This is a genomic window from Phaeodactylibacter xiamenensis, from assembly GCF_000759025.1.
GTDB classification, from domain to species: Bacteria; Bacteroidota; Bacteroidia; order Chitinophagales; family Saprospiraceae; genus Phaeodactylibacter; species Phaeodactylibacter xiamenensis.
In genome coordinates this window covers 115344-173014 of the sequence record NZ_JPOS01000090.1, presented here as the reverse complement: position 1 = coordinate 173014, position 57671 = coordinate 115344, and the positions used below count along the sequence as shown (strand labels likewise).

Here is a 57671-nt window from a genome sequence, read left to right as displayed (position 1 = left end):
CTCCGACACCCTGCGCATTGATACTACCGCCGGGCCCCACCCCTTCACCAGCCTGGAGCTGAATAATGACGACTGCCAGTTTCAGTTTGCCATCGTCACCGACCGGACCGGCGGGCACCGCCCGGGCGTATTCATGGACGGGGTGCGCAAGCTGAATCTGCTGCAACCGGAGTTTGTGATGTCGGTGGGCGACCTGATCGAGGGGTATACGAAGGATACAGTGGAACTGGAGCGGCAGTGGGAAGAATTTACCGGCTTTACGGCCCAGCTGCAGATGCCCTTTTTCTATGTGCCGGGCAATCATGACATCACCAACGAAGTCATGGAGCGGGTGTACCTGGAGCGGTTCGGGCAGACGTACTATCACTTCATTTACAAGGATGTGCTGTTCCTCTGCCTCAACTCCGAAGACCAGTACCGGGGCTCCAACCGGGGGACGATCTCGGACGAACAATACGAATACATTGAGCAGGTACTGGCGGAAAATGAAGAGGTGCGCTGGACCTTCCTCTTCATGCACCAACCGCTTTGGATACTCAAAGACACCAAGCGCTGGGTGGATGTGGAGAAGCTGCTGGCCAACCGCAAGCATACCGTTTTTGTAGGGCACCACCACCACTATGTGAAGTATGAGCGTAATAACGGGCGCTATTTCCTGCTGGCCACCACCGGAGGCGGGAGTGCCCTGCGTGGCCCGCAGCTGGGTGAGTTTGACCATGTGGTGTGGGTGACGATGACGGAGGAAGGGCCGGTGCTGGCGAATCTACTCCTCGATGGGATTTGGGATGAAAATGTGGTCACGGCCGAGTCCAGCGATTTTGTGAAAACCATCACCGCCCAGCGCCCCATCCGTGTGGAGCCGCTGCTGATGGATGGCGCTGCTTTTGAGGAGGCACAAATGGTGGTCAAAATCTTCAATGATCAAAACGTGCCCATGCAGGTGAAGTGGGATCAGCAGTTCAGCTGGGGGCTGACCGGTGTGCTGAGTGCGCCTGAAATGACGGTAGCGCCTAACTCCGTAGACACCCTGCTAGTAGACCTAAAAGCACGCAAAGGCGAAACCGCACTCTCCAACCTGGAAGCCCTGCCCCTGAAAGCAGAGGTGAGCTTTGACACCGAAGACTTCCCGGACCTGTCCATCCCTTTCTCCTTCAATCTCCGCCCGGCACAGAAGTACCTATTGGAGCAGGCACCAAAGCGTGTCAAGGTGGACGGAAAGCTGAAGGAATGGGCGAACCTGCCTTATACCCTGCAGGACTTGCCCGGCGAAAGCCTGAATGCCCGCTTCAACCTTGGCTATGACGACGACTACCTCTACATCGCCGCCCGGGTGGAGGACGATCAGATCATGGTTGATACCGCTGAAGTCTCCTGGCAGCAGGACTTCATCGGATTTGTGGTGAATGCCGAGCCTGCCGCAGTTAGTGCCAGCCGGACGGGGCAGGGGTGGTACGAAAATTCTATCCTGTTCACGGTGGCACCGGAAACGAAGGAACTGCCGGCTTCGATTTTTTATGAGGATAAATTGCCGGAAGGTGCCGAATACCGCTGCCGGGTGGAAGCCGAAGGCGTGTACGTGCTGGAAGCGGCCATCCCCATGTCTTACCTCACAGAGCGTCAGGGCGAGAACTGGCGCTCCATCCGATTCAATATGGTGGTGCAGGACCGTGATGGCGGAAAATCCGAAAATGGATGGCCCCGTTATCAGTTCATGCCTGACTGGCGGGGTGGGGGAATTTTGTAGGCTCGGGGCTGTTCTTTAGATAAAGTCAAGAACCTGTTCGGGCGTGATGCATTGGTAACGGGATTCAGGGTAGGCATTCTGCCATGGAGCGTAGCTGTTGCGGTACTTTTTGGGATTCCACTTGAACTCGAAGCCGTTCAGGTAGCCGCCCATTTCCTCCACGTAGTCAATTTCTGCACCAGTGTGGGTATTCCAGAAGTAAGTATTTGCAAATTGAAGGGTATAGCTTAGGTGCTTTTTGCGTTCAGCGATCAGAAAGTTTTCCCAAAGGCTTCCCTTGTCCTTCCGCAGGTGAATGGGGCTGAAGTCATTGATAACTGCATTGCGTACGCCCAGGTCATAAAAATAAATCTTGTTCATTTTTGTCATTTCTTTGCGAAGGTTTCGGCTGAAGCCCCCGAGCCGGAAAAGGACAAACCCCTTTTCTAAAAGGTCAATGTAGTTGTTGATCGTGTCTCGATTGACTTTCAGGCTTTTAGCGAGTTCCTGAATGGATACGAACTGTCCCATCTGGTAAGCCAGCAATTGAACTAACTGATTGAGTTTCTCAGGATAGCGAATGTTACCCAGTGCCAGTACATCTTTGTAGAGGTAGGCCTGTTTTAACTCGTTAAGGTATTGTACTTTCCGTTGCGTTCCTTCCAATGTAATGGCTTCAGGGTAGGAACCGAAAAGCATCAAGCCTTCAAGCTTTGCGATGTTGAGCCCGGAAGAAATTTGGTTATGCTCCAGCCATTCCCGAAAGGAAATGGGGAATAGCGTGTAGGTCCAGGTACGCCCGGTCAGTGGTTCTGAGATCCGATTGGCCAGGTCCAGGGAAGATGAACCGGTAACGATGACACGCTTTTCGGGCATGGTGTCATGTATGATTTTCAGGTTGATACCGATATCGGTAATGCGTTGTGCTTCATCAATAAAGAGCAAATCTGCTTCACCAATGAACCGTTTAAGCGCTTCAGGAGACCGGCTGGACAATACGGATAGATCCTCCCCACTATCGGCATTGACTTTGAGCGTTTTATAGTTTAACTTTTGAATGAGGTCATTAATTAGCGTTGTTTTGCCAACCTGACGGCTGCCGTACAGAATGATTATTTTATTGGAGTGCTGTAGCTCTTCTAAAAGGGTCGGTGCAAGGGCTCGCGCTATCATTTTTATTATAAAGATATAAAAACAGCACAATTCGCGCAATTTCCAACGGTCAACCATCGCAAATCGCGCGATTTGCGATGGTTTTTTGACGCTGTACCCTTTTGCCCCCTGCTCTGCGTGCTTTGCGCCCTCCTCTCCGCGCTCTTTGCGTGAACCCCAAAAAAACCTTCCCAAAATTCCGTATTTTTCACCCCGAACCAACCACCTGAAAACCGCATGCACTACGAACAAGCCAAGGAACGCCTCATCAACGGCAAAACCCGCGAGGCCATAGACATGCTCCGGGAGCCTCTGGAAAAGACGCCGCTCTACGATGAATGGATGATGGTCCGCGCCCGCTACGAGACCCTGCGCGAGCGGGAAATGAAAGGTCTGCTATCGACTGCTGAGGCCCAACTGGAGCACAACCGGATCAACGATGCGGTCCTCCGCCTGCTCGATAAGGCAGAGCAAAAAGAAGAGGTGCCGGTGGTGCGGCAGCAGGCAACGGCTTCCACCGCCCCGTCCAGTCAGGGGCTTCCCAGATGGGTCACCATGCTGATCGCAGCGGTAGTCGCCGTGGGAGCGCTCATTTTTATCAGAGGGCAGTTTGGGGAAGCTCAGGAGCCTGCGGCAGCAAAGACCGAGCGGGAGATTATACCTGAAACTGTAGAAAAGCCGGAAGCTGAAAGCGTAACCCCGGAAAAAAAGCCCGCCACCAAACCCAACCGGGTAACACCTGAAACCAGGGCCATCGTGCCACCCAACCATTCGGTAGCAGAAAAGAAGATCAGTGAAGAAGCCAGCCGGGTGCTCTCGGATGTAACCAGGGAAATGCCCAAAACAGACCTGAAAAAAGTAGTAACCCTGGAGCCGGGCGCGTTGATCGCCAAGTATGATGTCAGCAAAATCTCCGGGAACCGTGACCTGCCCTTCGAAATTCATACCCTCAGCCACACCCAAAACATGATTCTGATGGAAATGACCCTGACCAACCGGACAGGCAAACCGGTGAAGCTGGGCGAAATGGAATTGCTGCACACGGGCGACCGCTCAGTGGGCAAAAGCCAAAGTCTGAACGGGACGATGCTGGAAGCAGGGGATAAAATGACGGAAACCTTCAGGTTCGCATGGGCTATTCCCGGCGAACTCCGGGCCTTCCGGATGAAGATGGACTACGCCATTCAGGGGGGCGAAGGCATCTGGGCCCTAAAGACGGATTTTGGGCTCTACAAGAAAATTCAGTAAACCTCTGGTCTTTTCGCCAAAATAAAATCACCCGCGATGAAATTTGTAATGCTTTCTGTTCTTGTTGCCTGTTTCACCTGTTCGCTGCATGCTCAGGTCTATACGGGGGACTCTACCGAAATCCAAAGCATCCTGAAGCATATTGATGCTTTTTCCCAGGCCTACATGAACGGCGATTATGACGCTATCGCCAATGCATACACCAGGGATGGGAAAATAATGCCCGCCGGCACTAAAATTATTGAAGGTCGGACTGCCATCAGGGAACGCTGGGTTCTGCCGGAGGGCGTTACGGTCCCTTACCACAAAATCAAGCCGGAAGAAATTAATATTTTAGGTGACACCGCTTACGATATCGGCTACTATGAGGGGCGTACCCGCCGCGCCAACGGAGAGGAATCAAGCTGGCAGGGGAAATACGTCATCATTTGGAAAAAGGTGGAGGGAAACTGGAAAATCTACGTGGATATCTGGAACAGGGTAACGGAGCCGGAAAAATAAACCGGAAGGGGTAAGGGACAGTAGAACTGGTTGGAGCAATAATGAAAAAGGATTGGAAAACGGCAATTGGGCTTCCCAATCCTCTTTCAGAATAATCTTTCTATTTACTTACTGACCTTTCGCACGCGAAAGGTTATGATAATTGAAAAAATTAGCAGTATTCAGGGTGCTTGGCACAGCAATCCCACTCAGTGCATGGCACTGAAAAAGCACTCGCATGAACAAGTTAATCAAAGCCTTACCCCAAAAGAGGGGTGGCTAGCCCGTTTGGCGGCCCAATTGCAGGGACATAGGCTTTGAGCCTTTGCACCTCTTGAAAAGCCGCCCTGAGGGCATTGACATAAATTTTGGTTTTTAGGGCAAAGTGGTTGGTCTGCTCTTTTGCAGACAGCAGTTCGAGTTTAGTCCAGGCAATCATGGCAGCAAAAACATGGTTGCACTGGGATGTCTCGTGCTTGGTGGGGGACTTTTCCAGCCCCACGTTTTGTTTGAGCGATTTGTGGAATACCTCCACTCCCCAGCGTGTCCCGTAGGTTGTGCAGATAGCTGGGCCGCTTAGCTCCAGATCGTTGGTGACCAGGTACAAGTCTCCAGTTGAGCCGTCTTGGTTTATAAAGACCTGTTTGACCAGCTGGACTTGGAAGTCCAGCCCTTTAAGGTAAACAGTAATGGCCTGGCCTGCTTGCAGTTCTAGCCCGTCGACTCGGTGGAACTTGCCTTCCAGTTTGTCTTCCATGGTAAGGGCAGCCTTGCGGTTGCTCTTTAAGGCACTGATAAAATGCTTGCCCAGCTCATAGTGCACGAACTCAAAGTTCTCCTTGGCAGCAAACCAAGTGTCCCAGACCACATAGCGGAAGGGCACGCGGTTGTATTTGACAAGTGCAAAAAGCTGGTCGCGCAGCATCTCGTTCTTGCTGCGGGGGCTGCGCTTCTTTACCTGCCCGCTTTTGGTATCCACGTATTCTTGCGACTTGCGCACGATCTCAAAAGCAACAGGCAGCTCTATGCCCTGTGGGCTCTGGTAAAGGAAATTCAGGATGTTGATCCCTTTGGTGTGCCCCGCTTTCGGCTTCTTGGAGTGGTCCCAGTGCCAAGTGACCACTTCATTCTCCGTAGAGTGCGGCTTCTCCTCGATCGTGTCATCTATCTTGATGACCGCGTCCGGGTGCTCCACTTTACGTACCAAAGGCTTTATGCAACGCCAATAGTCCTTTGCCGTGAAGGCTTCCTGCCCTAAAAAACGGCTGATCTTGTCATGGCTCAGTGCCTGATCGGTCAGCTCGGACAAGCCGGTGGCTGTCGCCATGCGAAACGATGCCAGCAGGTAGTCCGAATACAAGTCTAGTAACTTTGGGTCTTTCATCTTTCGCTCCTTTGAGCTGCAAGATAACTGCCCTGACATTATTAATCAATTTTCCAAATATTTCGCGTGCGAAAGGTCAGTTACTTATTTGCCTTTGGCAATCATCTGTTCCACACCACCGGTAAACTGCTCTACGGTTGGGGTATAGCCGGTTTTGCCAAGTGCTTCTATTTCGTAATTGCCCGACTCTTTGTTGCGGTTCAGATTGAATACCCAGATAGTAGGGTAGCCGCGCACGCCAAAGCTCTGCTGTAAAGAATAATTCTGCTGACGGATTTCTTCCGGGATTTGCTTGCGGCGTGGGAAGTCCAGCTCCAGTAGTACCACATTTTCATTGGCCCACTTTTTGAAATCCGGCTTTTGGAATACAGCGGCATCCAGGCGTTTGCACCAACCGCACCAGTCACTGCCGGTAAAATTGGCCAGGATGGGCTTGCCCGTCTCTTGTGAAATCTTGTAGGCTTCATCAATATCCACCAGCCATCCGGCTTTGGTTGCTTTGTAATCATCCTGTGCGCATGCGAAAGTGCCCATGAGCAGGAATGCAAAAAGAATGCTGAATTGTCTCATAAATGTATTTTCGGTTTTGAACTTCCTGTGCGGTTTACTATACAAAATTACAATATTACAAAAGAAAAGATGCATTCCACACAGTTAGCGTTGTGTTAAGGCAGGGACATCCGGACTTGTAAATGATTGGGAAAGTAATTATTGACCCGGTTGGGCAGCATCTTGCCCCAGCCAATGCCCCAGCCATCGTAACGCATCAGGTGCCAGCCTTTTTGCCCGGGGCGGGCAGGGAGGGCCGCTTTGCGCAAATAGTCCAGTGCGGTGTCTTTGTCGAGGTCCGCTACGGGCGTATCCGGGTGCAGGTGCAGGGATAGGCTCAGGGCGTGGTCCGGTATCAGGTGCTTGCCTTTCATTAGCCCCACCGGCGTGCCAGGGTCTAGTCTGGGCAGGCTTTGCGATAAGATGCTGAGTAGTGGAAGTGCGCCTTCCGGCACGGCATACAGTTGCCCCTTTGGGGTGGTAAGGATATTGAGTTGGGCTTCAGGGTCGAGCCAGGATAGGGCCGCCTGTTCAGTAGCCTTAGGCACTTTCGTGAAATAGCGCAGTGGGGTCTTTGTTGACCAGTTGGTTGCTTTTCCCTCTTTGCGTAGCACCGCCAGGTAGAACCCTTCGCTGCGGGTGCGGTGCGGGTAAAACTGGTACCCCAGGCCAGTAGGCATGATCCCCCAGTCTTCCGGCAAATCAAAAGAGACGGTCTCAAAGCCTCCTTTTTCAAGAATTCGGGCCACCTGATCGTCGTTTTCCCCCTCGTTGTAGGTACAGGTGCTGTAGATGAGGATGCCACCCGGCGCGATGAGGGGCAGCGTATGATCAAGGATATTCTGTTGCCGGCTTTCACAAAGGGCCACATTTTCAGGATTCCATTCTTTTGTGGCACCTGGCGTTTTGCGGAACAATCCCTCACCGGAGCAGGGGGCGTCCACCACCACCAGGTCGAACCAGCGCGCAAGGGGCGAAAAGCGCTCACTGTCCGCATGCGTTGCAATCACATTGGCCCGCCCCCATTTGGCCAGGTTCTCTCTAAGAATGGCGTAGCGGCTTTTAATCACCTCATTGGCTACCACGATACACTCATCAGGGAGGGCATTGAGGAGCACAGTGGTTTTCCCGCCCGGTGCCCCACAGAGGTCCAGCGCGGTGCTGAAATCCTGCTCCTGCCGAAGCTGCTCCACCACATAGGCCAGGAACATAGAACCGGCTTCCTGCACGTAGTAGCGGCCGGCGTGAAAGTGTGGGTCTAATGTGAAGGAGGGGCGTTCCGGCAGATACTGCGCAGTGCGGTTCCAAAGCACAGGGGAGCCTTCATAAATGGGCGCTTCCGTTTTGGCCCGGTTGTAATTGATGCTCACCGGAGCCGGGCTGTTGAGTGCTTCCGCAAAGGCAGCCCAGTCAGGCCCCAGTTGGTCTTGCATGCGTGCTTCAAAAGCAGCGGGTAATGCCGGCATAGTTTATGATTGAGCGGTAAAGATATAAAGTACTATCTTTATTGCCTACTCATACTTCACAAGGCATGACTTCCAACACCATCGCTGTCCTCCCTTTCGTCAACCGCAGCCCGGACCCTGATAATGAATATTTCTGTGACGGCATCACAGAAGAAATTATCAATGCGCTGGCCCGTATTGAACAGCTGAAAGTAACCTCCCGTACCTCTTCCTTTCAGTTTAAAGGACAGGCCATGGCGGTGAAGGACATTGCCCAACAGCTTGGTGTAGAGGTCATTCTGGAAGGCAGCATCCGGCTCTCCGGGCGGAAAGTCCGCATCATGGCGCAACTGGTGCAGGCCGAGGAGGATTTCCATTTTTGGTCGGAGACCTGGGACCGGCAGCTGGATGATATTTTCGCCATACAGGATGAGATCAGCCTGTTGATTGCTGACAAACTACGCGAGCAGTTCGGGCACTTCGAAATTGAAGACCACCTGGTGGAGCCTCAAACCGACAGCCTTGATGCCTATGCCTACGCCCTGAAAGCCCGGTACTACCACAATCAATGGAACCCCTCCGATGTCAAAAAAGCCATCGAGCTCTTTGAGAAAGCCATTGTTTTGGACCCCCGGCACACCGAATCCTACGTTGGCCTGGCGGATGCTTATGGCTTTCTGGCGACCACGCAGTTCATAGACCCGGCAGAGGGCTGGCAGAAAGCTGCGGCCTACACGCAACAAGCCTTCGAGCTCAACCCTAAAAACGCCGGGGTACATTATCAGCTGGCCAACCTGGCTTTTTTCACCGAGTGCGATTTTGCGAAAGCTTTTGAGCACGCCCTGGAATCCATCCGGTTGAAGCCCAATTATCCGGAAGCGCAGCAGTTCGTTGCTTTTCTCTACACCCTGGAGGGCAGCATGAAGGAAGCAGAAGAACACCTGGGGCTGGCACTCCTCATCGACCCGCTCTCCCAGGAAACCCTGTTTTTCAAAGCTTTCTTCGATTACCGCAACGGCGATTACAAAAGTGCACTCCGGCAGCTTGATGCCTGCCTGCAAGCCAACCCCAATAATATCCCGGCTTATGTACAGCGTTCCTACTGCCTGCTCATGGAGGGGCGTTATCAGGAAACTCTCGATTTTATCCATCAAATTCCAAAGGATATTACGGTAGAGGGTGATAAGCTGGGCATCATTTGCATAGCGCATATCCTGGCCGGGCACCAAAAGGAAGCGGCCGCCACCCTGGAATTACTCCGGGCTGAAGCGGCAAAACCAGCTGCTTTTCAGGCGCATTCCTATCTGTTTATGGCTTACGCCTGCCTTGGGGAGGCGGATGCTGCCTTCGAATGGCTGGAAGAGGCCCTCAAGCTCAATTCCTCCGTGTTGCTGTTGAGCTACAGCGGACCATTGTCCAAAAGGCTGAGCCGTGACCCCCGCTATCAGATTTTCCATGAACGCCTATACGGCAGAGGGGGCAGGGAAGAAGATGCCGAACAAAAATCAGCTTTGCTGGATGACGCTACCTCGGAAGAATACCGTCAGCGGCTCCTGCAATTCATGGAAGCTGAGGAACCGTACTTAAATCCGGGCTTGTCCCTGCGCAGCCTGGCCGAGCAGATCGAAGTCCACCCCAATAAATTGTCCTGGCTGCTCAACGAGAGCCTGGGCAAAAACTACAACACCTTCATCAACGAATATCGCGTGGCGCACTTCAAAAAGCTCGCCCTCGATCCTGCCAATGCCCACATCTCTCTGCTCGGGCTGGCTTATGAGAGTGGATTCAACTCCAAGACGGTCTTCAACACCTATTTCAAGAAGGAAACCGGTATGACGCCCCGGGCTTTCCTGAAAAGTGCGGATTCCGGTTCGGGAATATAAATCCGAACTTCTGCGGGCTTTTTCAGAACGCAGCGCCCTGCTAAAGGGGCTTTCTTTGCATCATGAATCAGAAAAACACCACTATCATGACTGCATTGAAAATGAAAGCCGTCGTCATGACGGGCTACGGTTCCCCCGACGTTTTGACTTTCCAGGAGGTGGACAAGCCTGCTCCCCAACCCCACGAAGTCCTCATCCGGGTACACGCCTCCTCGGCTACCACTGCCGACGGCATGATGCGGACTGGCACGCCCTACTTTGGGCGGTTGATGCTGGGGCTTACCAAACCAAAGCATCCGATTCCGGGCACAGGCTTTGCCGGTCAGGTGGATGCAGTAGGGGCGGAGGTGACAAAGTTTCAGCCGGGCGACCGCGTGTTTGGCGAAACCACTCTGGGCTTTAGCACCAACGCAGAATACGTTGCCGTTCCGGAATCCGGGGTCATCAGTTTGATGCCCGATCAGCTCAGCTACGCTGAGGCTGCCCCATTTTGCGACGGGGCCATCACCTCCTGGAATTACCTTCGCCACCTGGCTAAATTACAGCCGGGGCAACATGTGCTGGTCAACGGTGCTTCGGGCAGCCTGGGCACTGCAGCCGTTCAACTGGCTAAATTTCTGGGTGCCAAAGTGACCGCTGTTTGCAGTACCCGCAATCTTGGCCTGGTGCGCGCTCTGGGAGCTGATGAGGTGATTGACTACACCCGCAAGGATTTCACGAAAGGCACAGAAACCTATGATTTCATCTATGATACCGTGGGCAAAAGTTCTTTCAACGCCTGTAAGCCTGTGCTGAAGGGCAACGGGCAATACCTCTGCCCGGTGTTGGGGCTGCCACTGCTGCTGCAAATGTTGGCCACCAATATCACGGGCGGCAGGAAGGCGGTTTTTGCAGCCACCGGCCTGCGGTCGGACGAAGAACTGCGCGGCATGCTCAAGGAGCTCATCGAAATCTACGAAGCCGGTAAGCTTAAAATGGTCATCGACCGGCAATATCCACTCGAAAAAGTTGCGGAAGCCCACACCTATATTGCCGCCGGACGTAAAAAAGGCAATGTGGTCATCACCTCCGCCGAATGAATCCAACCCTTCAAATCTTTAAGGATGAATCCCGAAAAATATTCCAAAAGTTGTATTTTGTGCTATTGGTGCATTCTATTTGAAAGCGCTCATTTAAAGTGCTGTCAGGCCGTTCAATTTAACCCTTAAGGCTAATGAAAAACCCCATTTGCTATTTATCTTTCCTATGCTTTCTCGTAGCTTGTTCAAAACCGGAATTCCGCAAGGGAGTCGAGTCTTACGAGAGTACCTATTTTACCCGGTTCGATGCTCCTCTTTATGGGGTTGACTTTCTACTTACCGATGAAGAATCTATAATTGTTGCCGGAGCGGAAGCGCCGTACGGGCTTGTCAATGCAAGGCCTATGGTGCTGAGCTTAAACCAGGGAAAAGAAATTTCCTGGATGACCCTCTTGCCGGGGGGAAGGCAAAACCGCTTTAGTTCAATGAAGCTAAGCAGCACTCCGGAGGGTGATTACTTGCTTTTCAATAATGCCGAAAATCCGGATAATGAAACAGAAAGAGGGCTTAAGTTTTCAACAATTAACGAGATAGGGACTATCACTTGGAGCCATACTTTATATGAGGACGATAGGGAGCTCCAAAGTTCATCGATGGTGCAACTGACTGATGGTGATTATATGGTACTCAGTGAGAACGCAGAGGGTCTTAGTATAGAAAACAACTTGCACTTGAGCAGAGTTTCCGCGGAGGGAGATTTGATTTGGTCGAAGCTTCTTGAAAATACCACGGTCAGTATAGCAGGGCCACTGCTTTATTTTCCCGGGCAGGAATTCCTTATGGGGATATCAGAAAAATCATTAGGCTTTCCTGACGTTGAGGTTCAGTTGTATAAGTTTGATTTGGAAGGTAATTTAATCTGGCAGGAAACGATTGTAGAATCAGGACCGGTTTACCCCAATTCCGCCCGTATTGTAAGCATGCAGGATGATGAAATCATGGTTAGCTTTTCCTCAGGAAACGATGTGGTGTTGATAAGAATGGATACCGCTGGAAATATAATTTGGGAGCGAAAATTTGAAGGAGAGCGTTTGGATATCTCTGTAGGCGGGATTCAAACACTTGATGGTCATTATCTTTTACTAGCGAATACCTCTAGCTATGGGAATGGAGAATTTGATGTGATGCTTACAAAAGTTGATTGCCAAGGTGAGATTATTTGGGATAAGGTTTATGGTGGCACTGAATCCGATGCAGCTTTCAAAGTAGTAGAAAAGGCCAATGGCGATTTGTTAGTGCTTGGCAATGTCAATAGAGAGATTACTGCTCTGTCAGAGACTAATTTGTTTATTCTTGAGACCGATAGTGAGGGGAATCCAAAGTAGCCAATGCGCATAATCCCTGGGTGACGCTGACGACGTACATCTGATACAGAAGCCCTAAAAGCCAGGAGACTGAAACTGGCTCAGGAAGCAAAAGAAGCAGTCAAAGCTCCGGCGAGTGTTGCATTGGCAGAGACGGACAGGAATCAGATTTTAATTGATCAACATGTTTAAAATGCTTTACCGGGTTTGTTTTATCGCGCTGCTGCTGCCTTTTTGGGGCAGCGCCCAGGAAGATTTCCTCCGGGGTGTGGATTTATCCTATGTCAATGAAATGGAAGATTGCGGAGCCGTCTTCAGTCTGAACGGGGAGGCTCAAGCCCCCTACGCTTTGTTCGCCAATGCGGGCTGTGATATCGTCCGCCTGCGTCTCTGGCATACGCCAAGCTGGTATGACACCCTCAACGCCGGGCGGCGCTACAGCGATTTTGAGGACGTTTGCCGTTCTGCACAACGGGTGCGGGCAGCGGGTATGCAAATCCTGCTGGACTTTCACCTGTCCGACTTTTGGGCAGACCCTGGCCGGCAGTGGATACCCGCCGCCTGGGCACCGGTGGCTGATGATCTGCCGGTACTGCAGGATTCTTTGTACAACTACATCCACGGCACCCTCATGGCGATGCACGGGCGCGGGCTGCTCCCGGAAATGGTACAGGTGGGTAACGAAACTAATCGGGGAATTCTATTGCCCATCGCCGTGAATGATGCTGGCTGGGTGCTCGACTGGGACCGCAATGGCCCCCTGTTTCAAACCGGACTACAGGCTGTGGCCGATGTGGAAGCCGCAACCGGGCAAAATATCCGCACTGCCCTGCACATTGCCGGCCCCACTAATGCCCACTGGCTTATGGAAGGCTTCAGCGATCATGGCGTTACGGATTTTGACATCATCGGGCTTTCGTATTACTGGCAGTGGCACATGCCCGCCACCATTCAACAAACGGGCAGCATTATCAGCAGCCTTCGGGAAGCCTATCCGGACAAGGAAGTAATGATCTTCGAAACCGGATATCCCTGGACGTTGGATTGGGCAGATGAGGCTTCCAATATTCTTACCACCGCCCACCCGGACTACGCCCCGATCAGCCCGCAGGCCCAAAAACAATGGATGCTGGACTTGGATGCAGCAGTCCGCAGCAATGGTGGTTCCGGGCTTTTCTATTGGGAGCCGGCCTGGGTGAGTACGGATTGCCATACCCCCTGGGGGCAGGGCTCGCACAAGGAGAATGCTACCTTTTTCGATTTCAGCGGAGCCGTTTTGGACAATGGCGGTATGGACTGGTTTGGGGCAGCAACGACATCCGTTGAACCACAACCCATACAGGAAACGCCCGCTGTTCAGCTAAATTACCTGGGGAACCGTACCCTTTCGATAAAAGTGCCGCCCGGTCTTCCCGACAGCCTCACCTGCCAGGTGTTCAGTATTGATGGCAAGGGCGTGGCAAGCTATGCTCTAGCACAAGGGAGCAACACCCTGCGATTGTCTGAAGTGCCACCGGGGCAGTACGTGGCTTTGGTGCAGGCGGGGCGATCGGTTTATTTGACGAGGTTAATACAATTGCCCTAATCTGCAATTCAGCCACCTCTGAGTGCAATTCAGCCAGTTGTTTTTGCCCAAACGCTGCATAACCAGCAGTTTTGGATCAAAAGCAACTGAGATGAAACCGACATATTTCCTTGCTGCATTTCTAATCCTGACTACCGCCCTGAACGGGCAGTCCATCCTGGCCGGGCGGGTACTGACTGGCAAAACAGACCCGGCAGTAGGAGCGAACTTGTACATCAAAGGCACTTTCGAGGGCACTTCCACGGATGCGGATGGACAATTCCACCTGCCTTACCTGCCCGGCGACAGCCTGACGCTTGTGGTGTCCTACATCGGTTTTCAGCAGCTTGAAAAGCAGATCCCCATCGGTAAGGACAGCCTTTGGCTGGAATTCCGCCTGAAACCACAGGCCAGCGAACTGCAGCAGGTCGTCATCTCTGCAGGGGCTTTTGAGGCGAGCGATGAGAAAAAAGCGGTATTGCTGAAGCCCATCGACATCGTCACCACGGCGGGCTCCAACGGCAATATCGTAGCCGCCCTCAATACCCTGCCGGGCACGCAGTCCAATGCTGAAGACGGGCGCATATTCGTACGCGGCGGTGATGCCCATGAGACACAAACCTTTATTGACGGGCTTCGGGTGCCCAATCCTTACACGAGCAATGTGCCGGATCTGCCGGTCCGTGGGCGCTTTTCCCCCTTCCTGTTCAAAGGGACTTCCTTTAGCACAGGCGGGTACTCTGCCGCATACGGCGATGCCCTTTCCTCCGCCCTGGTTTTGCAGACCAAAGACCTGCCGGAAGCTTCCGTCACAAGCTTGTCAATGATGACCATCGGGGCGGGGGTCAGCCATACCGAGCGTTGGGAAAACAGCGCACTTTCGGCTGGCGTGGACTATACCAATCCGGGTCCCTACACCCGGCTCGTCCCTCAGAATATCGACTGGGAAGACCCGGTCACGGCACAGGGGGCACAGGTGGGCTTCCGCCAAAAAATGAGCAATGGCGCTCTGCTCAAAGCACAGGCCAATGCACAGTGGTCGGGCTTCTCCATGCGGCACCCCTTGCCGGAAAATCCCACAGAGCAGTCCCTGCTGAGCCTGCAAAACGACAACTACTATGGCAGCGCTACCTACCATCAGCTGATTGATGAGGAATGGCAGCTGGATGCTGGCCTTGCCGCCGGATACGATAGCGAGCGCATTGATCAGCGTTTTTCGGTTGACCGGTCAAACGCCATGATGCAGGGCCGCGCCGTTGCCATCCGCTACTTTGAAAACGACTGGGCCCTAAAGCTCGGGACCGAGTGGATACATAGTGACTTCGAAGAGCACTATCAGGACACGGAATCGGACATCCAAAGTGCTTTTCAGGAGGACTATATCTCCGCTTTCGCAGAAACGGAAGGCTACCTGGGTGAAAAAATTGCCCTGCGGGCAGGACTTCGGGCAGAGCGGTACAATCTGCTTGACGCCAACCGGTTGTCCCCGCGCCTTTCCCTGGCCTATAAAGCTGGTCAGGGCGGACAGTTTGCCTTTGCCTACGGGCATTTTTACCAGGCGCCACAGCAAGACTGGCTGCGGTTTACCCAAAATCTGAGCCCGGAGCGGGCCGATCATTATCTGGTCAACTATCAGTACCGTAAAGGGGGGCGTACGATCCGCGCTGAGCTTTACCATAAGGAATATCAAAACCTGGTGCAGTTTCCCGCTGGCACTCCCTGGCTGGCAGAGAACTCCGGTGAGGGCTACGCCCGCGGGCTGGACCTCTTCTACCGGGACCGGGTGAGCATTCCTAACGGTGACTTCTGGGTATCCTATTCTTATCTGGATACGGAGCGCCACTATGAAGATTTTCCGGTGGCTGCCACGCCTGATTTTGCGGCAAAGCACAACCTGTCGGTGGTCTACAAGCACTGGATTCAGGAGCTGCAGACTAATGTGGGGCTGACCTACACGCTCGGCAGCCCACGGCCCTATGATGATCCAAATACCCCTCGGTTTAACGATTTGCGTACCCCAACTTTCCAGGACCTCAGCCTCAACCTGAGTTACCTGACCGAGCTGTTCGGGCACTTTACCATCGTGCACGCCTCAGTGAGTAATGTACTCGGGTTTGAGCAGTCCTTCGGAGAGCGGTTCGGAAATCAGCCGGACCCCAACGGGCGGTTTACTTCCACGGCTATCCGCCCGCCGGCCCCAAGGTTCTTTTTCGTGGGCGTCTTTGTCTCCATAGGCGAAGGCAGCACCTTTAGTAACTAATTTTTTATATCATAAAAATCCAACTATCATGAGAGCTTTAATCATTCTTTTCAGCCTGGCATTGTCCATTTCCACCTTCGCACAAAACGACCGGTACACTGCAGCCATGGAAAAAGCAGTAGGCGAGCTGCAGGCGGCCGAGCAAACCCGCGACTTTTCCGCTCCGGCCAATACTTTCGAGCGCATCACCGCTGCCGCTCCCGAAGGCGAATGGCTGCCGGCCTACTATCAGTCTTACTGCCACATCATGCAAGCGGTAGGCGCCATGCAGCAGGGCAAGCCGGACCAAATCACCGCTTTCCTGGAAAAAGCGCAGGGCGCATTGGATAAAGCCAAAGAGATCTCTCCCGAAAATCCGGAAATTCTCGCCCTGCAGGGTTATATTTACACAGGGCATATCTGGGCGGACCCTATGGGTAACGGCCCAATGTACAGCCCGCAGAGCGTAGCCGCTTACCAAACAGCTATCGAAGCCGGGCCTGATCATCCAAGAGCTTACCACCTGATGGGCATGCACTTGTTTTATATGCCTGCTATGTATGGCGGCGGACCGGAGCGTGCGGTATCCTATCTGGAAAAAGCAGCGGAACGGTTCGAAAGCTACGAGCCTGCGTCGCCAATGCACCCTGCCTGGGGCAGCTACTTCAACCAACAGCTGCTGGAACAGGCTACTGCTAAACTGGAAAAAGAAGAAAAATAATGTCAGAACAAAATCATAGCTGGACGCGAGACCTGAGGTGGAAAAGCCTCCTCAAACAATTCCTGCTGGGCGGGGGGGCAATCACTCTTACCTTCGGCTGGTATTTGCTTGCCGAAGGGGAGTGGGTGGAATTTCTGTCCAATTTCACGGTGAATGGCATTCTTTGGGTACTCATCGGAATAGGTAGCGGAATGCTGGTAGAGTGGTTAGACACTAAAATACCCTGGCTGGAAGCCCCCGCAAAAAGGGTAGTAGTAAGCCTGGTACTGATGGTGCTCTATTCGCTCGTTGTGGCCATGCTGGTGCTTTTCCTTTATGCAGGCCTGGTTTACGGTATCGCTCCTTTGCAGGCTCTGAGAAATGTGGGCTATACCTTCCCACTGACGGTAGTGCTGATTACTTTATTCGTGGGGACTTTCCTGCATGGCCGCGGCTTTTTCCTCGCCTGGAAAGCCTCATTCAAGGAAGCCGAGGAGCATAAACGGGCCGCCCTGGCAGCCAAGTATGAAGCCCTCAAAAACCAGGTGAATCCACATTTTCTGTTCAATAGCTTCAATGTGTTGTCTAACCTGGTCTACAAAGACGCTGACCTGGCTGCGGAGTTCATCCAACAATTGTCAAAAGTGTACCGCTATGTTCTGGAAACGCAGCAACAGGAGCTGATTTCACTGGAGCAGGAGATGGAAATGCTCAAAGCCTACCTCTTTTTGCTGGAAATCCGCTTTGGTGAGTCACTGAAAGTGGAGACCGCAGTGGACGTAGAGCCAACCGATGCCGTCGTGCCCCTGACCCTTCAAATGCTGGCCGAGAATGCGGTAAAGCACAACATCGCTTCCAAAAAGCAGCCCCTGCACCTGTCGATCACCCGGCAAAATGGCACGCTGACGATCAGCAACTCCCTACAGCTAAAGGGAAATCAGTAGACCTCCCTGGGCGTAGGGCTGCCTAATATTCAGGAACGCTACCGCTATCTGTGCGGGCAGTCCCTGGAAGTGAAGACAGAGAACAACACTTTCTCTGTCAAAGTACCTATCCTTCAACTCAACGAACAATAATGCGTGCACTCATCCTGGAAGACGAAGCACTCGCAGCAGAGCGCCTGCAGCTAATGCTGGAAAAATTGCGGCCTGATATTGAAATCCTGGCCATTTTAGACACTGTAGAGGATGCAGTCAGCTATTTTAGTACCGGTGTCCGGCCTGATCTGGCTTTCTTTGATATTCAGCTGGCAGATGGGGCGAGTTTTCAGGTATTTGAATCGGTAAAGGTGCCCTGTCCGGTCATTTTCACGACGGCTTACGATCAGTACACGCTGAAAGCCTTCAAAGTCAACAGCATTGACTATTTGCTCAAACCCATTGGAAAGACCGACCTGGAGCAGGCGCTGGCACAGTATGAAGATTTGAAGGAGAAATTTGGGCAGCCTACGGTTCAGCTACAGCAGGTGGAGCAGTTGCTGCAATCCATGCAAAGGCGATACAAAGAACGCTTTGTGGTGAAAACAGGGCATCAGTTCCTGAGCATTCGGGCAGAAGACATCAGATATCTATTCACGGAGCATAAAACGACCTGGATCCGCCATGCAGATGGCAAAAAGCATGCGCTGGAGTACACCCTGGAGGAACTCGAAGCGCTGCTTGATCCAAAGTACTTCTTCCGGACCAACCGGCAGTACATCGTCCACATTGAGGCGATTGACCAAACGACGGTTTACTCCAATGCCCGTCTGAAAATTAAGCTGCAGGATGGGGAAGAGACGACAGTAAGCCGGGACCGGGTAAGTGATTTTCGGACTTGGCTGGGCGGGTAAAGCGGTGCGTGCTGCTCTACAGTTGAAATTAGAATGGGGAAACCAGTTATAATGCTGATTCCCCCATTTTGTTTTTATCCTTCCTTCAACACCTCGCGGGAGATGACCAGTTTCTGAATCTCAGAAGTGCCTTCTCCAATGGTGCAAAGCTTGGCATCCCGGTAGTATTTCTCCACAGGGAAATCTTTGATATAGCCATAGCCGCCGAAAATCTGAACAGCCTCATTGGCAATCGCCACGGAAGCTTCAGAAGCGTAGTACTTGGCCATGGCGGATACTTTGGTTACCCGCTCGCCATTGTCTTTCATGCGCCCGGCTTTGCGGGTGAGCAGCTCAGCAGCCTGGATTTTAGTCGCCATATCAGCCAACTTGAAGCCGATGGCCTGGAAGGAGGAAATCGGCTTGCCAAACTGCTGCCGCTCCTTGGAATACTGTACGGATGCCTCGTAGGCGCCTTTGGCGATGCCAAGTGCGAGAGCAGCAATGGAGATCCGGCCGCCATCCAGGATTTTCATGGACTGAATGAAGCCATCGCCTACCTCACCGAGGATTTGGCTTTTGTGTACCCGGCAGTCGTTGAAGATCAGTTCTGCCGTTTCGCTGGCGCGCATGCCCAGCTTGTTTTCCTTTTTGCCGGCTTCGAAGCCCGGTGTGCCCCGTTCAATGATGAAGGCGGTCATACCGTGGCTGTCCAGTGGCTCGCCGGTACGGGCAATCACAACGGCTACGTGGCCCGATTTGCCGTGGGTGATGAAGTTCTTGGCGCCGTTAAGCACGTAGTAGTCGCCATCTTGTTCTGCGACAGTCTTCATGCGCCCGGCATCACTTCCGGTATTGGGCTCTGTAAGGCCCCAGGCACCGATAAATTCGCCGGTAGCCAGCTTGGGCAGGTACTTTAGCTTTTGCTCTTCATTACCAAACATCAGGATATGATTGGTGCACAGAGAGTTGTGGGCAGCCACTGAAAGCCCAATCGATCCGCATACCTTACCGATCTCTTCGATCACGGTGATGTATTCCTGATAGCCCAGTCCGGAACCGTTGTATTTTTCCGGCACCAATACGCCGAGGAAGCCATACTGTCCCATTTGCTGGAACACTTCGACCGGGAATTCCTGAGACTCGTCCCACTCCATAACGTGAGGACGGATGTAGTTTTCAGCGAAGTCGCGCGCACTTTCTTTAATGAGCTGAAGATTATTAATGGTTTCAACACTCATACAAATAACGATTTGAGATAATTTGAGAATTGGTTAGGGTATACGCAATACGAAGTGGTTTGTGATATCGGCCACTGACGAAGCATAGTTTGTCAGGGCAAGCGCAAGCCACTTTCCAGCGTAAATGCCGATATTGAGTGGTTTGCTGTGGCAGACCACTCAATATCAGCATAATTGGGCAATATACGGAAAAATAAGGTTTCCTGAAACGGGCTTTGCGTCCGGGCGTGTATAACAAATTGCACAAAACAGAAAGGCAAACCTCTGCACTTAAGCGCTAGGGCTGCTGGGGTAGAGCTTCCCGCTCTGCTCCAGCTTATCCAAGGCAAACAGCAAATGCTGCCAGGCTATTCAAAAAGTGCAATTTGTTATGCAGACTTAGTCCGGGAAGTATTGCACCAACCCAATGTAATAAATGGCAGAAACCCTGACTTGGTTCAGGCAGGGGTGTCAGAAACAGGCAATTTTGAAGCGTAGAGCGTGGTATACGCAATACGAAGTGGTCGCCTACTGACGCTAACGGCGAGCACGGGGAACGATAAATGTCGGGTCTTTGATCCAGACATTCATCGTCTGGAATCTTGGATTTGCGACATCGGCCACTGACGAAGCATAGCTTGTCAGGGCAAGCGCAAGCCACTTCTCAGCGTAAATGCTGATATTGAGTAGGTTTGCTGTGGCAAACCACTTAATCGTCAGTATAACGTAAGCGGGAGCGCTTCACCTTCTTCGAAGGTTAGAGCGCTCCCGCTTGCAAAAACAGTTTTACTACGTCTTAATCCTTAACGGGCTCTGTCACTTCCGCCCGGCCAGCCAAATCAAGCAGGAAGGCATACTCCATAGCGGTTTCCTTATAACGTTGGTAGCGGCCCGAAGCGCCCCCGTGGCCTGCCTCCATATTGGTATGCAGCAGCAATGGGTTCTGGTCGGTTTTGACTTCACGAAGCTTGGCAACCCACTTGGCGGGCTCCCAGTATTGCACCTGAGAGTCATGCAGCCCGGTCGTGACCATCATAGCCGGGTATTCCTTGGCCTCCACATTATCGTAGGGCGAGTAGGACTTGATGTAGTCGTAGTAGGTTTTGTCTTTTGGATTGCCCCATTCGTCAAACTCACCGGTGGTTAGCGGGATAGACTCGTCGAGCATCGTTGTGACCACATCCACAAAGGGGACCGCCGCGATTACGCCTTTCCAAAGGTCGGGGCGCATATTGATTACCGCGCCCATCAGCAAGCCGCCGGCGCTGCCGCCCATGGCAAACAACTGCTCCTTGCTTGTGTAGTTTTCGGCAACGAGGTGGTCTGCAACGTCAATGAAATCAGTGAAGGTGTTTTTCTTGTTAAGCAACTTGCCATCTTCGTACCAGTGGCGGCCCATTTCCTCCCCGCCCCGAATGTGGGCAATAGCATAGGCGAAGCCCCGGTCGAGCAGGCTAAGGCGCACCGAGCTGAAGTAGGGCTCCATGCTGTTGCCGTAGGAACCGTAGCCGTACAGGAGCAGCGGCTGAGTGCCGTCCTTTTTGAAGCCTTTGCGGTACACCATGGAGACGGGCACTTCTACGCCGTCCCGGGCTTTGACCATCAGCCGCTCTGATTGGTACTCCTCCGGGTTGAAGCCACCGACCACTTCCTGCTGCTTGAGCAGTTCGAAAGTCCGCCCTTCCATGTCGTAGTCGTAAGTGGTATTGGGGGTAGTCATGGACGTGTAGCCAATGCGCAAAATTTTGGTATCGAACTCCGGATTGACAGATGTGTATGCCAGATAGGCATCCTCACCGAAGTCGATGTAGTGTTCTTCACCTTCCCATGGGCGCACCCTTAGCTGAGTGATGCCAGCCTTGCGCTCAGAGAGCACGAGGTAGTCCTTGAAGATTTCCATGTCTTCCAGCAGCACATCTTTGCGGTGGGGGATGACTTCTTCCCAGTTGTCCTTTGTAGTCTTTTCTTCCGGTGTTTTCATGAGCCGGAAGTTTTGGGCATCCAGATTGGTGCGGATGTAAAAATGGTCGCCAAAGTGGGCGATGCTGTATTCCAGGCCGCGTTCCCGGGGCTGAATAATGCGGAATTCCCCTTCAGGCTTATTGGCGTCCAGAACCCGGTATTCCTGGCTAAGGGTAGCATAGGAGCCCACTACGATATATTTATCCGATTTGGTTTTGTAGGCAAATGCCAGGAAGGTGGCATCGTCTTCACTGTAGACTTCCACATCTTCCTCAACTGGTGTGCCAAGGCGGTGGCGCATGACCTTATAGCTGCGCAGTGTAGTCTCGTCTTTGAGGGTGTAGAATACCGTTTCGTTATCATTGGCCCACACCGCACTTCCGGTAGTGCCGGGGATTTGATCGGGCAGCATCTCGCCCGTCTCCAGGTTTTTGAAGCGCAGGGTGTAAATGCGGCGGCTCAGTGTATCCTGCCCGTAAGCCAGCAGCCGGTTGTCGGGGCTGACAGCCCGTCCACCAATATTGTAGTAATCGAAGCCCTCCGCCAGTTCGTTGGCATTGAGCATAATCTCCTCCGGGGCATCAAGGCTGCCTTTTTTACGGCTGTAAATCGGGTATTCCTTTTCTTTTTCGAACCGGGTAATATAAAAATAGCCGTTATCCTTGTAGGGTACGGATGTGTCATCCGGTTTAATCCGGGCAATGATTTCCTGGTATAGCTTTTCCTGGAAAGTATCCAGGTGGCTCATCATGCTTTTGGTGTAAGTATTTTCGGCATTCAGATAGGCGAGGACTTCCTCGTCCTCTCTTTGGTTGAGCCAGTAGTAGTCGTCTACGCGGGTATCACCGTGGATGGTAAGTTCTTTAGGTTTTTTGGCAGCCTGGGGCTGTTCAAGCCCGGTTTTTTCGTACATCTTGCTGGTTGTTTTTTCGGTTTGGCCAGCGGGGTCGCTCCCGCAGGACAGCAGCGCCACAGTTATGATCAGCGCCATCAGGAAAGTATATAATCTCATGGTTAAAAATTAAGGTCAGGTGAAAGTTTAGTAAGAGACACGATAAATGGATACAAAGGTCAAAGATTGCAGGAAAATTTTGAAAATTGAGGGTAAATTAGTGCTAATCATTTTCTGCCTGCCTACTTTTGCCACCCATGCGCCTACGCACGTCATATCGGCAGATCCTCTCCATTTCGGCTCCTATCATGTTGGGCAGCGCCGCACAGAACGTGGTGGCGCTCAGCGATAGCGTGTTTTTGTACCACCTGAGCGAGGAGGACTTTGCTTCAATTGGCTTCGTGGGTGTCTTCTACCTGGTCATCGCCGCCATTGGCTACGGGTTTTCCCGGGGCGGTCAGATTATGATCGCGCGTAGGGCAGGGGAGGAGGCCCTGGAGGAAGTGGGGCGGACGTTCTACTCTATGGTTTACTTCGAACTGGCGCTCGCAGTGGTCATGTTTTTTATCATGCAGTACGGCTGCTACTACTTTTTCGGGCTGTTTGTCAATTCGGAAGTCGTTTTCACGAAAAGCCTGGAATACCTGGATACCCGCTCCTGGGGCGTCTTTTTCAGTTATACCGGGGTGGCGGTGATTGCACTATATACCGGGGTGGCGCGGACCACCTTCATTATCGTGGATACGGTCATTCTGGGCATTGTGAATATTGCGCTCAACTACGGGCTGATCTTCGGTCACTGGGGCCTGCCGGCCATGGGCATTGCGGGGGCCGGGCTGGCGAGCACAATCGCGGAGATTGTTGCCTTTGCTGTATTTATGGTATACATTTTCTTTGACCGGGAAGCGCACCGCTACCGGCTGTTCAAGCTGCCCAATGTGGACCTGGAGCTTATCAGGCAGCAGTACAAGCTGGCCCTGCCTATTGTGGCGCAGTCTTTTGTCGGGCTGGGCAGCTGGTTCGTCTTCTTTGGTATTGTAGAGAACCTGGGCGAACGCGAACTAGCCATTACCAACCTGGTGCGCATGGTTTACCTCATTTTGTCCATTCCCACCTGGGGCTTTGCCAGCGGGGTGAATACGCTGGTCAGTAATTTCATTGGGCAGCGCAAGCGGCAGGCGGTCGTTCCCATTATCTGGAAAACAGCTAAAATCTGCTGGCTGACTACCATGATCATCACCCTGCCGGTGGTCCTTTTTCCGCACGAATTGCTGTACCCGCTTCTGGGCGGGGCTGATATGTCGCTGATCACCGAAGCACAACCGGTTTTTTATGTATTAGCAGGCATTCTTACAGCCTTCAGTATCGGTAGTGTGTACTTCAATGGGATGGCAGGGACAGGTGCGACTTTCTTCGGGCTGATCATTCAAACCATCTGCGCCGTTGTCTACCTCGCATACATCTACATCGTTGTCAACCATACCAACTTGGGACTGCCCTGGGCGTGGGCTTCTGAAATCCTGTACTGGATTGTGATGATGGGCATTGTCCTCTGGTATATGCGCTCTCAGCGCTGGCACGGGCTGGAAGTGTAGCCCCATGGTTTTTTATTGCCGGAATTCCCCGTACTTTTACCTCAAAATACAGACTGCTATGAAACGAGCCTTTTTACTTTTTTGCCTGTTTGTTTTGACCCTGCCGCTGCTGGCACAGGAGATTGAAGTCCCTCAGACCCATCACCCGCTCATCACCAAGCGTACGGCCACCTGGTGCCCCAAATGCGGTGGCTACGGCTGGGAACTGTTCCGTGACCTGCTGGCGGACAATCAGTCAGAGGCGCTGGTGGTTGCCGCCCACTTTGGCAGCAGCATCCTGACCAACAGTGTCTCCAATGAACTCACCACCGCACTCGGTGGCTTCGGGCAGCCGGTTTTCTTCCTGAATACCGAAAACCTCGGCGTTACGAGTACCAATATTGCGACGGTCCGTCAGGACGCCGCCGCTGCAGTCGACGATTTCAATGAAATGCCGCCTGTAGCCCAAACCGGTTTGTTGGCGCAAGCCACGGAGGACAGCCTTATCGTACGGACCAAAACGCATTTCTTCGAAGGCATTGACGGGGAGTCGGTTAACCTGGCTGTATATCTCATTGAGCCTACGGTCATCGCAATGCAATCCGGTCAGGGCGCTATGGCAGAGCACAAGAACATCCTACGCCATTCCATGACGGGCACGGCCTTTGGGGAAACCATTGCTGATGGTGGCGCCAATGCCGGCGATGAGGTTGACAGGCGCTACAGCATAGCCATCTCTGACCTGCAGGCACAGGAGATCAATACGGATAACCTGGGCAACAACAGCCTTATCGTGGCCGCTGTACTTTGGCGTGGCAATGCCGGAGGATTTGAGGTGCTCAATACCAATCAGGTGCGGGAGTCTATGCTGACGGCGGCCCCTGATTTTGAATCCCGGGCCAGCCTTGAGGTATTCCCTACGCCGGCTGTATCGGATATGACGGTATCCCTTGAGCTCCAACAGCCGCTCCCTGGTGCTCAGGTGGTGCTCATGAACAGCAATGGGCAGCGAGTGCGCAATATATTCAGCGGGGCACTGTCAGCTGGGGAACATACCTTCGCGCTGCCCCGTTTGCAGTTAGCTGCTGGTGCTTACTGGCTTCAGCTAACCGATGGATTGGAAACCATAAGCCGTAAACTGATCATCCAATAGTATGAAATCTGTAATTTGGACAGGGTTGCTGTTTTTGTTGGCCGCGCAAAGCACCTGGTCACAGGATACTTTCTCGATTGTGGCCGTTGATCCGGCTACGGGTGAGGTAGGCAGTGCCGGTGCCACTTGCGTGGAAGGCATTGGCAGCCTGGGCGGGGTGATTTTGCTGAGCGGGATTATTCCGGGGCGGGGCGGGATTAATGCACAGGCTTATATTTGTGTTAATCCCCACATCAATTTGGATAACGGAGTGGCTCGCTTGTCCGAAGGCAATACGCCGCAGGAAGTCATCGACTGGCTGGTCGCAAATGATGCCTGCTTTTCGCAGAATTTCAACCCGGAGTACCGGCAGTACGGGGTAGCAGCCCTGAATGCTCTTGGTGAACCGGAAGTAGCAGCTTTCACCGGTCAGAATGCTGATGACTGGAAGGGGCACCTCCTCGGAGCCAACTATGCGATACAGGGCAATATCCTGCTAGGCCCGGAAGTACTGGAGGGCATGGAAGCAGGTTTCCTAAATACAGAAGGCACCCTTGCGGAACGCCTTATGGCTGCCATGCAGGGCGCCAATATCCCCGGAGCAGATGCCCGTTGCCTGGATGCCGGGACGTCTTCGACTTCTGCCTTTTTGCGGGTGTTTAAGCCCGATGATGACCTGGATAATCCCTGGCTGGAGCTCAATGTAGCTGAAGCGCCCGCTGGCGTGGAGCCCATCGATTCCCTGCAGGCGTTGTTTGATGCCTGGCTGCTGACCTCTTATGAGGAAGCGGAAGGTATCTACGGCTTCAGCGTTTTCCCCAATCCAACTCAATCGGCCGTAGAGGTCTCTGTTGCAGGCCTTGAGCAACAGGAGGAACTCTCTGTCAGCTGGTACAATGCCAGCGGGCAGCAGTTGGGGCAGCAACTGTTACGAGCCGGCCGCAGTATGGTAACCTTGCCTAAACAAGCCGGTATATACTGGATTTGTCTTCAGGGCCCACAGGGACAGGTGCTGCGACAGGAAAAAGTAATCGTACGATAACCGGGCTGCATGGAGATAAATATTGACTTGCTCCGTTACAAAGATCAGCTTCGGGTGAAGCGCCAGGCCGATAAACGGCTTATCTTTGACCGCATACGAAAAAAGTGGCTGGTACTGCAGCCTGAGGAGATGGTACGGCAGCTGATACTGGAGTACCTTTTGCAAGAGCGGGGATACAACAGCAACCGCATTTCCATGGAGCGGGGGCTGAAGGTCAATACCCTGGACCGGCGGTTCGATCTGCTGGTTTATGATAAAGAGGTAAAGCCCTACCTGCTTATTGAGTGCAAGGCACCGCAGGTAAAGATTAGTCAGGCGGTATTTGAGCAGGTCTCCTGGTACAATTCCAGCCTGCAGGTGCCCTACCTTATGGTCACTAACGGTCGGGAAAACTACTGCTGCTGGATGGACTACGAAGCGAAGAGCTACCGGTTTCTGGACGCTGTTCCGGACCCGGGCTAAGATAACCAAAACCGCAGCTGTTTTACTGCGTTATTAAGCTGTAGGCGGTTCATCTAACCATGAAAAGCCGAAGTATTTTATAGCACTGACCAAATTATATGAAAACCGAAACCATCCTCATTACGGGCGCGAACGGCCAGATCGGTACCGTGCTCGGGCAAGCCCTTCGTGAACGGTTTGGCACCGCTAATGTCCTGTCTACAGACATCCGCGAGCCGGCTGCTTACGATTTCCCTTTTGAAACCCTTGATGTGCTCGACCGCAATGCGATGTTCGAGCTTGTCGGGAGCAGGGGCGTCACCCAGATTTATCATCTCGCTGCTATTCTATCGGCCAAAGGCGAGCTGAATCCACAGTGGGCCTGGGAGGTCAATATGTCGGGCCTGTTCAATGTCCTGGAAGCGGCTAAAAAATTTGGCTGTAAAGTCTTCAACCCCAGCTCTATTGCAGTGTACGGTGGGGAAACGCCCAAAATTGACACCCCCCAACATGCGGTACTGCAGCCCCAGACCGTCTATGGTATCAGTAAGGTAGCCGGCGAGCACTGGAGCAATTATTTTTACCAAAAGTTTGGCGTCGACGTGCGATCGGTGCGTTATCCGGGCATCGTAGGCTATCAGTCGATGCCGGGGGGCGGCACGACGGACTATGCAGTGGATATCTTCCACCATGCGGTACGCGGGGAGCGCTATACCTGTTTCCTGGCTGATCACGCCCGCCTGCCCATGATGTACATGGACGATGCGGTGCGGGCGACCATTGAAATCATGGATGCGCCAGCAGAACAGATTAAAATCAGGACCTCCTACAACATCTCTGGCATGAACTTCACACCCGCTGAAATTACTGCTGCCATACAGGCAGAAGTACCCGGTTTTGAAGTCGCCTACGAGCCCGATTTCCGGCAAAAGATTGCTGAAAGCTGGCCGGAAAATATTGATGACGCAGAGGCCCGGGCTGATTGGGGCTGGAAGCCTGCCTATAACCTCCCGGATATGACCAGGGATATGCTCGCTAATTTGCGGGAAATGGCGTCCGCGGCATTATAAATATTCAATTTCTAAAGCACTCAACTTCAACTTATGTATAAGAATGTAGAGCCTGCCCTGGAGCAGGAACTTAGTGAAATCAAAGAAGCCGGCCTGTACAAGGAAGAGCGGATCATCACGACTCCGCAATCGGCGGCTATCAAGACACAGAGCACCGGCGAAGTCCTGAACTTCTGTGCCAATAACTACCTCGGGCTATCGTCCCATCCGGATATCCTCAAAGCCGCCAAGGATGCTATCGATACCCATGGTTTCGGGATGTCGAGCGTGCGGTTTATTTGTGGTACGCAGGACATTCATAAAGAACTGGAGCATAAAATCGCCGACTTCCTGGGCATGGAAGACACCATCCTCTACGCAGCGGCTTTTGATGCTAATGGCGGGTTATTTGAGCCCCTGCTCACTAAAGAGGACGCCATCATCTCGGATGAGCTCAACCATGCTTCCATTATTGATGGGATCCGCCTGTGCAAAGCATCCCGTTACCGCTACAAGCACAGCGATATGGCTGACCTGGAGGAAAAACTCAAGGAGGCCCAGTCATCCCGCCGCCGCCTGATCGCTACAGATGGGGTGTTTTCTATGGATGGGGATATTGCTAAACTGAATGAAATTTGCGACCTGGCAGACAAGTATGACGCCATGGTAATGGTCGATGACTGCCACGCCACCGGCTTTATCGGCAAGACTGGCCGGGGTACTCATGAATTCCATAATGTTATGGGCCGGGTGGACATCATCACCGGTACGCTTGGTAAGGCGCTGGGTGGTGCTTCCGGTGGCTTCACAGCCGCAAAGAAAGAAATTGTGGACATGCTGCGGCAGCGTTCCCGCCCGTACCTGTTTTCCAATACCCTGGCACCGGCAATTGTAGGCGCTTCCATTGAGGTGTTTGACATCCTGAGCAAGTCTACCGAGCTGCGCGACAAGCTGGAGGACAATACCACCTACTTCCGTAAAGAAATGACTGCCGCCGGTTTCGATATTCTGCCCGGGGAGGCGCCTATCGTGCCCATTATGCTGTACGATGCCAAGCTGTCGCAGGACTTCGCCAACCGCCTGCTCGATGAAGGTATCTACGTGATCGGCTTCTTCTATCCGGTAGTACCTAAAGGCAAAGCCCGTATCCGGACGCAACTGTCGGCTGCTCATGACCGGGTGCACCTGGACAAGGCGATTGCTGCGTTCACGAAGGTGGGGAAGGAGCTGGGGGTGATTTAAGCACTCAAGTCTATCAGACATGTCAGGGTTGATGTTGGGCTTTTAGTAGGTTTTTCGAAGCTTTTACATTTGCGCTTCCATGCTTAAAGCTCAACCTCAGCCTTGGCTGTTTCTTTTTCAAAGATGTCTTTAAGTTGAAAACATCCTGAAGTCAGTATAATCCAAAAACAGGCAACTGTTGAGACTTTGTTTTTAGTCTGGAATGAATTATCTTGACTCTATTATAGTTTCAATCAAGTGAATAGTAAATATAAAAATGGAAAACCTTCAACAATACATAAGTATCAATCCTAATATCCGCTTTGGCAAGCCTTGCATTAAAGGGACTAGAATTGCTGTTGGAGATATTTTGCAATGGCTGGCATCAGGTATGAGTTATGAGGATATTTTGAATGACTTTCCTTCTCTCCGTCAGGAGCATATTTTGGCTGCATTATCCTTTGCAGCTTATAGAGAGCAGGTTTCTCAGATCATAGCTGCCTGAAATGAATTTATTGTTAGATGCCAATATTTCCTGGCGACTAATAAGGTTGCTTACGCCTCACTTCGAACAAATCCATCATGTAGAAAAGTGCGGGCTTCCTATACCAGCTAGTGATATCGAAATATGGAATTGGGCGAAAGCTAATGATGCTATTATTGTGACAAATGACGACGATTTTTATCACTTTTTAGCCCAAAAAGGATTTCCGCCGAAAATCGTTTTACTTAGGATTGGTAACCAATCTACTAGTCATATTCAGGAATTGATTATTCGTAATCGACAGCAAATATTGGCATTAAGCGAGAGTGAGCAGCACGGTATTCTTGAAATTGTTTGACAGGTACACTTAAGATGATACCGAAATGAGTAACGCGTCACAATTAAGTCGTTCGGGAAATTCTGCTAGTTTTACATTATTTGTTTTCTAAGTGTAATTAAAACACTATCCTTTCCCGCCCTCAAAAAATCCCTTATCTTAGGGCGCAAATACGAATAGTTAAGCATGATCAAAGCTTTTATTTTTGATTTGGACGGTGTGATTGTAGACACCGCCAAATATCACTTTATCGCCTGGAGGCGAATGGCAAATGCGGTGGGATCGGATTTCACCGAAGAAGAAAACGAGAAGCTCAAAGGGGTCAGTCGTATGGAATCTCTCGATCTTATCCTGGAATGGGGCGGCGTGGAAAAAACAGTGGCCGAAAAGCAGGAGCTGGCTACCCAAAAGAACGAGTGGTACCGGGAGTACATTCTGAAGATGGACGATTCCGAAATACTGGAAGGCATCCTGCCCTTCCTGGACGCTGCTGAGGCACAAGGGCTGAAACTGGCGGTAGGCTCAAGCAGCAAGAACGCCACTACTATCCTTGAGCAAATCGGATTGAAAGACCGCTTCGAAGTCATCATCGATGGCAACAAACTCACCCGCAGCAAACCTGACCCACAGGTTTTTGAGATGGGCGCGGAGGCCATGGGGCTGAAACCCAACGAATGCGTGGTTTTTGAAGATGCCGAAAAAGGCGTGGACGCTGCGCTTTCCGGCGGTTTCTATGCCGTCGGCGTAGGTGGCGACAACCTGAAGCACGCCCATCATGTGGTACCTGATTTTACAAACCTCACCCCTAACGATATCCTGCAGGCCCTGCCCGCAGCAGCCATTCAATAACACGAAAAGCCTAAACCAATATGAAGGAATATTTGAAACACGACGAGTGGAGCATTATCGAAGAAGGCTTCATCCCGGAATACAACCGTATTTCCGAAAGTATTTTCAGCATCGGTAACGGCCGCTTCGGGCAACGCGCCAACTTCGAGGAGCAGTACTCCGGCGATACGCTGCCGGGCAACTACCTGGCGGGCATTTACTATCCCGACAAAACCAAGGTAGGCTGGTGGAAGATCGGCTATCCGGAATACTTTGCCAAAGTACTCAACGCTTCCAGCTGGGCGGGCATCAATATCGACTTTGACGGGGAAGCCCTTGACCTCGCAGAATGCAAAGTGGAAGACTTCCGCCGGGAGCTGAATATGAAGGAGGGCTTTCTGCTGCGTACCTTTACGGCAAAAATGAAGAGCGGCCGGCGAGTGAAGGTGGAAGCTAAACGTTTCTGCAGTATCGTTCGCGATGAGATTGCCGCCCTGGAGTATCGCATCACGCCTCTGGACTTTTCCAGCCCCATCAACATTACGCCTTACGTGGATTTTGATGTCGAAAACGAAGATTCCAACTACGATGAGAAATTCTGGGTGGAGGTCGACAAGAAAGTCAAGCGCCGGCAGGGCTATGTGACGGCTGAAACGAAGAAAACCGCTTTTCAGGCTTGCACGGGCATGAAGTTTAGCATCGAGCAGGGCGGAAAGGAAGTGGACTTCGACGCCTACCGCATCGAAAAGGAGAAATATGTGGCCTGTTCGGTAGACCTGGCCTGCAAAGAGGGGGAGACCACGGTCATTTACAAGTATGCCGCCAACGTCACCTCTCTCAATTATAAGAAAAAAGAACTGATGGACCGCTGCAAGGCGGCGGTGAAGGAAGCTTATAAAGAAGGCTTCCAGTCCCTGCTACGCGAGCAGGCTATTGCCTGGGGCAATAAATGGGAAGAAGCGGATATACGCATCGAAGGCGATGTAGCCGCTCAGCAGGGCATCAGGTTCAATATTTTCCAGCTGTACCAAACTTACACCGGCGAGGATGAGCGCCTGAACATCGGCCCGAAAGGCTTCACTGGCGAGAAGTACGGGGGCAGCACGTATTGGGATACCGAAGCCTACTGCTTCCCCTTCTACCTGGCTACCGCTGATCAGTCCGTGGCTCGCAACCTGCTGGTCTACCGGTACAAGCATTTGCAAAAAGCCATCGAAAACGCCGAAAAACTCGGCTTCACCGACGGTGCTGCGCTTTACCCCATGGTGACGATGAACGGCGAGGAATCCCACAACGAATGGGAGATTACCTTTGAGGAAATTCACCGGAATGGCGCCATTGCCTACGCCATTTACGACTACATCCGCTACACCGGCGAGCAGGAGTACCTCAGCGAGTATGGGCTGGAAGTCCTCATCGGCATTGCACGCTTTTGGGCACAGCGGGTGCATTTCTCCAAGCGCAACGGACAGTACATGATGCACGGCGTTACCGGCCCGAACGAGTATGAGAACAACGTCAACAACAACTGGTACACCAACTACATCGCCAAGTGGTGTTTGGAGTATGCCATGGAGGCTATTGAATACGTAGCGCAAAACCACCCGGAGCGCTACCAGGAGATTGAAGAAAAGATCAAATTCTACCGGAACACCGAGACCGGAAAATGGAAAGACATTGCCGGTAATATCTACCTGCCGAAGGACGATGAACTGGGCATTTTAGTGCAGCATGATGGCTTCCTCGACAAGGAACTGCTCACGGTGGATGACCTGAAACCGGAAGACCGCCCCATTAACCAAAACTGGTCGTGGGACCGTATCCTGCGCTCGGTCTTTATTAAGCAGGCCGATGTGTTGCAGGGGCTTTATTTCTTCGAAGACCACTTCGATACGGATACCATCCGCCGTAACTTCGACTTCTACGAGCCACGCACGGTGCATGAGTCATCACTGTCCCCCTGCGTGCATGTGATCCTTGGCGCACTGCTGGGCCGGGAGGAGAAAGCCTACGAGATGTACCTGCGCACCGCCCGCCTTGACCTTGATGATTACAACAACGATACCGAAGACGGCTGCCACATTACAAGTATGGCAGGTACATGGATGGCCTTCGTCAAAGGCTTCGGTGGTATGCGGGTCTTTAATGATACGGTACAGTTCAGCCCGTTCATTACCAAAAACTGGCAATCTTACGCCTTTAAGGTGCGCTTCCGGGGGTACTATCTGGAGGTAAAAGTAGCCGGAGAGCAAACGCAAATCATCAATCATACCAATAAGCCATTGGAAATTATGCTCTATGGCGAGCGCCGGGAGCTGCCTGCCAACGGTACGGTTGAAGCCGCAGTGGTACACCGGCAGGGGTAGTGTTAATTCACCTGTTCTGTTAAAACAAACCTTAAGCCCCTACTTTGTAAAGTGGGGGCTTCATTTTATCTTCCCGACCAAAATTTAAACCATCTTCGCGATATGAGACGATTAAGCTGGTCTTTGCTTTTGATTTTTGGATTACTGGCCTGTACAGACGATAAACCTGCAGGTGAGGCCGGTACGGAAACCACCTCAGCGCCAACGGCAGCTGAAACGAATACATCCGGCGAAGGAATAGCTATGAAAGGTTCCTTTCAGCCTCCGGTAGCAGCGGAGCCCTCTGCACTGGTTAATACCCTGACCACCGATTTCTGGGTGTGGGAATACTATGTTGTAGATGATAAAGCGACTCGCCTGGCCAATAAGGGGCGCTGGTTTAAGTTGTCTGCAGATGGCACCTACGAAACGGGCCGCTGGGAAGATAAAACAGGCCATGGCTCCTGGCGCCTGCTGAATCAGGATGGTAAGAAGATATTGCAGTTTGATAATATTGACGACCGTCAGGATGAACAATGGGAGATACAGGGCATTAATCAGGAAAATGATACGATGACCTGGGCAGGCATCAAAGATTCAAAAACGGAAGGGGCTATTCTTAAAGCAATCAGCTTGCTGACCCGACCCACCCGACAGCAGTTTGGTGTTGCTGAATAACTGGTCTTAAATTCTATTACCATGAGAAGCCTGTTCTTTCTTCTGACTGTACTTTCTCTGTCTGCCTGCGGTAGCGGGGGAGAGGCTGAAGCTGACAATTCATCTGAGCCTATGGAACAGCCGGATCTGCTGCCTTCTGCTGCCACACCTGAGTGGGCGGCACGGGCAAACATCTACGAAGTCAATGTACGGCAATATACGCCTTCGGGTACGCTGGAGGCTTTTGCCAAACACCTGCCCCGCCTGAAGGAAATGGGGGTGGATATTCTTTGGTTTATGCCTGTGTACCCCATTTCTGAGGCCCGGCGCAAAGGCAGCCTGGGCAGTTATTATGCCGTTGCGGATTATACGGCAGTGAACCCTGCTTTTGGTACAATGGAAGAATTTAAGGCATTGGTGAAAACCATTCACGACATGGACATGCGGGTGGTTCTGGATTGGGTACCCAATCATACCGGTTGGGATCATCCCTGGATTACCGAGCATCCCGAGTACTATACTCAGGACAGTATGGGCAATGTGATAGACCCTGTTGATCCGAAAACCGGAGAATCCTGGGGCTGGACTGATGTAGCCGATTTGAATTATGATAATGCAGCGCTTCGAGAAGCTATGATCGGTGAGATGTTATTCTGGCTGGAAGAGGTAGGTGTAGATGGATTTCGTTGCGATGTGGCGGGAGAAGTGCCCGATGATTTCTGGGCACAGGCAGTTCCACGGTTGAGAGCGGCCAACCCTGAGCTATTCATGCTGGCAGAGTCTGACCATCCGCCTCACCGGAATGAGGAATGGTTCGCTATGAATTATGGCTGGGAATTTCACCATCTGATGAACGCCATTGCCAAAGGCGAGCGGTCTCCACTAGCTATTGATACGGTCCTGGCTAAAAAAGCAGAAGTATACAACCGGGGCTACTTTATGAACTTTCTAACGAACCATGATGAGAACTCATGGCAAGGCACTATAGAGGAGCGCATGGGGCCCGCAGCAGATGCTATGGCTGTTCTGGCCTTCACCATTGATGGCATGCCTTTGATGTACAGCGGGCAGGAAGCCGGGCTCAATCACCGCCTGAAGTTTTTTGAAAAAGATACCATCCCCTGGAATGGGTTCAAAAAGACAAGGTTTTATAAAACACTGCTCGATCTGAAGCACAGCAACCCGGCATTGGGCAACGGGCTTGCCGGCGGTGTCCTGGAGCGCATTACCGTTGAAAATGCAACGGAAGAAATCTACGCCTACCGGCGCGTAAAAGGGGCGCATCAGGTAGTGGTCTTGCTCAACCTGAGCGAGGAGCCTCAAACCTTCACTCTGAGCCAGAAAGGCCTGGCCGGGGAATACACCAATGTCTTTGCAAACAGCACCGTTAAGCTTACCCCGGAAATGAGCATGAACCTCAATCCCTGGTCTTACTTGCTGCTGGAACAGTAAATGAGCTAAGGCGTTAGTTCATCTTTATGCTCCAGGAAAAAGGTGTTGAGCGATTTGGGAGGACGGTGAAGCAGGCGTTGCAACGTATGCCGGTACTGATCCGAAGGAGGGACCCGGTTGAACCGGTAGAGCACTACCTGCACAAAGGCAAACATCAGCTTGCGCCCCCGGATTAGTTTCTTAATGATAAACCACAGCGGATTAGGGTTGCTGTAGCGTATTCGGCGGTCCAGTGATTCTGATGCTATAGTGGCTACCCGGTAGTAATCCATAGGAGACGTGCCCGTAAGCGTATACTTTTGAGGCGCATCAGTCCCTTCAAGCAATACTCTTGCAGCCACTTCGGCTAATTCTTCCGTATCAATAAAAGAAAAGCGATTGCTCCCTGCCGGCACGAAAATCTCATTGCGCTGCACAATATCTTCTTTGATTTCCTGAAGGAAATTTTGCATAAAAAAACCAGGGCGCAGAAAAATGTAATTCAGCCCGCTCTGCTCAATGGCTTGTTCAATTTTATAGTGAGGCGTCCACTTGTTTTTATCTGCACTCTGAATGGACAAAAAGACGATCAGCTTTACTTCCGCTTTAACAGCAGCTTTCAGCAAGGGCAAAATATACCCTTTAATGTCAGTCAGATTGGGGGGACGGAGTAAAAAAAGCCGGTCGATATCCTTCAGCGCGGGCTGATAACTGTAAATATCCTCAAAATCGAATTGTCTTAATTGCCAGGTCTTGGCAGCAATCTCATGGCGTGCAATCGCAGGACGCCTCACCGCAAAAAACAGACGATGCTCTGATGAAGCCTGCTGAAGATAACGGACAACGGACTTTCCTACGGTCCCTGTAGCGCCGGTAATGAGGATATTCATGTTTAATATTTTCGGTATTTTAAGGTACCAAATTTCTAGTAGCTTATAAAAGGCATTTGGTGAATGTACTCATCACTTCCCACTTGTGTAAGTATAAAATCTGCTAAATCAGCCCGCCCGATACTGGTACTGGCATTGACGCCTACCCACCCTACGCGGTAGGATCCCTTCTCGGGCTCGTCCGTCAGGCGTGGTCCGCGGACAATCACCCATTTCTGACCGCTTTCCTTCAAAACTTCGGCATGGCGTACAGCGTCATTCAATACCTTGGGTACCGCTACTTTCATGATAAACCGGATGAGCTTGTCCGGAAACTTTGGCTGGTCTTTCTCAAAAGGCAGTCCGCCCCCCGACAAGCTGATGATTTTTTTTACGCCATAAGTCTTCATTGCACTTAAAATATTAAAAGTGCCGTCGCTTTGCAGCCATTTGGGTGACCCTTTAACATGTCCGAAAAGACTAACCACAACGTCCGTACCTTCCACCGTCCGGCTTACGTCTCCTGCGTTGAGCACATCGCCCTTTACAATTTCCAGCTGAGGCGAATTTGTACTTACTTTTGAGGGGGTGCGGGCCAGCATCTTAACCTGATAGCCTTCCTCCAAAGCCTTTTTCAGAAATTCCTTCCCTGTGCCTCCGGTTCCTCCAAATAATGCGATTTTCATAGTTCTTTTTTGTTGTTCGCTACAAAAGTAATAGCTTTACTTACCTTTTGTAAGTTTTGGCTCGCTAACAAATTTGTAAGTGATGGAAGAAAGAAAAGTAACCTCCACGAACTATGAGAACGAGCAGGAGCTGCTGCAATGCCCGGTTACCTATACCTTATCTATAATAGGAGGGCGGTGGAAGGCAGCCATCATCTGGCAGCTATCGGAAGGGCCGGTACGGTTTGGCACCCTGCGCGACCGGGTAGGGAAGGTTTCAGACCGGATATTGTCCAAGCAACTTAAAGAGTTGCAGGAGGATGGACTGGTATGCAGGGACGCTTACCCGGAAGTGCCGCCGCGCGTAGAATACCGGCTGACGGAGAAAGGACAGTCTCTGGAACCGGTTTTGGAAGGCATTCTAAAGTGGGGCCTGGCTAACCGTGGGGCATAAAAAAACCGCCTCAGTGGGCGGTCTTCAGGGATGAACTACTAGTTTTCATCCTCTTGTTTCTTTAAGATATACGCTGCTTTGAGCACTTCTTTGCGGCGTTCCACAGAGGGTTTGGTAAAATGTTTGCGCCTACGGACTTCCTGAAGGACGCCTACTTTACGGTGCTTCCGCTTATAGCGTTTCAGGGCGCGGTCAATATTTTCTCCGCTTTTTACATCAATAATAAGCATAGATTCGATTTTCTATTCAAAAAAAATTGGGCAACGCTGTCCGTCGGAGCCAGGCTCCGGGTAAGAATAAGCACACTTGTCAGAAGTTTGCAGTGACAGCGCAATTGCCCCTTACACCATAACTAACAGAAAATCAAAGCATAAAGTTCCCGGTGTTCCTTAACCGGTTTGCAGCCCCTGGCTTTTGCCCATGAGGTTAGCGAGTTTATACAGTACGCGTGCCCCGACATTGGCGTCCCATTCGTGAGGATGGCCGGCGGTTTCGCAAAGGTCGAAGCCGATAATGGTGTGCCCGCTCTCCACCACTGTTTGTAGCAGATAAATCGCCTGATCAAACGTAAGCCCACCGGGAACAGGGGTGCCGGTATGCGGGCAGAGTTCCGGCAATAGCCCGTCGATATCGAAACTGATATATACTTTTTCGGGCAGGGTGTCCACCATTTCCCTGCACAGGTCGGCCCAGGTAGCGCCTTCAAAGGCTCGTCTGTTCAGGTCGTGGTTGAAAAAGACGGCGCAGCGGCTGTCCTGCCTGGCCAGTTGTGCTTCCGCCTCACAGTAGTCGCGTATGCCCACCTGTGTGAGTTGTGCCAGTCCTTCCAACCGGAGGGCATTATAGAAAATAGAGGCATGGGAGTAGGTGAAGCCCTCGTAGGCGGCCCTGAGGTCCATGTGCGCATCAATTTGCAGTACACCAAAGCCCGGATGGCGCTCGGAAAGGGCTTCCAGAAAGCCAAGGGGCACGCTATGCTCTCCCCCCACTATGCCAACGGCTTTGCCCTGTTCGAGCAGGGCAGTGGTTTCTGCTTTCACCCAGGCTTTGAGTTCGGTGCAGGCTTTGTTGATGTGCGTGAGCGTAGCCTCATCCACAGGTAGCCCTTCTTCCAGCTGCTCGATGTAGCGGGCGGCACCTGGCCGGAGTTCCTGAGAACGATGGAGCCAGGATTCGTCGGGCTGCCGCATAAACAAGCCCATCTTCCATGCCTCCGGTACATCCGGGTCGTAAAGATCGAGCTGCGGAGATGCCTCGAGGATATTGGCTGGCCCGGTAGCCGTTCCTGCCCCGTAGGAAACCGTCACATCCCAGGGCACCGGTAGCAGCACGATCTGCGCGTCCTGCTCCTCGAAAGGCAGCCCGATAAAATGGCCGTTTTTCAGCCCGACACCGTTGGGGTCGAAGTTTTTGATTTTTTCTGCTTTGGAGTTGCTATTTCCCATTTATCTTTGTTAATAGTGTGACTGCTTCAGCAATGAAGGTGCAATATCTGTAAAATACCGGATTATGGAAAAAGAGACTATTCTGGAACGTATCGTAATTGATCCTAATATTTGTCATGGTAAGCCATGTATCCGCGGCATGAGGTATCCGGTTGGGGCTATTTTGGAATACCTGGCGGGCGGAGATCGTATTGCAGATATTTAGGAAGCGTTTCCGGATTTAGAAGAGGCAGATATTCAAGCTTGCCATAGCTTTGCAAGCTTCAAAAATGAAGCAATCCATACATTTGATAAAAACTAAAAATAGATAATGTCAAAAGTACTCATCATCGGGGCCGGCGGAGTAGGCCGGGTCGTTACTTACAAATGCGCGCAGCATCCGGAGGTATTTTCCGAGATCATGCTCGCCAGCCGTACCAAATCCAAGTGCGATGCTATTGTAGCGGATGCACAGAAAGCCACCGGGCACACCAAAATGCAGACCGCACAGGTGGATGCGGATAATGTACCGGAACTTGTCGCGCTGATCAACTCCTTCAAACCGGCATTGGTGCTGCACGTTGCGCTGCCCTATCAGGACCTGACCATTATGGAAGCCTGCCTGCAAACCGGGGTTCACTACCTCGACACCGCCAACTACGAGCCCAAAGATGAGGCGAAGTTTGAATACAGCTGGCAGTGGGCTTATCAGGACCGCTTTAAGGAAGCCGGTCTGACTGCAGTATTGGGCTGTGGTTTTGACCCCGGCGTGACGAGCATCTTCACCGCCCGGGCCGCTAAACACCACTTTGATGAGATGCACTACCTCGATATTGTGGACTGCAATGCAGGCGACCATGGCAAAGCCTTTGCCACCAACTTCAACCCCGAGATCAACATCCGGGAAGTCACACAAAAAGGCCGCTACTGGGAAAATGGACAGTGGGTGGAAACCGAGCCTCATGAAATCATGAAGGTGCTGAATTATCCGGACATTGGTCCCAAAGATTCCTACCTTATTTACCATGAGGAACTGGAGTCGCTGGTCAAGAACTTCCCAACCCTCAAGCGCGCCCGCTTCTGGATGACCTTTGGGCAGGAATACCTGACCCACTTGCGCGTGATTCAGAATATCGGCATGGCAGGCATTGAGCCTGTGAAGTACAATGGTATGGACGTGATCCCGCTCGAATTCCTCAAAGCTGTATTGCCTGACCCCGGTGGGCTGGGCGAGAACTATACGGGGCAGACCTCTATCGGCTGCCGCATCAAAGGCATCAAGGACGGTAAAGAGAAGACCTACTACATCTGGAACAACTGCAGCCATCAGGCCGCCTTTGACGAAACAGGCGCGCAGGGCGTTTCCTACACCACCGGTGTGCCCGCTGCACTCGGCGCTATGATGGTGCTGACCGGACAATGGGGCGGTACCGGCGTTTTCAACGTAGAAGAATTCAACCCGGACCCGTTCCTGGACAAGCTGGGAGAGATGGGCCTACCCTGGCAGGAGGAAGTTGGGATTGATTTGGAACTTTAAAAAATAACATGATCAACTACGCACAAGCCCCCTCCCCGTCCTTCCTGCTCGACGAAAGCCGCCTGCGCCGCAACCTTGAGCTCATTAGCAGCGTGCAGGAGCGCGCTGGCGTGTCGGTAATACTGGCCCTCAAAGGATTTTCCATGTGGCGGGTCTTCCCGCTGGTAAAGCAGTACCTGAAAGGCGCTACAGCCAGTTCCCTGCATGAAGCCCGGCTGATTTACGAAGAGATGGGCGTGCGGGCGCATACTTATTCCCCGGCGTACATCCCGGGCGAACTGGAAGAAATCCTGAAGTACAGCAGCCACCTCACCTTCAATTCGGTAGCGGAATACGAACGGCACGCCGGGCATTTGGCGAAAGCCGGGCATAAGGTATCCGTTGGCCTGCGTGTCAACCCGGAGTATTCCGAGGTGGAAACCGACCTCTACAACCCGGCCGCACCCGGCTCCCGCCTGGGCATCGCTCCGGACGGGCTGGGCGAGCGTTTGCCGGAAGGCGTGGAGGGGCTGCACTTCCATACGCTTTGCGAGTCAAGCTCCTTTGATTTGGAGAAAGTCCTGGCCGCTTTTGAACACCACTTTGAGCGCTTCTTCCCACAGCTCAAATGGGTCAACTTTGGCGGTGGCCACCTGATGACGCGGCAAGGCTACGATATCCCCCATCTTATTCAGCTGTTGCAAAAATTCCGCGAGCGCACCGGGCTGGAAGTCATTATGGAGCCGGGCAGCGCCATCGCCTGGGAGACAGGGGAACTGGTCACTACTGTGCTGGATGTGGTGGAAAACCGGGGCGTACGCACCGCCATCATTGACGCCTCCTTCACCGCGCACATGCCGGATACGCTGGAGATGCCCTACCTGCCGAAGATTATCGGCAGTAAGCCGGAAGGGGAGGGGCTGTATACCTACCGCATCGGTGGGGTGAGCTGCCTGGCCGGCGATTATAAGCAGGCCTATCACTTCGACCGCCCCCTTGAGCCTGGCGACCGCCTGGTGTTTTGGGATATGATCCACTACACGATGGTGAAGACTACCACATTTAATGGTGTCAGGCATCCCGACATTTGTATTTGGAAGGAGAATGGCGAGCTGGAAGTGGTCAGGCGCTTCGGGTATGAGGATTTCAAGGGGCGGTTGTCGTAATGGACAGAACTGACACAGTGGTCAAATGCCGGAGTCTTACTCTTGGGTTACAGATCCGTTCAATCCCCTGCTGGCCGAAGCACCTGCACCTTATCTTTCAAGACCTCAACCGAAATCGAACGGGCTTCCCCCACCAATTCTCCGTCCACCTGTAATGGCATTGGGCGGTCTGCCTCAAGCTGCAGGGTGCGGCATGGGATAATCTTCACGTAGCGCGATTTATCGATTTGCCCAATAAAAAAAAGCACGCTCATCCATACCAGGTACCAACGTGGCCAGGGCAGGAAGAGGCATAGCTCGAACTGACCGTCATCGGTCCGGCCATCCGGGTTGACGATAGCGCCAGTGCCATAGCGACGGGCATTAGCAAAGGTGGCCATCACACCCCGGCGACTGAAGGCTTGCTCGCCGGTCTTAATTTTGAATTTGGCCAGGGGGCGGTTGCGGGCGACCCGGAGAAAGCTACGGGCATACCCCAGTTGACCGCGTTGATCGCCGGATTCGAACTCCTGGACCAGGCGGGCATTATACCCCACATCCGCGAGGTGGAACGCATGATGGTCTCCATTAATGAGCAGCCCGTCTAGCGGTAAAGGCTGACCGTGCAGTAGAACATCGAGCGCCTCATCTACGTTTTCGGGAATACGGAGTTCTGTAGCAAGGCCATTGGCAGAGCCCAGTGGTAAAATTCCCATATTTATGGGCGTCCCAAGCAGGGCACGGGCTACGAGATTGACGGTGCCATCACCTCCACAGGCGACTACTGTTTCAGGTTTTTCTTCCTGTATTAAGGTGTTGATCCGTTCAAGGTCACCCTCTCCGGTGGTTTCCATCCACTGTCCGTTGAGTTGATGTTGTTGCCACCACTTTTCTACGGTTGCTTTACAGTCCTCTTTTTCATTGCCCCCGCTGATGGGGTTGATTACGAAAAGTATTTTCTCCATAAAGATAAAACCGGTATGGCCTGCACTTGTGCGCTGGCCGCTAATATGAGTTTACTGAGCCGACATATAAGCCTGAATATCAAGAAGTGGATAGGCATGGAAACCCCGCCGGTGGTGCTTGCCTATCGGGGGTATGGTACACCGGATCAAGTATTCGTGAGAGGGCATGTGCTCGATGACCGCCTGCTTTATGAGCCAGAGCCAGGCGATAGCCTTTGGCGTAATCTGCGGGCCATGCTGAGCCGCTATCTCAGTACAACTATCCCTGATACAAAGGTAGATATTCAGTTTAACGGGCAGAGCTATCAGGTGCGGACTGATGAGCGGGGGCAGTTTGAGCTGCTGGCAGAAGGGCCGCACAAGCTTCCGGAAGGCTGGCACCCGGTGGCATTTAGGGTCCACAACCCGCTTGATGAGGGCCCATCTTTTCTTGAGCACCAGGAAGAGGTCTACATCAGTCATGGTACCCATGAGTTTGGGGTGATCTCTGATGTAGACGATACGATTCTGGTTTCCCACGCTACGGAGACTTTTCGGAAGCTGAGATTGATCCTCACCAAAAATGCGGCTACCCGGTTGCCTTTTCCGGGCGTCCCTGCGTTTTATCAGTCCCTTTGTGCAGGTAAAGAAGGGGACTGCAACAACCCGATTTTTTTTATCAGCAGCAGCGAGTGGAATTTGTATGATTTTCTGGTCGACTTTTGTCAGGCCAGGAACATCCCCAAAGGCATTTTCCTGTTGCAGGCCCTCAAGTCGGGGTTAAAAGACTTTTTCAGGACAGGTGGCGGCACGCATTCGCATAAACTGGACAAAGCGCGGCATCTTATGGAAGTCTTTCCCGATTTAAAGTTCATTCTGATAGGGGATAGCGGGCAGCATGATGCACAACTGTATGCTCAGCTATCAGCGTCTCACCCCGGCCGGGTGCTGGCTGTCTACATCCGGGATGTAACCAACCGCAAAAACAGCGAGACCATACATGCGCTGTACGCTGACCACCCTCATCTGGAAGGCAAGGTATGCTTATCAGACGATACGCTTAGGGTGGCCCGGCATGCCTTTGAACATGGCTGGATTTCAGAAGCAGGCCTCCAAACTGTCGCGCAGCAGGTTGAGGGGCATCAATCCAAATAGGCCGAAATTTTGTCAATTTCCAACTGAAATGGGCCGGCTTGCTTATCGGCGATTAGAAAACCTACCTCCCTAATGTCATCAGGTGTAATCGGAGGCACATCATTTAACGTTCGTCCTCTAAAGGTGGGCTCGAAGGCACTCCAGGGCAATTCTACTGTATGCCAGTCGCCGTCATTAGCTGTAAAGCACGCCCGGTAAGAGACCCGGCTGTAAGGGCCACTCAGCCGTACCCTGAAATCATAGCGCTGCCCGTCACCCCGTACCCTAAGGCGTACGCCCCGGGTCCCACTCATGTCAATCTTTTCAACAGTTGCCCGGCAGGAAGCAAAGCCACCGTTATTTTCCAGTGAAACTGTACCGGAGAACTGCCCGTAACTCTCAGCATTTACGGTCATCTGGCTTTTGGAAATGCCCCCCATGACACCATCATTAACGATTTGCCAATCGAGTTGGGTGGGATGGAAGGTTTCAATGGTAGTTTGTCCGGTCAGCATAGTACTTGTGATTAGGAAAAGCCAAAAAAGTGGTCTCATCTTTTTTCTGCCTCCAACAGTCTATCGCACCACAAGTTCATGAAAACCAGCGGGGAGGGTACAGGCAAATCCGCCCTGCTCCAGCGCTTCTGTTTTTAGGTCTTCCCCGTCACAGGTCGCTTTGGCGGGCTTGCCTGTCAGGCCAAAGAGTTCCACCCGGTAAGTGAGGTAGCCGGGTTCGTAAGTCCCTGTCTGTACCTGTCGCAGGGTAAGTTGCCCTTTGTCCTGCTGCATATTGAAACTGCTAAGCCGGTAAGCTTCTTCCTGATAGGCATAACCATCGCCGGCATCTTCGTAAAGCTCGCTTTGGCCGTTGCCGGCAAAAGCCTTTAAAGTAATTTGATCGAAGTTTTTCTCACCGGTATATTGCTGTACAGGATAGTGGGGGATGACTGCCCCCGCCTTCACATAAAGCGGGATGCGCTCCAATCCGCAGGCATTCTTTGCCAATTGCCGCCCCTGATAGCGTACTCCGCTGTAGTAATTGTACCACTCGCCAGCCGGGAGATAGCCCTCGGCCTGCGTAACACCTGCTTCCAGTACCGGCACCACCAACAAATGTTCCCCAAAGAGGAATTCTGCCTCCCGGTCTTTGACCTCCGGATTCGCCTGATCGGCAAAGGCCAGGCTGCGCAGCACCGGGCGGCCATCCTGTGTGTATTGCCGGAAAGCGGTATACAGATAAGGTAGCAATTGGTAGCGGAGTTCTACAGCAGTTTTGGAGATGCTTGTGTAAGGCTCTCCGAATGACCATGGCTCCTGGTCCATACGGTTGGCACGCTCTGCTTCGTGAATGGCATCCGCATCGGCTTCGGCAGCTCCATCCACATTGTTGCCCATGGAGTGCACCCTGTAGAGCGGGTGAAAAGCAGCCAGCTGCATCCACCGTGCAAACAGTTCTCCATCCGGTTGCTGGCTGAAGCCTCCTACATCTGTGCCCACGAAAGAAAAACCGGATATGCTCAGCCGCTGGCATTGAATGTTGGCCAGTCGTAGGTGTTCCCAGCTGGCTATGTTGTCACCTGTCCAGACACTGGCGTAGCGCTGTCCGCCGCTGTAGGTGGCCCGGGTGAGGATAAAGGGGCGCTTTTGGGGCTGTAGGTTTTTTAGGCCCTCGAAGGTAGCACGGGACATTTGCTGCCCATACACATTATGCGCCTTGCGGTGGTCGCAGGGGTGCCCGTCGTAATCGTGGTGCACATTATCCGGGAAGGTAGCGATGTTGACCTTGAAGACAGCCGGTTCATTCATATCATTCCAAAAGCCACTGACCCCCTGTTCGTTGTACAATTGCTCGTAGAGCGGGCCCCACCACTCGCGCACTTCCGGGCGGGTAAAGTCCGGGAAGACACAATCCTGCGGCCATACCGGGCCACGCATAAGCTCACCGGAGGTGCGGTAGCAGAACATGTCTTTTTCTATACCCTCTTTGTACACATGGTATTCCGGGTCGACCCGAATACCCGGGTCAATCATGACGATGGTGTGAAAGCCCTGATTACGCAGGTCTTTGATCATTTTTGCCGGTTTGGGGAAATGCTCCTCATCCCAGGTGAAGCAGCGGTAGCCGTCCATATAGTCGATATCCAGATAGATGGCGTCGCAGGGGATTTGCCGGTCCCGGAATTCCTTTGCGATTTCATAGACCCGTTCTTCCGGGTAATAGCTCCAGCGGCATTGGTGAAAACCCAGTGCCCACATGGGGGGCATCTCCGGGCGGCCGGTCAGCCAGGCATAACGCTGGGCGACCTCCGTGAGACCGGGGCCGGCGATAAAAAAGTAGTCCATCTCCCCGCCATCTGCCTGAAAGGTAACCTGGTCTTGGGTGGTCTTGGCAAAGTCAAAATGCGTGCGGTAAGAATTATGCAGGAAAATACCATAGCCTTTTCCTTGCTGAAGCCCAAAGAAAAATGGGATGGTCCGGTAAAGTGGGTCGGTGTTTTTTCCGTAACCAAAGGAGTCGGTGTTCCAATGCTGCAGCCGTTGCCCACGCAGATTTAGGGCGCCGCTCTTGTCGCCCAGCCCATAGTAGGCGGTTTCAGCGGGTGCTTTTTGGGTAATGCTCACCTGTTCTATGCCGTTAAGGATGCTTTTCCGGCAGGCATAGGGGGCAGCGTCTTCGCATAGCAGGGTGTTACCGGGGTTATCATACATGGCTACCTTTAGCCCATCCTTAGCGATCTGGCAAATCAGGCTGCTGGTCCGGAGTGTAAGATGCGCTTCGTCTTCACTTACTGTAAGTTCCGGAGACTCGTAAGCAGCATGAGGGTCAAGAGCGTAGGAAAAGTCTGCTTCAAATTGTCCTTCCGGGGCATAACGGAACCGCAGGATATCCTCTGACAGGGCCTGAACGCGCAGGCCCACTCCATTTTTTGCAGTAATGAGCAAGGTATTGCCCTTCTGATGCATTTGGTCAAAAGTATCTGGTGACAGGATATCATAAACATCAGGGTAACGCTCTCCGGTGGTGGTTTTGGAAACGTGTACAGGGTGTGTTGCCTTTGGAGGCTGCTGCTTGGCCATTTTGTTAGTGGTTGCCGGTTAAAAAAGCACAGCGCAAGGGTAGTGGCTGTGATTGGCAAATATAGGGTATGTTTTGTATTTGGGGGCGGGTCTCGTTGGGCAGATCAGTGTCATCAGTCAGATCAGCGTCATCAGCGTACTATTGTCGTGCGTGGAGAGTTGGAACACAGATTGGACTGATTTGCGCAGATTTGCACTGATTTCCGGGAGGTCCTGCCTGCGGGGCGGGTCTCGGTGAGCAGATCAGTGTCATCAGTCAGATCAGCGTCATCAGCGTACTTTTGCCGTGCGTGGAGAGTTGGAACACAGATTGGACTGATTTGCGCAGATTTGCACTGATTTCCGGGAGGTCCTGCCTGCGGGGCGGGTCTCGGTGAGCAGATCAGTGTCATCAGTCAGATCAGCGTCATCAGTGTACTTTTGCCGTGCGTGGAGAGTTGGAACACAGATTGGACTGATTTGCGCAGATTTGCACTGATTTCCGGGAGGTCCTGCCTGCGGGGCGGGTCTCGGTGAGCAGATCAGTGTCATCAGTCAGATCAGCGTCATCAGCGTACAATTGCCGTGCGTGGAGAGTTGGAACACAGATTGGACTGATTTGCGCAGATTTGCACTGATTTCCGGGAGGTCCTCCAGCGGGGCGGGTCTCGTTGGGCAGGTCAGTCAGATCAGCGTCATCAATGTACCAAATATCGCGCAAGATCATCACCCTACCCATGACTTCCATTAAAGCCTGCCACCACCAGACCAATAACCATCCATAAAAAAATTAAGCCCATCCAGGATAAGATTCCGCCTACAAGGCTCGTTATGAAGGAAATCAAAAAACGAGTACATGCGCTATCCCATCCTCTTACTTACCGTTTTCGCCTTTTTGCTGTCTATGCCAGCCGCTCATGCCCAGCTGTTTAAAGGTAAAAAGGACACCACGGAACAAGCAGCGGAAGCTGAACCGGTAAGCCTGAAAGAGCGACTCTTCGGCAATAAAGCCAGGCAACAGGACCTCAAGTCGGATCACCGGGAAGCAAAAGATGACCACCGCGCCGCCAGAAAAGACCGAAAGGCTGCCGAAGCCAGAGAACGGGCAGCAAGATTGCGCAAGGAAGCCATTAAAGCTGAACGCCGTGCCACCCGTGCCGAAAAACGCGCCATGAAAAAGACCGATAAAGCGGAAAATGCACAGCAACAGGTAGCCGGGGAGCACGAGTCCTTTTTTGAGCGGATATTCAAAAATGATTAACCCTTCCGCAGCGCCTCAATTTCCTCGATGGTCTTCGGAATGGGCGGGCCCAGCACCCGGTGGCCCTCTTCGGTAACCAGTACGTTGTCTTCGATCCGGATGCCGCCAAAGCCAAGGTAGGTTTCGACCTTTTCATAGTCGATAAATTCAGCGTGTTTGCCTTCTGCTTTCCATTGGGCGATGAGCTCCGGAATAAAGTAAATGCCAGGCTCTACTGTGAGGACAAAGCCAGGTTGCAGGGCACGGGCCAGGCGCAGGGATTTTAAACCGAACTGTGGACTGCGTTTGAGATCATCGGTATAGCCTATATAATCTTCGCCCAAATCTTCCATATCATGCACATCCAGCCCCATCATGTGGCCCAGGCCATGGGGGAAAAACAGGGCGTGCGCGCCGGCTTCCACGGCAGCATCGGCATCACCTTTCATAAGCCCCAGTTGGGTTAGTCCGGTAGTGATGATCTTCGCCGCCAGCAAGTGGATGTCTTTATATGGAACGCCGGGTTGGATGGCCTGAATGGCTTGTTCCTCCGCATCCAGAACAATCTGGTAAATCGCTTTCTGCCGGTCCGTAAAGTTGGGGCTCACCGGGAAGGTCCGGGTGATGTCACTGGCGTAGTCGGTCCTGGGAGCCGCCGCCCCGAAGTCGCAGAGGACAAGGTCGCCTTCTTTCATGATATCCCCGTGGTAGTGGTTGTGAAGGGTCTGGCCATTAACCGTAAGAATAGCGGGGTAGGCAAGGGCGCCTTCTGTGGCCAGCGCAATGCCTTCCACCATGCCCGCCAGTTGGGCTTCCTTCATACCAGGTTGGGCGGTTTTGGTCGCCTGAACGTGCATTTGGCGGGTGATCGCCAGTGCGGATTCGATTTCGGCAATTTCCTCTGCCGACTTGACGGACCGCTGCGCAACGATGGCTTTGATCAATGCTTCAGAAGGTTGCAATGCCTCAACGGGCGTGCTCAGCCACCGGCTTAATTGCAGGCTGCGGTCAGCCCGGTAGGGGGGGAGGAAGTGAATAGTGCGCCCGTCTGCCTTGGCTTTTTTCAGCAATTCCTCCAATTGCTCAACGGGCAGTGCCTGTTCTGTGCCTGACAGGGTTTTGAGATCACTCAGCCCGGGCTGCGGTCCCATCCATACCACGTGCTCCACAGTCATTTCAGGAGCGAACAAAAGGGCTTCTCCGGAATCGGCATCTAATACTCCGGCTACTCCCGGCTGATTGATCCCAAAGTAATACAGGAAGCTGCTATCCTGCCGGAAGCGATAGACGTTGTCTGCGCAATTCATCGGGCTTTCGTTGTTGCCGGGGAGTAAAATAAGGCCGCCGGGAACAGAGGCTTGCAATCGCTTTCGGCGATCCTGATAAATGCTGGCTTTGAACATGTTGACTGTATTTTGAAGCAGGCCATAACCGCCGGCCTGCTTTGTTGAGAAAATTCCGCGGATGGGAATATATTGAATCCTCCTCATTTATTCGCCAAGTTCTTACCCTATTCCTGTACATTTGTTGAAGTAAATCGAAAAGCCAAAATGAATCAACTGGAACAATTCAAGGACATTGAGACCTTTATTTTCGATGTCGATGGAGTGCTAACCAACAGTCAGGTCCTGGTCACTGAAGAAGGGCAACTCCTCCGCAGCATGAGCATCCGGGACGGCTACGCGCTCAAAACAGCCGTCCGGCAGGGCTTTAACGTGGCGGTGATTACCGGAGGGCGGTCAGAAGGCGTCCGCCTGCGGCTGGAAGGCCTGGGGATCAAGGATATTTACACCGGGATAAGCGACAAACTATCAGCATACGAAGACTACATCGATAAATACGGGCTGGATGAGCGAAAAATCCTGTATATGGGAGACGACCTGCCCGACCTGCCGGTAATGCGGCGGGTGTGGGTGCCTACCTGCCCCATCGATGCTCAGCCGGAGCTTTTCGAAGTAGCGACCTACATTTCCCCCCTGAAGGGAGGAGCTGGCTGTGCACGTGATGTGATCGAGAAAGTCCTCCGCCTCAATCAGGAATGGCCAGAAGAGTAAATGATGAATGTATTTTATGCCTTCCTGCGCCTGATCCGCCTGCCTAACCTGTTTATCGTGGGGTTAACCCAATATCTGATTTACGGAGCACTACTGCAACCGGCATTTGAGCAGTATGGCATTGGGCTAACACTGCCACCTCAAACATTCTGGTTGTTTGTGCTCGACACCCTCCTGATCACCTCAGCGGGCTACATCATTAATGACGTTATCGATTTTCGCATTGACCTGCAAAACCGTCCCGAAAAAGTAGTGCTTGGGCGGTACATCCGGAAGCAAACGGCCTATTGGCTTTATTTTTCCACCATTTTGCTGGGTTTTTTTCTGGCGTTTTACCTGGCGCTGAGCGTACAAAATATGCCGCTCGTTGCCATTTATCCGGCAGGGGCGGGACTGTTGTTTTGGTATTCCTTCCAGCTCAAAAGGATGCCATTATGGGGCAACCTGCTGGTTTCGCTGTTTTGTGCAGGGGTGCCTGGCGTAGTCTGGTTTGCCGAGCGTGAGGGGTTTGCCGAGCTGGCTGCCTTCGATCCGAAGCTGGCCGCTCAGCTGGCCGTGATCATGGTGTGGTACCTGGTTTTTGCGTTCGGGTCCAACCTGTACCGGGAGCTGATCAAGGATATGGAAGACGTGGAAGGAGACCGGAGTGCACAATGCCGCACTGTACCGGTGCTATGGGGCATGAATACCGCTAAAGGACTGGCGGCAGCCATTGGCGTGGGGTTGCTGGCCTTGATTGTGGCGATGGTGGTGCATCAGGGCGAACTTTTTACGCTTTTAAGCCATCTATATGTGACTGTAGCGTTGATCGCCCCGCTTGGGCTGAGTCTGTTTTGGTTGTTCCGGGCAAAGGTACCTTCCGATTACCACCGGGTGAGCACAATGGCCAAACTGATCATGCTCAGTGGGCTGATTTTGCTGCTGTTTTTTGCTGTAACTTAAATTTTAACTGACCTATGCAAACATTGGAACTCCCGATCATTCTGGTGTCCAAATCTCCCCGCCGCCGCCAACTGCTGGAGCAGGCGGGCTTTCAATTTACCATCAAGCCACAGGATGTGCCTGAAGATTATCCGGATGATATGCCGGTAGAGGAAGTCGCTCCCTTTCTGGCTCAGAAAAAGGTCCGGGCATCAATGCATGCGCTGCAAGGCAATGGGGTGCTGCTGGGCGCCGATTCCGTGGTGATTCTTGATGGCGTGATCTACGAAAAGCCTAAAGACCGTTCCGATGCACAGCGTATCCTGCGGGAATTGTCAGGGCGTAAACATACCGTCATTACGGGGGTTTGTCTGGCGAATGAGAGACAGGAGCGGGTCTTCTCCGGCATCTCCCGCGTCCATTTTGATAAGCTTTCGGATGAGGAAATCGATTTTTACATCGACAAATATCAACCTTACGATAAGGCAGGAGCTTACGCCATTCAGGAATGGATCGGGCTTTGCAAAATCAACAAAATTGAAGGCACTTACGCCAATATTATGGGGCTGCCGGTAGACTTGGTGTACCAGGAGCTGCAGTATTTCCTGTAGGGCTTTATTCCTCTTCCATCTGCGGGGGTGCCGAATCGCTTGCAACGGAGGACTGAAGGGCTTCCAGCCTGCCTGTAATATTTGTACTTCGGGCGGTGAGTTTTTCAATCTGCTCCCCTTCCTTTTCCAGCAGAAGGTCGAATTTGACGAAGTTCTCATCAATACGGCTGCGCAGATTCGTAATATAGGTCTTGAGGTTAGTGCTGACTTCCTCTTCCAGCCGGGTGCCACCCTTGTCAATTTCCTTACTGAATTCACGCAGTACTTGTTTGCGTTTGGAGGAGGTGGTAAAGCCTGCGAAAATCAGGCCTACTGTGGTGAGAATGCCCCCGGTGATGTCAAAAACAGCCCCTTGCGTCACCGCCGCCAGCACAATACCAATTACCGCCAGGCCACTGCTTGCCGCCAGGCTTGGTGAAACGGAGCTTTTGTCCGGGAAAAGGCTCTCGTCTGTGAAATTCTCTGTCCGGCTCACGAATCGGGTAAACTGTTCCTGCAGTTCCCGGAGGACATTATTGCGTTTCTCGGCGATATCGCTAAACAGCTCATGGTCATCCCGAAGGATGGTCTCGCTGCTTCTGATTTTCAGGTCGATCATCTTAGCCATTTGCTGAATGCTGTCGGCCAGATCCACCACGCCGTCATTGAGTTTCGCTTTGAGCTCTTTATTCAGGTCGGTTTCGAGCTCCCGGGCCAGGTCTTCCAGCCATTCCTTCAGGGATGCTTTTTTGCTGAAAATGGATACAACCGATCGCCGGAGTAAGGGGAAGAACGAAAGCCCGTCGCTCAGCTCCTGTTTTTTGCTGCGGGTGATGCGCTCGTAACCGGCAATCATATTCTCTACCAGCACGTCTACCTGTTTCAGGCTTTTGGCTTCCTGCTTGACCAACGTCTGCCGGATGTCGTTGCGGAATTCAGTGTCGGCCTCATACTGTTTCTGACGAAGGGCGACCCCTGCCGAAATCCGGTCGTTGATATTCGCAGCGGTGTCGATGTTGTTGTTGAGCTTTAGGATGGGCGCTCTGCCTCCGGTGATGTGCTGATTGATGTAGGAACGTACTGGTGCAAAGCCACTTTCTTCCTTTTGCCCTTCCTGCTCCTGTTTGGCGGAAACGGTGAATACGACCGGGTCTTTAATACCCTGCTTTTTTGCATATTCCATGACCCCGTTGCGGTTAACTTCGAGGTCTTCGGCAGGCATGAGGTCTTTTTGCTGCAGCACAAAAATGATTTTCTTGCGCCAGTCGCTGTGGATGTAGTCAAAAAACTGCCAGGCGGACTGCCGGTAGGGGTTTTTGGCTTCAAATACGAAGACGATCAGGTCGGAAGCCGGGATAAAGCTCTCGGTGATCTCCTGATGGTGCTCCACGATAGTATTGGTGCCCGGGGTGTCCACGATGGCAATTTCCTTTAGGATCTCAACGGGCAACAGGATTTTCTTTAGGTAAGGGTTGATCTGCACCTGTTCGGCTTCCTCCCCGTAGAGAATCTGCTGAATGGTATCGGTCATCGGCTGAGGGGCGACTTTGGTTACCTCCTTGCCGGTATCGAGCAGGGCGTTGATGAAACTGCTTTTTCCGGCTTTCACTTCCCCGACTATCACAAACATAAAGGGTTCGTGAATGCGGCTTCGGAGGTCACTAACGGTCTGCGTTAGCTCCTCGCTGTCTATACGTATGGCCAGTTCGTGCAGGTCTTTGACAATTTCATCAACCTGTGCCCGGTAGGCCTGTAAATGTTTATTGATCAGTGGTGTCACACGATGGGGTTTTGATCAGCAAATTGCTTTAGCAGCAGCGGCGCCTGAGGCCCGGTACAGAAAAGCAGGTCTAAAATACTCAAATTCGGGATAAACCCATGCCGTTCCTGAAATACCTGCGGGTAGGGCAGGGGGGCGAAATCCAGCTTTGGGTGTTTGGGGTGGATGGCTTGGCGCAAGTCGAGGGTGCCTTCCGGTACGGCTCCGTAATCGGCCGTCTCCCGGATGTCCACCTCCAACTGCAGCGTCCGGAGCAGCTGCAGAAGCAACGCCCGGTTGAGGTCAAAGAGCTTATCTGGTTTACTGCGCAGGATGGCCTCTATGGGCTCGGCGTAAAATTCGAAGAACGGGGATTTCCCGTAAGCAGATTTAATACTGTGCCAGTGTTCGCCAAACCAGGGCTTTTTATAGTCCACCTTCACCTGATGAATGGGCATCTGCTGGTGCTTGCCCTTTTTGAGGGGGACAGAAAGCAGCATCTGCCCGTTAGCGCCAGCCAGATGTGCCCGGTTTCGGTAGCTGCGTTTTTGATAGTGCTCCTGCGCTTCGAGATAAACCGTTTTCACTTGTGCCAGTACCGAAAAGTACTGTACAGGCGGCAGGTATTGCGCTTCGATAAGTACGGATAAGTTGGTCATCGTTCGCTGTTTAGACGCTGGCTGCGGCTGTCGGCCACAAAGTATGGAATTTTAGACGATGTGAAGAAACCACCCGGAACTAGAAATTCAATTCAACACTTAAACCAGCGTGTATCGTAAATTGCACAAAGCAGAAAGTGACCACCGGTTATCAACACCATGGGGGCAACCCTCTGTATTTAAGCGCGATAGCTGCTGGGGTAGAGCTTCCCGCTCTGCTCCAGCTTCCCCACGAATGCTGCCAGGCTATTCAAGTAGTGCAATTTGTTATGTATACTAAACCAGTTATCCATTCCCGCGTTTGGCAAATGATGGTTTTCTTTGCACCTGCAAACTCACATCTACATGACAGCCAAGACTTCTTATTTGTACGCTATCGCTTTACTTTTGCTGGTCGTCAACCTGCTGGTTGGCAATGGGATGACCACCATCTGGGATGGCGTGGAAGCCATGCTGGCCTGGCAAATTCAGCATGATGCAGCAGGCTTCACCTTTCACGAGCAGCTGGCTGCTTTGCTGATGGGCGATACACTTGACCCTTTCTTTCTCAGGTTTTCCGGAGCTATAGCGGTGATCCTTGGATTGACCGCTTACTATATCTTTGCCCGCCGCATGGTGGGTACAGAGATTGTACTAAATACGCTGGCGCTGGCTGCCTCTTCTTTGCTTATGGCAAATCTGGGCAAAGTCGCTTCCAGTGATATCTGGGCTATGATGTTGCAGTGGCTGGCGTATGCGGCTATGATCCGTTATCTAAAGCAGCCGCAGCTGAGCTGGCAGTTGAGTTTCTATGCCCTTGCTGCACTGGCTATATGGGTACAGCCTTTGCAGTCGCTGATCTTCCTGCTGGGTACAGGAGCCTTCCTTTATTTTGTGCATGCGGATGGGCGTCGGCTCCTTCGCCTCAATCCCTGGGCAATGGGCCTGCTGACGGCAGGCGGGCTTTATGCCTTGCAATGGCTGGATACTACGGGAGATACCTTTTATATAGGTTTCCGCACAGGAAGATTCCTTTGGGTGAATGCCGTAGGCATACTCCCTTTTCTGGGGCTTGTGATGGGCGGCATCGTGGAGCATAGCCAACGGTTGGGCAAACGGGATGAGCAAGCGGTACTCTACATGGGGGCATTGATTTTCGCCTTGCTGGGGCATAGTCTGGCGCTGCAGCCGTTGCTGGCCATGGTTGCCGCCCGGCAGATGCGGAACTACTTCCATAAAGGCTACCCGCACCGGGGGGTGGTCAAAGCGGGGGCGGTGCTGCACCTCGTTGCTGCAGCTTGTTTCCTGATCCTGTTTATGATTGGAAGCTTTGTGCAGTTTCGCGGGCTGGGCTTTCAGGCCGGGCTGGCTACGGGTGGACTGTATTGGGTGTGGAGTTTTGTCGCGGTGGTGGGGTTCGTAGGCGCACGTGCTTCTTATGCCCGCCTTGGGACTATCATGAGCGGCGTACTGCTGACCACCTTCTTCTGGATCCAATTTAGCCCGTTGCTGGAAGTGCAGCGCAACTGGGCACAGGAAATCATAGAGCCGGAAGGGCCTTTCCCCAAGCCGGCAGATCAGTTTATCGTTGGCAGGGGAGAAGGGGCTTTCCCGGGAGTAGCAGCCTACGCCCATGCCGCAAATTCCAATACGGCAGTTTTGAGCAATGCCGCTTCCCTGCAGCAGGCAGTCAGCGCGCAGCAGGCCGGAACCGTGATCCTGGTGCCTCAGAGCTGGCTCCCGCCGCAACTGGATACCATGCAGACCGATACCACAGTCTACAAAGGCTGGAATGCGCCCCTGCAACCTGCAGTATGGGTCCGCTGTGAAGTGAAACCTAAGCTGTCTGGAAAATAACGTACATCAGGGCTAATAAAGCCAGCGTCGAAATCAGAAAAATATTCAGAATACGCTTGCCTTCCCGTTTGTCCTTAGTTGCAATTTTTTGTTGTCTTCTTGAACGTGCCATAGTATCTTGGTTTTGGTTAGCAGAATGAAGAATTGGGTTTGGTAAAATAAGGTTTATACCGAAACTTCGCAAATTTTCCAGAGTCAAGCCGTTTATGACCGCTGCGATTTGCACGCTAATTTTTCTATTTTTACCCGCAAATCAAACTACATCTATCTCTTGGCACTTATCAAATCAATCTCAGGAATCCGGGGCACCATTGGCGGCAAAGCTGGCAACAACCTGACCCCTCAGGATATAGTGGAATCCACAGCCGCCTTCGGGCATTGGCTGCTCAGTAAAGGGGCAAAGCCTAAAGTGGTTATTGGCCGGGATGGGCGTATCTCAGGCTCTATCGTTAATGAACTGGCCAGCGCTACCCTGCGTGCTATGGGCATTGATGTGGTCGACCTGGGCCTTTCCACCACCCCCACTGTGGAAATGGCCGTGACGATGGAAGAAGCCGGGGCTGGTATCGTCATTACAGCCAGCCACAACCCACGCGAATGGAATGCACTCAAGTTCCTCAACGACAAAGGCGAATTTATCTCAAAAGCAGATGGGGAAGCCTTGCTGGAAATCATCGATAGTGGTGATATAGAATATGCCGGGGTGGAAGAGCTTGGGAAAGTCCTGCACGATGACCGCTACATCAAGCGGCACGTAAAAGCAATCCTTGATTTGCCTTATGTGGACGCAGCGCTGGTTAAAAGCAAAAAGTACAGGGTGGTGGTCGACTGCATCAATAGTTCCGGCTCGGTAGCAATGCCGCCATTGCTCAAAGCCCTGGGCTGCGAAGTGGAGTTGCTTAACAAAAAGCCTAACGGCCGCTTTGCACACAACCCGGAGCCGCTGCCCAAGCACCTCAAGGATCTGAGCCGGGAGGTGGTCGAACTAAAGGCGGACCTTGGGGTCGCAGTAGACCCGGATGTGGACCGCCTTGCTTTTGTCTGCGAAGATGGCAGCATGTTTGGCGAAGAATATACTCTGGTAGCCGTAGCGGATTACATCCTGCAGCAGCAACCGGGGAATACCGTTTCCAACCTGTCTTCCACCCGTGCCCTTCGTGACATCACGGAGCGCCACGGCGGGCAATACTTTGCCAGTGCAGTGGGCGAAGTGAATGTGGTCACGGAAATGAAAAACCGCAATGCCGTTATCGGTGGGGAAGGCAACGGCGGGGTCATTGTGCCGGGCCTGCACTACGGCCGGGATGCGATGGCCGGCGTGGCGATCTTCCTGACCCTCCTGGCAAAGTCTGGCCAAACGGCAAGCGCCCTAAAAGCCAGCTACCCGGAATACCATATGGTCAAAGACCGCATTGAGCTAACGCCACAGATTGACGTGGACGGCCTGCTGAAGGACCTGGAAAACAGGTTTAAGTCAGAAGATTACAGTACGATCGATGGCCTGAAAATTGATTTTGCCGATGGATGGGTACACTTGCGCAAGTCGAATACTGAGCCTATCATCCGTGTTTATGCCGAAGGGCAAAGCCCGGAAGCTGCCCAGGCTTTTGCGGACCGTATGAAATCAGCTGCCCTCGAATTGATCGGATAAAACCTTTAGTTATGGAAGCCCTAACCACTACCTCTTTAGAAACTTACTTCGCGCCGTACCGCAAAAATGTCATCGGGCAGGACTTTGTCTTCGATACCCCCGATGGCCCCAGGCGTATCCTCTATGCAGACTGGACGGCAAGCGGCCGCCTGTACAAGCCCATCGAAGAATGGCTGATGCAGGAAATTGGGCCGTTCGTAGCCAATACGCATACGGAAACCTCCGTCACAGGGACTTCCATGACGATGGCTTACCATAAAGCCAAGGAGATCATCAAGGCGCATGTGGGGGCCAGGCCAAAGGACGTGCTGATTTCCTCCAACTCTGGTATGACCGGAGTGGTCAATAAGTTTCAGCGTATCCTCGGGCTGAAGGTGCATGAGAAGTTCCGCGACCGGGTAGAGGTGCCGGAGGAAGAACGGGCGATCATCTTTTGTACTCACATGGAGCACCATTCCAATCAGACCTCATGGCTGGAGACGCTGGCGGACGTAGAGGTCATCAGGCCTACGCCGGAAGGTTTGGTGGACCTGGAGCACCTGAAAACGCTGCTGCAGCAGTACCAAAACCGGAAGACAA

Annotated in this window: 51 protein-coding genes and 1 pseudogene (2 of these 52 cut by a window edge); 35 read left to right on the top strand and 17 right to left on the bottom strand. The window is 52.4% G+C overall.

Annotated elements, in window-relative coordinates; translation table 11 throughout:
- A protein-coding gene (locus IX84_RS31600) for a metallophosphoesterase (RefSeq protein WP_052516438.1) crosses the window boundary here: on the top strand, positions 1-1744 show its 3' portion. It extends 71 nt beyond the left edge of the window; the window shows 1744 of its 1815 coding nt (coding positions 72-1815); its start codon lies beyond the left edge, outside the window; the stop codon is at positions 1742-1744.
- Between the two features lie 15 nt (positions 1745-1759).
- Here the strand turns inward: IX84_RS31600 and IX84_RS26765 are convergent, their stop codons facing one another.
- Positions 1760-2896, bottom strand: coding sequence for an ATP-binding protein (locus IX84_RS26765; protein ID WP_044228943.1), 1137 nt, complete (start codon positions 2894-2896; stop codon positions 1760-1762).
- A gap of 216 nt (positions 2897-3112) precedes the next feature.
- Between IX84_RS26765 and IX84_RS26760 the strand changes: the two genes are divergently transcribed.
- Positions 3113-4123: a hypothetical protein gene (locus tag IX84_RS26760; protein ID WP_044228451.1), complete on the top strand. Its 1011-nt coding sequence runs from the start codon at positions 3113-3115 to the stop codon at positions 4121-4123.
- Positions 4124-4159: 36 nt separating this feature from the next.
- Complete coding sequence (locus tag IX84_RS26755; protein ID WP_044228449.1) at positions 4160-4624, top strand: YybH family protein; 465 nt, start codon at positions 4160-4162, stop codon at positions 4622-4624.
- A gap of 238 nt (positions 4625-4862) precedes the next feature.
- On the opposite strand, the gene IX84_RS26750 is transcribed toward IX84_RS26755, so the two are convergent.
- The 3 genes from IX84_RS26750 to IX84_RS26740 form a co-directional block, all read right to left on the bottom strand.
- A complete protein-coding gene (locus IX84_RS26750; protein ID WP_044215897.1) occupies positions 4863-5987 on the bottom strand; it encodes an IS701 family transposase in 1125 nt (374 codons plus the stop codon).
- 84 nt (positions 5988-6071) lie between these two features.
- A complete protein-coding gene (locus IX84_RS26745) occupies positions 6072-6557 on the bottom strand; it encodes a thioredoxin family protein (protein ID WP_044228446.1) in 486 nt (161 codons plus the stop codon).
- Positions 6558-6652: 95 nt separating this feature from the next.
- The gene (locus IX84_RS26740) at positions 6653-8002 is read right to left on the bottom strand and encodes a methyltransferase RsmF C-terminal domain-like protein (RefSeq protein WP_044228443.1); all 1350 of its coding nucleotides are present in this window, start codon (positions 8000-8002) and stop codon (positions 6653-6655) included.
- Between the two features lie 65 nt (positions 8003-8067).
- Between IX84_RS26740 and IX84_RS26735 the strand changes: the two genes are divergently transcribed.
- The 8 genes from IX84_RS26735 to IX84_RS26700 all read left to right on the top strand — a co-directional run bounded on the left by IX84_RS26735 (position 8068) and on the right by IX84_RS26700 (position 18581).
- Positions 8068-9864: a tetratricopeptide repeat protein gene (locus tag IX84_RS26735; protein ID WP_044228438.1), complete on the top strand. Its 1797-nt coding sequence runs from the start codon at positions 8068-8070 to the stop codon at positions 9862-9864.
- Between the two features lie 86 nt (positions 9865-9950).
- Positions 9951-10943, top strand: coding sequence for an NAD(P)-dependent alcohol dehydrogenase (locus tag IX84_RS26730; protein WP_202965301.1), 993 nt, complete (start codon positions 9951-9953; stop codon positions 10941-10943).
- A 134-nt stretch (positions 10944-11077) separates the two neighbouring features.
- Positions 11078-12268, top strand: coding sequence for a hypothetical protein (locus tag IX84_RS26725; RefSeq protein WP_044228435.1), 1191 nt, complete (start codon positions 11078-11080; stop codon positions 12266-12268).
- 163 nt (positions 12269-12431) lie between these two features.
- A complete protein-coding gene (locus tag IX84_RS26720; RefSeq protein WP_044228432.1) occupies positions 12432-13832 on the top strand; it encodes a glycoside hydrolase family 53 protein in 1401 nt (466 codons plus the stop codon).
- Between the two features lie 91 nt (positions 13833-13923).
- On the top strand, positions 13924-16071 hold the full coding sequence (locus tag IX84_RS26715) for a TonB-dependent receptor (RefSeq protein WP_044228429.1): 2148 nt from the start codon (positions 13924-13926) through the stop codon (positions 16069-16071).
- A 28-nt stretch (positions 16072-16099) separates the two neighbouring features.
- The gene (locus IX84_RS26710; protein ID WP_044228426.1) at positions 16100-16771 is read left to right on the top strand and encodes a tetratricopeptide repeat protein; all 672 of its coding nucleotides are present in this window, start codon (positions 16100-16102) and stop codon (positions 16769-16771) included.
- A complete protein-coding gene (locus tag IX84_RS26705) occupies positions 16771-17694 on the top strand; it encodes a sensor histidine kinase (protein WP_044228423.1) in 924 nt (307 codons plus the stop codon). Before IX84_RS26710 ends, IX84_RS26705 begins: the two co-directional genes overlap by 1 nt.
- Before the next feature lie 131 nt (positions 17695-17825).
- Positions 17826-18581, top strand: coding sequence for a LytR/AlgR family response regulator transcription factor (locus IX84_RS26700; RefSeq protein ID WP_044228420.1), 756 nt, complete (start codon positions 17826-17828; stop codon positions 18579-18581).
- Positions 18582-18655: 74 nt separating this feature from the next.
- Here the strand turns inward: IX84_RS26700 and IX84_RS26695 are convergent, their stop codons facing one another.
- Together IX84_RS26695 and IX84_RS26690 are read right to left on the bottom strand one after the other, a co-directional pair.
- Positions 18656-19801, bottom strand: coding sequence for an acyl-CoA dehydrogenase family protein (locus IX84_RS26695; protein ID WP_044228417.1), 1146 nt, complete (start codon positions 19799-19801; stop codon positions 18656-18658).
- Between the two features lie 775 nt (positions 19802-20576).
- Entirely contained in the window at positions 20577-22754 is a 2178-nt protein-coding gene (locus tag IX84_RS26690) for a S9 family peptidase (RefSeq protein ID WP_044228414.1), read from the bottom strand.
- A 137-nt stretch (positions 22755-22891) separates the two neighbouring features.
- Here IX84_RS26690 and IX84_RS26685 point away from each other — a divergent pair, with 137 nt between their 5' ends.
- The 12 genes from IX84_RS26685 to IX84_RS26630 all read left to right on the top strand — a co-directional run bounded on the left by IX84_RS26685 (position 22892) and on the right by IX84_RS26630 (position 35196).
- Positions 22892-24229 carry an MATE family efflux transporter gene (locus IX84_RS26685; protein ID WP_044228411.1) on the top strand — a complete coding sequence of 446 codons (1338 nt, stop codon included), beginning with the start codon at positions 22892-22894 and terminating at the stop codon, positions 24227-24229.
- 58 nt (positions 24230-24287) lie between these two features.
- Positions 24288-25361 carry a T9SS type A sorting domain-containing protein gene (locus IX84_RS26680; protein WP_044228408.1) on the top strand — a complete coding sequence of 358 codons (1074 nt, stop codon included), beginning with the start codon at positions 24288-24290 and terminating at the stop codon, positions 25359-25361.
- Position 25362: 1 nt separating this feature from the next.
- The gene (locus IX84_RS26675) at positions 25363-26382 is read left to right on the top strand and encodes a DUF1028 domain-containing protein (protein ID WP_044228405.1); all 1020 of its coding nucleotides are present in this window, start codon (positions 25363-25365) and stop codon (positions 26380-26382) included.
- Between the two features lie 9 nt (positions 26383-26391).
- Positions 26392-26844 (top strand): type I restriction enzyme HsdR N-terminal domain-containing protein, encoded by a 453-nt coding sequence (locus tag IX84_RS26670; RefSeq protein ID WP_044228402.1) that lies wholly within the window; start codon positions 26392-26394, stop codon positions 26842-26844.
- A gap of 98 nt (positions 26845-26942) precedes the next feature.
- Entirely contained in the window at positions 26943-27893 is a 951-nt protein-coding gene (locus IX84_RS26665) for an NAD-dependent epimerase/dehydratase family protein (protein ID WP_044228399.1), read from the top strand.
- 33 nt (positions 27894-27926) lie between these two features.
- A complete protein-coding gene (kbl, locus tag IX84_RS26660) occupies positions 27927-29114 on the top strand; it encodes a glycine C-acetyltransferase (protein WP_044228397.1) in 1188 nt (395 codons plus the stop codon).
- A gap of 256 nt (positions 29115-29370) precedes the next feature.
- Positions 29371-29598: a DUF433 domain-containing protein gene (locus IX84_RS26655; protein ID WP_044228394.1), complete on the top strand. Its 228-nt coding sequence runs from the start codon at positions 29371-29373 to the stop codon at positions 29596-29598.
- 1 nt (position 29599) lies between these two features.
- The gene (locus tag IX84_RS26650) at positions 29600-29935 is read left to right on the top strand and encodes a DUF5615 family PIN-like protein (RefSeq protein WP_044228391.1); all 336 of its coding nucleotides are present in this window, start codon (positions 29600-29602) and stop codon (positions 29933-29935) included.
- 165 nt (positions 29936-30100) lie between these two features.
- Positions 30101-30763 carry a beta-phosphoglucomutase gene (gene pgmB, locus IX84_RS26645; RefSeq protein WP_044228388.1) on the top strand — a complete coding sequence of 221 codons (663 nt, stop codon included), beginning with the start codon at positions 30101-30103 and terminating at the stop codon, positions 30761-30763.
- 20 nt (positions 30764-30783) lie between these two features.
- Complete coding sequence (locus IX84_RS26640) at positions 30784-33108, top strand: glycoside hydrolase family 65 protein (RefSeq protein WP_044228385.1); 2325 nt, start codon at positions 30784-30786, stop codon at positions 33106-33108.
- A 102-nt stretch (positions 33109-33210) separates the two neighbouring features.
- On the top strand, positions 33211-33765 hold the full coding sequence (locus IX84_RS26635; RefSeq protein WP_152605261.1) for a hypothetical protein: 555 nt from the start codon (positions 33211-33213) through the stop codon (positions 33763-33765).
- Positions 33766-33786: 21 nt separating this feature from the next.
- Complete coding sequence (locus IX84_RS26630) at positions 33787-35196, top strand: alpha-amylase family glycosyl hydrolase (protein ID WP_044228379.1); 1410 nt, start codon at positions 33787-33789, stop codon at positions 35194-35196.
- 5 nt (positions 35197-35201) lie between these two features.
- Here the strand turns inward: IX84_RS26630 and IX84_RS26625 are convergent, their stop codons facing one another.
- Positions 35202-36065 carry an NmrA family NAD(P)-binding protein gene (locus tag IX84_RS26625; RefSeq protein WP_052516435.1) on the bottom strand — a complete coding sequence of 288 codons (864 nt, stop codon included), beginning with the start codon at positions 36063-36065 and terminating at the stop codon, positions 35202-35204.
- A 35-nt stretch (positions 36066-36100) separates the two neighbouring features.
- A complete protein-coding gene (locus IX84_RS26620; RefSeq protein ID WP_044228375.1) occupies positions 36101-36730 on the bottom strand; it encodes an NAD(P)-dependent oxidoreductase in 630 nt (209 codons plus the stop codon).
- Between the two features lie 82 nt (positions 36731-36812).
- On the opposite strand from IX84_RS26620, the gene IX84_RS26615 reads away from it, so the two are divergent.
- Positions 36813-37163 (top strand): winged helix-turn-helix transcriptional regulator, encoded by a 351-nt coding sequence (locus IX84_RS26615; protein WP_044228371.1) that lies wholly within the window; start codon positions 36813-36815, stop codon positions 37161-37163.
- A gap of 38 nt (positions 37164-37201) precedes the next feature.
- Here IX84_RS26615 and rpsU read toward each other — a convergent pair whose 3' ends face one another.
- Both rpsU and IX84_RS26605 read right to left on the bottom strand, forming a co-directional pair.
- Positions 37202-37393, bottom strand: coding sequence for a 30S ribosomal protein S21 (rpsU, locus tag IX84_RS26610; RefSeq protein WP_044228369.1), 192 nt, complete (start codon positions 37391-37393; stop codon positions 37202-37204).
- 159 nt (positions 37394-37552) lie between these two features.
- Positions 37553-38608 (bottom strand): agmatinase family protein, encoded by a 1056-nt coding sequence (locus IX84_RS26605; RefSeq protein ID WP_044228363.1) that lies wholly within the window; start codon positions 38606-38608, stop codon positions 37553-37555.
- A 64-nt stretch (positions 38609-38672) separates the two neighbouring features.
- Here IX84_RS26605 and IX84_RS32665 point away from each other — a divergent pair.
- From IX84_RS32665 to nspC, 3 genes and pseudogenes are all read left to right on the top strand, one after another.
- Positions 38673-38810: pseudogene (locus tag IX84_RS32665) on the top strand (DUF433 domain-containing protein); the annotation flags it as partial.
- 108 nt (positions 38811-38918) lie between these two features.
- The gene (locus tag IX84_RS26595; protein WP_044228361.1) at positions 38919-40124 is read left to right on the top strand and encodes a saccharopine dehydrogenase family protein; all 1206 of its coding nucleotides are present in this window, start codon (positions 38919-38921) and stop codon (positions 40122-40124) included.
- Between the two features lie 8 nt (positions 40125-40132).
- A complete protein-coding gene (gene nspC / locus IX84_RS26590) occupies positions 40133-41269 on the top strand; it encodes a carboxynorspermidine decarboxylase (protein WP_044228358.1) in 1137 nt (378 codons plus the stop codon).
- A gap of 59 nt (positions 41270-41328) precedes the next feature.
- Here the strand turns inward: nspC and IX84_RS26585 are convergent, their stop codons facing one another.
- Positions 41329-42213, bottom strand: a complete 885-nt coding sequence (locus IX84_RS26585) for a diacylglycerol/lipid kinase family protein (protein ID WP_044228354.1) — start codon at positions 42211-42213, stop codon at positions 41329-41331.
- 15 nt (positions 42214-42228) lie between these two features.
- Between IX84_RS26585 and IX84_RS26580 the strand changes: the two genes are divergently transcribed.
- Positions 42229-43347, top strand: coding sequence for an App1 family protein (locus IX84_RS26580; RefSeq protein ID WP_052516434.1), 1119 nt, complete (start codon positions 42229-42231; stop codon positions 43345-43347).
- Here the strand turns inward: IX84_RS26580 and IX84_RS26575 are convergent.
- A complete protein-coding gene (locus IX84_RS26575) occupies positions 43335-43841 on the bottom strand; it encodes a CIA30 family protein (RefSeq protein WP_044228349.1) in 507 nt (168 codons plus the stop codon). The genes IX84_RS26580 and IX84_RS26575 overlap by 13 nt on opposite strands.
- A gap of 60 nt (positions 43842-43901) precedes the next feature.
- Positions 43902-46403, bottom strand: a complete 2502-nt coding sequence (locus IX84_RS26570) for a glycoside hydrolase family 31 protein (RefSeq protein WP_052516433.1) — start codon at positions 46401-46403, stop codon at positions 43902-43904.
- Between the two features lie 835 nt (positions 46404-47238).
- Between IX84_RS26570 and IX84_RS26565 the strand changes: the two genes are divergently transcribed.
- Complete coding sequence (locus IX84_RS26565; protein WP_044228348.1) at positions 47239-47643, top strand: hypothetical protein; 405 nt, start codon at positions 47239-47241, stop codon at positions 47641-47643.
- Here IX84_RS26565 and IX84_RS26560 read toward each other — a convergent pair.
- Positions 47640-49025: an aminopeptidase P family protein gene (locus tag IX84_RS26560; RefSeq protein ID WP_044228345.1), complete on the bottom strand. Its 1386-nt coding sequence runs from the start codon at positions 49023-49025 to the stop codon at positions 47640-47642. The two genes, IX84_RS26565 and IX84_RS26560, sit on opposite strands and share 4 nt — an antisense overlap.
- A 147-nt stretch (positions 49026-49172) precedes the next feature.
- Here IX84_RS26560 and IX84_RS26555 point away from each other — a divergent pair, with 147 nt between their 5' ends.
- From IX84_RS26555 to IX84_RS26545, 3 genes are read left to right on the top strand one after another with little or no spacing between them, the layout of a single operon-like run.
- Positions 49173-49676 (top strand): KdsC family phosphatase, encoded by a 504-nt coding sequence (locus IX84_RS26555; RefSeq protein ID WP_044228342.1) that lies wholly within the window; start codon positions 49173-49175, stop codon positions 49674-49676.
- The gene (locus IX84_RS26550; protein ID WP_044228339.1) at positions 49677-50618 is read left to right on the top strand and encodes a geranylgeranylglycerol-phosphate geranylgeranyltransferase; all 942 of its coding nucleotides are present in this window, start codon (positions 49677-49679) and stop codon (positions 50616-50618) included.
- A gap of 14 nt (positions 50619-50632) precedes the next feature.
- Positions 50633-51208: a Maf family protein gene (locus IX84_RS26545; RefSeq protein WP_044228337.1), complete on the top strand. Its 576-nt coding sequence runs from the start codon at positions 50633-50635 to the stop codon at positions 51206-51208.
- 4 nt (positions 51209-51212) lie between these two features.
- Here the strand turns inward: IX84_RS26545 and IX84_RS26540 are convergent, their stop codons facing one another.
- The gene (locus tag IX84_RS26540) at positions 51213-52967 is read right to left on the bottom strand and encodes a dynamin family protein (protein ID WP_044228334.1); all 1755 of its coding nucleotides are present in this window, start codon (positions 52965-52967) and stop codon (positions 51213-51215) included.
- A complete protein-coding gene (locus tag IX84_RS26535; protein WP_044228331.1) occupies positions 52964-53605 on the bottom strand; it encodes a WbqC family protein in 642 nt (213 codons plus the stop codon). Before IX84_RS26535 ends, IX84_RS26540 begins: the two co-directional genes overlap by 4 nt.
- 345 nt (positions 53606-53950) lie before the next feature.
- Here IX84_RS26535 and IX84_RS26530 point away from each other — a divergent pair, with 345 nt between their 5' ends.
- On the top strand, positions 53951-55441 hold the full coding sequence (locus tag IX84_RS26530) for an ArnT family glycosyltransferase (RefSeq protein ID WP_044228330.1): 1491 nt from the start codon (positions 53951-53953) through the stop codon (positions 55439-55441).
- Here the strand turns inward: IX84_RS26530 and IX84_RS34390 are convergent.
- Positions 55422-55553 carry a hypothetical protein gene (locus IX84_RS34390; protein ID WP_262501673.1) on the bottom strand — a complete coding sequence of 44 codons (132 nt, stop codon included), beginning with the start codon at positions 55551-55553 and terminating at the stop codon, positions 55422-55424. The two genes, IX84_RS26530 and IX84_RS34390, sit on opposite strands and share 20 nt — an antisense overlap.
- Positions 55554-55712: 159 nt before the next feature.
- On the opposite strand from IX84_RS34390, the gene glmM reads away from it, so the two are divergent.
- Both glmM and IX84_RS26515 read left to right on the top strand, forming a co-directional pair.
- Entirely contained in the window at positions 55713-57092 is a 1380-nt protein-coding gene (glmM, locus tag IX84_RS26520) for a phosphoglucosamine mutase (protein ID WP_044228929.1), read from the top strand.
- A gap of 11 nt (positions 57093-57103) precedes the next feature.
- Positions 57104-57671, top strand: the start of a protein-coding gene (locus IX84_RS26515; protein ID WP_044228326.1) for an aminotransferase class V-fold PLP-dependent enzyme. It continues 926 nt past the right edge of the window; the window shows 568 of its 1494 coding nt (coding positions 1-568); its start codon is at positions 57104-57106; its stop codon lies off the right edge, out of view.

What these genes read in the sequence shown, in the direction of transcription:
- IX84_RS26560 (WP_044228345.1), bottom strand. Translation starts at nt 49,025, where the DNA reads ATGTTCAAAGCCAGCATTTATCAGGATCGCCGAAAGCGATTGCAAGCC.
- IX84_RS26725 (WP_044228435.1), top strand. Translation starts at nt 11,078, where the DNA reads ATGAAAAACCCCATTTGCTATTTATCTTTCCTATGCTTTCTCGTAGCT.
- IX84_RS26535 (WP_044228331.1), bottom strand. Translation starts at nt 53,605, where the DNA reads ATGACCAACTTATCCGTACTTATCGAAGCGCAATACCTGCCGCCTGTA.
- IX84_RS26745 (WP_044228446.1), bottom strand. Translation starts at nt 6,557, where the DNA reads ATGAGACAATTCAGCATTCTTTTTGCATTCCTGCTCATGGGCACTTTC.
- IX84_RS26585 (WP_044228354.1), bottom strand. Translation starts at nt 42,213, where the DNA reads ATGGAGAAAATACTTTTCGTAATCAACCCCATCAGCGGGGGCAATGAA.
- IX84_RS26720 (WP_044228432.1), top strand. Translation starts at nt 12,432, where the DNA reads ATGTTTAAAATGCTTTACCGGGTTTGTTTTATCGCGCTGCTGCTGCCT.
- IX84_RS26740 (WP_044228443.1), bottom strand. Translation starts at nt 8,002, where the DNA reads ATGCCGGCATTACCCGCTGCTTTTGAAGCACGCATGCAAGACCAACTG.
- IX84_RS26530 (WP_044228330.1), top strand. Translation starts at nt 53,951, where the DNA reads ATGACAGCCAAGACTTCTTATTTGTACGCTATCGCTTTACTTTTGCTG.
- IX84_RS26710 (WP_044228426.1), top strand. Translation starts at nt 16,100, where the DNA reads ATGAGAGCTTTAATCATTCTTTTCAGCCTGGCATTGTCCATTTCCACC.
- IX84_RS26565 (WP_044228348.1), top strand. Translation starts at nt 47,239, where the DNA reads ATGCGCTATCCCATCCTCTTACTTACCGTTTTCGCCTTTTTGCTGTCT.
- IX84_RS26730 (WP_202965301.1), top strand. Translation starts at nt 9,951, where the DNA reads ATGACTGCATTGAAAATGAAAGCCGTCGTCATGACGGGCTACGGTTCC.
- kbl (WP_044228397.1), top strand. Translation starts at nt 27,927, where the DNA reads ATGTATAAGAATGTAGAGCCTGCCCTGGAGCAGGAACTTAGTGAAATC.
- IX84_RS26680 (WP_044228408.1), top strand. Translation starts at nt 24,288, where the DNA reads ATGAAACGAGCCTTTTTACTTTTTTGCCTGTTTGTTTTGACCCTGCCG.
- IX84_RS26715 (WP_044228429.1), top strand. Translation starts at nt 13,924, where the DNA reads ATGAAACCGACATATTTCCTTGCTGCATTTCTAATCCTGACTACCGCC.
- IX84_RS34390 (WP_262501673.1), bottom strand. Translation starts at nt 55,553, where the DNA reads ATGGCACGTTCAAGAAGACAACAAAAAATTGCAACTAAGGACAAACGG.
- IX84_RS26655 (WP_044228394.1), top strand. Translation starts at nt 29,371, where the DNA reads ATGGAAAACCTTCAACAATACATAAGTATCAATCCTAATATCCGCTTT.
- IX84_RS26670 (WP_044228402.1), top strand. Translation starts at nt 26,392, where the DNA reads ATGGAGATAAATATTGACTTGCTCCGTTACAAAGATCAGCTTCGGGTG.
- IX84_RS26695 (WP_044228417.1), bottom strand. Translation starts at nt 19,801, where the DNA reads ATGAGTGTTGAAACCATTAATAATCTTCAGCTCATTAAAGAAAGTGCG.
- IX84_RS26750 (WP_044215897.1), bottom strand. Translation starts at nt 5,987, where the DNA reads ATGAAAGACCCAAAGTTACTAGACTTGTATTCGGACTACCTGCTGGCA.
- IX84_RS26675 (WP_044228405.1), top strand. Translation starts at nt 25,363, where the DNA reads ATGAAATCTGTAATTTGGACAGGGTTGCTGTTTTTGTTGGCCGCGCAA.
- IX84_RS26625 (WP_052516435.1), bottom strand. Translation starts at nt 36,065, where the DNA reads ATGAATATCCTCATTACCGGCGCTACAGGGACCGTAGGAAAGTCCGTT.
- IX84_RS26665 (WP_044228399.1), top strand. Translation starts at nt 26,943, where the DNA reads ATGAAAACCGAAACCATCCTCATTACGGGCGCGAACGGCCAGATCGGT.
- IX84_RS26765 (WP_044228943.1), bottom strand. Translation starts at nt 2,896, where the DNA reads ATGATAGCGCGAGCCCTTGCACCGACCCTTTTAGAAGAGCTACAGCAC.
- IX84_RS26620 (WP_044228375.1), bottom strand. Translation starts at nt 36,730, where the DNA reads ATGAAAATCGCATTATTTGGAGGAACCGGAGGCACAGGGAAGGAATTT.
- IX84_RS26580 (WP_052516434.1), top strand. Translation starts at nt 42,229, where the DNA reads ATGGCCTGCACTTGTGCGCTGGCCGCTAATATGAGTTTACTGAGCCGA.
- IX84_RS26550 (WP_044228339.1), top strand. Translation starts at nt 49,677, where the DNA reads ATGATGAATGTATTTTATGCCTTCCTGCGCCTGATCCGCCTGCCTAAC.
- IX84_RS26640 (WP_044228385.1), top strand. Translation starts at nt 30,784, where the DNA reads ATGAAGGAATATTTGAAACACGACGAGTGGAGCATTATCGAAGAAGGC.
- IX84_RS26635 (WP_152605261.1), top strand. Translation starts at nt 33,211, where the DNA reads ATGAGACGATTAAGCTGGTCTTTGCTTTTGATTTTTGGATTACTGGCC.
- IX84_RS26630 (WP_044228379.1), top strand. Translation starts at nt 33,787, where the DNA reads ATGAGAAGCCTGTTCTTTCTTCTGACTGTACTTTCTCTGTCTGCCTGC.
- IX84_RS26685 (WP_044228411.1), top strand. Translation starts at nt 22,892, where the DNA reads ATGCGCCTACGCACGTCATATCGGCAGATCCTCTCCATTTCGGCTCCT.
- IX84_RS26615 (WP_044228371.1), top strand. Translation starts at nt 36,813, where the DNA reads ATGGAAGAAAGAAAAGTAACCTCCACGAACTATGAGAACGAGCAGGAG.
- pgmB (WP_044228388.1), top strand. Translation starts at nt 30,101, where the DNA reads ATGATCAAAGCTTTTATTTTTGATTTGGACGGTGTGATTGTAGACACC.
- IX84_RS26650 (WP_044228391.1), top strand. Translation starts at nt 29,600, where the DNA reads ATGAATTTATTGTTAGATGCCAATATTTCCTGGCGACTAATAAGGTTG.
- nspC (WP_044228358.1), top strand. Translation starts at nt 40,133, where the DNA reads ATGATCAACTACGCACAAGCCCCCTCCCCGTCCTTCCTGCTCGACGAA.
- IX84_RS26570 (WP_052516433.1), bottom strand. Translation starts at nt 46,403, where the DNA reads ATGGCCAAGCAGCAGCCTCCAAAGGCAACACACCCTGTACACGTTTCC.
- IX84_RS26755 (WP_044228449.1), top strand. Translation starts at nt 4,160, where the DNA reads ATGAAATTTGTAATGCTTTCTGTTCTTGTTGCCTGTTTCACCTGTTCG.
- IX84_RS26595 (WP_044228361.1), top strand. Translation starts at nt 38,919, where the DNA reads ATGTCAAAAGTACTCATCATCGGGGCCGGCGGAGTAGGCCGGGTCGTT.
- rpsU (WP_044228369.1), bottom strand. Translation starts at nt 37,393, where the DNA reads ATGCTTATTATTGATGTAAAAAGCGGAGAAAATATTGACCGCGCCCTG.
- IX84_RS26760 (WP_044228451.1), top strand. Translation starts at nt 3,113, where the DNA reads ATGCACTACGAACAAGCCAAGGAACGCCTCATCAACGGCAAAACCCGC.
- IX84_RS26555 (WP_044228342.1), top strand. Translation starts at nt 49,173, where the DNA reads ATGAATCAACTGGAACAATTCAAGGACATTGAGACCTTTATTTTCGAT.
- IX84_RS26705 (WP_044228423.1), top strand. Translation starts at nt 16,771, where the DNA reads ATGTCAGAACAAAATCATAGCTGGACGCGAGACCTGAGGTGGAAAAGC.
- IX84_RS26700 (WP_044228420.1), top strand. Translation starts at nt 17,826, where the DNA reads ATGCGTGCACTCATCCTGGAAGACGAAGCACTCGCAGCAGAGCGCCTG.
- IX84_RS26690 (WP_044228414.1), bottom strand. Translation starts at nt 22,754, where the DNA reads ATGAGATTATATACTTTCCTGATGGCGCTGATCATAACTGTGGCGCTG.
- IX84_RS26545 (WP_044228337.1), top strand. Translation starts at nt 50,633, where the DNA reads ATGCAAACATTGGAACTCCCGATCATTCTGGTGTCCAAATCTCCCCGC.
- IX84_RS26605 (WP_044228363.1), bottom strand. Translation starts at nt 38,608, where the DNA reads ATGGGAAATAGCAACTCCAAAGCAGAAAAAATCAAAAACTTCGACCCC.
- IX84_RS26575 (WP_044228349.1), bottom strand. Translation starts at nt 43,841, where the DNA reads ATGCTGACCGGACAAACTACCATTGAAACCTTCCATCCCACCCAACTC.
- IX84_RS26735 (WP_044228438.1), top strand. Translation starts at nt 8,068, where the DNA reads ATGACTTCCAACACCATCGCTGTCCTCCCTTTCGTCAACCGCAGCCCG.